This window comes from Nostoc sp. (assembly GCF_036919675.1).
Taxonomy (GTDB): domain Bacteria; phylum Cyanobacteriota; class Cyanobacteriia; order Cyanobacteriales; family Nostocaceae; genus Nostoc.
This window is the reverse complement of record NZ_JBALCP010000104.1, coordinates 1-57671: the sequence shown is the minus strand read 5'-3', so window position 1 is coordinate 57671 and position 57671 is coordinate 1. Positions and strand designations below refer to the sequence as shown.

Genomic DNA, 57671 nt, shown 5'->3' with positions numbered 1-57671 from the left:
ATGTTTTCTTTGGTTTTAACGCCAACCAAAGCATAAAGTACTCGCTCAACCGGATTCAAAATTGGGTCGAGAAAAGTACTTTGCTCTAGGTAGACACGCGCCATATAGCGCCCAAAAAAGGGAGTGAACGCTACTACAATTAGTAGCGTTAATACAATTTGAATCCATCCTTCTAGCATTGGATTACTCGAACTCCGACATGAATAAGTTTCAGATTAATATTAGATATTTTCTTGCTAGGAATCAGAAAAAATAATGAAGTCTATCCACATTATTATTAACTCACCTATAACTATGTGCTTCCTCAATCAATCATGGAGCTTTTAGTTAAAGAATACAAGGTATAAATTAATATTTAAACTAGTCTATACAAGGAATATATTTCTTTATATATACAAGTCTTCAGAGCGTTTCTCTCGATATATATCTGCAAGTATAGAAGGACAACTAAATGCTAAAAATCATTCGTGAAAAGTCAGATCCCCGACTTCTTTGAGAAGTCGGGGATCTGGACACCGCGAATTTGAATGAAATTCAGATAGGATTGCTATAGAGTCAGGAGTCTAACTTATAATTCATAACTGATTTTGGCGACAAATTCCAAATGCTGAAGTGTAGGCGTGTAAGAAGGTTCTGCCACCAACAGGGCCGATTTCACCACCACAGAAAAAGCCGACTACAGGAATATCGTTAATGTAACGCCGAAATAGTTCAGAATCGAAATTGGGTTTACCATACAGTCCTTCACCTCGCCCCAGACAGGCAAACATCAAGGCAGCTACGGCAGAGGGTTCAGAGTCTCGTTGGTGTTGATAACTTTGGAGAAGTAATTCTAGGTCTTCAGCAGAGGCTTGGGCATCGCGTAGGTGGAATTGCAGCCTTTGACCAGGACGGACGCGATCGCCAATTGCGATCGCCCCAGCTGTTGGATCGACCCCAAGAATACCACGAATTAAAAAGTCTCCTTGCTGCAAAGCCAGCTTAAATTCATCCATTGCTACACCAACAAACAGAGAGTGCTGTGCTAAAGTCCGTTCTTGTTCGCTGAGACTGGCAATCAAATCTCGCAACACCATTAGAGGGACTTTATCATCTAACTCCAGAATAATATTGCGATCGGCTTTTGTGACTTGCAATGGTTTGCCAATCGGTCGGCATCCTTGGGCTACAATAGTTTCTAAAACAATATTGCCAGTCAAAGCTATACCAACAGTGCCCTCGCGATACAGGTTTTGGTGTTCCTCAGCATCATTACAAAATAGGGCAACACGACCACCCATACCCCCACCACTAGCCTGTCCCCCCACTATCACCGATCCTGGATAAGCAAAATCCAGTCCCTGCAACAAATTGTTGATTCCAGAGGCGAAAGAACTAGACAGCAAGATGAACTGGGGTGTCGGTGATGCTGGCACACCAATCAAATCAACCCAAGCATCTGGTGAACTGTCTAAGTCAGGTAATTCTTCAGCAACAATATGAAAGACTTGAACCTTCACTCCTGGAAGGTGTGCCAAAGTCAAGCTGATAGCTGGTTCAGTTTCCAGTTCTTGGGTTTCTCCGCTAACTGTCGTCCCAATCACACCTCCACCACTACAGCCAATTAGCACTGGCACAGAAAGTTTTTCGGCTAACAACGGTAACAGTCGGGAATACTCACTCGCAAAAGCAGACGAAATGAATACCAGTCCTAGATCCGCAGGTGCTGTTAATGATGAGACAGCTCGTTCCACCACATCTGTAACAGCGGCTTCCAAAGAATGACGGGTTGATAGGGCGTTTGCCCACTGCATTTGGTCTGCCATGAGTTTTGAGCTTCTTTCTCTTTTTAGGCTAGTAGGTTTTGATTTTTTTTTGGGAAGAATTGCATTTTACAAGAATTAGCGCCAGCCCTTTGTCTCCTCCATCCCAAAAAGCTGGGGTTGTCATTCCCTAATAGATGCATCTAAATATATTGTATGATTGTTTATCTCTAGTACTGATTCCACAAAATCTTAAAAAATTAAAGATGAATGCATCATAGATACGGCAGTTTCCTGTATTGGTTATAAATCAATAGGCTAAAGTACTAACTTATGAGCTAAGTGGTTAGAATGGTTAGTAATCAAGCCAAAATCTGCCATCTCTAAATTTTTTCTATACTGGTATTAACAACACACCACGAGACTAAAGCAATGACTAACATCCAAGAAACAGCAAACAGCGGTATCCAAGAGAAAATTCAAGAAGAAGTCGAACAAGCGCGTACTGTCTGTGATACTAGCGGTAGCAACTCACCAGAGTGTGCTGCGGCTTGGGATGCAGTAGAAGAATTGCAAGCCGAAGCTTCCCACAAGCGCCAAAGCAAGCCAAAAAACTCTCTAGAACAGTATTGTGATGACAACCCAGATGCAATTGAATGCCGGGTTTACGACGACTAAAAATTCAGGCAAGTGAATTTTCTGTTCATTTGGTCAGCAAGCAACCAGGATTTACTTACTCAAATGTCGCACTTTCACCTCACTCCCGCCTCAAATCGCACTCTCCCTCTTTGATCATTTTCTCCAACGGGTGGAAAATTGGTGAAATATCTGAAGTTACGGATGTATAAGGGTTAAACTTTAAGAGTTTTTTTATCTTATAAGCAAACCTTTATACCCAAAAAAGTTGGGGTTTTGTCTGGGAGTGCCGAATTTGTAGTTGGTGGGTGGGTTTTGAACAGACTCCCTGATGCTACTACAGGTAGGTGCAAAATCTAAGTTGAGGATCTTTGAGTTGCTTGTTTTTTGCTAAATAGAGAGATTAAGGAAAGTGAATTGACCATTGTACCATCTAATATCTTTTCCAAAAATCTTTGTAACAAATGAATTGGCTGTAGGGGCGTACACATGTATGCCCCTACAAACGTATTTATAGTATAAATTTCGTGAAATGGTATGAGTTGGGCGAAATTAAATATAAAATGTCATTGCGTTGGCGTAAGCCTTCCTGTAGAGTACGTAACGCAGTGGAGTGTTCGCGTAGCGTCTCATAGAGAAGCAATCTCAGTGCTTTGCGATTGCAACTTTACAAGACGCTACCGCGAAAACTTCGTACCCTTCTCCTGGCAGAGACGCTACGCGTAGCTTGCTTCCACGAAGTGATACGGGTTCTCCAAAGGAGTACGCAATGACGAACTATTCTTAATAGGACTTACGCAAAAATTGCCAAAAAGCTTAATTTATCGTAGACACGTAGTGGCTTGCCGCAGGCTACCGCCATCTCTGCGAGAGGCTTCCGCCAACGCCAACGCGCAGCGTCTCGTAGAGAAGAGAAGAATCGTAGAGTGTGCGTAAGTCTTATTATATTTATTTAGATCCATCTACTTATGAGTTGGGGAGCCACTTGCTTGCACAAAGAAGTTAGAGCGCAGTTTTGAGGCAAGACACTGAGCTTTGTGCTTTGATTAAACTGTTATCTAATATAGATCGACTACTAGCTAGCTAATAGCTTACAGGTTTATCAGTTATGGATAGTTGCTCTTGGTTAAAAATGTTTTATTTAGCGTTTGAGAAAAACAATGGACTATAATATTTGGTTTCGCCCTTTCGTCTGGATTGATTATCGACTGGCAGTATTATTTCTGGTAATTATTCCGCTAATTCTTCTGATTTGGGCATTTGTGCAAAAAGCAGAAAGCATACAACGCTTATTGAGTATATACTGGCGGGTATCAAGCCTGGTGGCAATCACGATTTACTTAATGATTGCCCAGTATCCAGTTAGCTTTATTTCTGGGTTGATAGCTCGGATTTTGATCCCGATTTCGCTGTGGTTCTGGGTGGATCTCAACGATGAAATTGAGTATCAAACCAGTGGCTCTTTGAAATTTATTTTTACCTCTTGGCGCTGGGCTACAACTGTTTATTGTATTTTGGGGACACTAGCTTTTATCCCTTTTTTGGGTTGTGCTTTTTCTGGCAATATGCTTAAAACTCCCTATTGTCGCGTCTGGTTTGAGGCTCCATTGCTATTCAAAGAATATTTCCATGCTAATAGCAAGGCTGAGTTCTTAGGTTTTCTTGGCATAATTAGTTTAGTAATTTATGTGCTTTACTTAAGCTATTTTGTTCTGATTAAGCTCGGCAAGCAGGGACGTTCAGCCACACCACAGTAACCGTCGTTGCGCCACCGTACCCCTACTCTTAAAAAAATGAATTCCATTGGTAAGCGACTGGAACAATACACCGCTAAACGCCCCCAAGAAGTCTTACTTGTAATGGTGGAAATTGCCGATGAGCAAGATACAATTGCTATTTTCAAAGGCTTTTCCAGTTCTTTGATGCGTCCAACGGCATTTGATGCAGATGTACCAGTTCTACCCGATGGGGTAAACATCCTCAACATTGACCGAGTAGCCAGTCCTTATAATCCTGAAGCACCCCGTTATATTCAACAAGGACTCTCTTGGGAAGCTATGGAAGCTCTATTATCAGAAATGGGAGTCTAACTTTACTAATTCGTAATGACCCTCGTTCCTTGCTACCGCTTCGCTAACATAATTTGTAAGTTGGTAGATAAACTATGTAATTCTTCGGCTAGACGTAGGTAGCAGACGAGTAAACAAACTTGGGCTAATATGAAAAATTGATTATTCTGTAAAGCAAGCTTTTTATGCTTCAATCCCCGCCTCCAATCATACGTTTTCTTGCAAATAAGATTCAGAGTACTGATTCTGACTTTGAAGAGTATTTAATTGATGTTGCCACCATTTTTGCAGAATTTGACGGTCAAACTTATGATTATGATGCTGTAACCAATAGATTTCTACAGCTATCTGGTAGACCCATTGAAAGTGATCGAGATCCATCGTTTTTCCGCGACAAGTATAGTGCTTATGGAAGTTTTATTGGCATCATAATGATTGTCCGCGAAAGGGATAGATGGGTATGGAAGCTTTCTGGCGCTGCATCTGAACTTCTATGTGGAGAAGAACCTAATGTTAGAGCATTTATCAGAGTTCAACTAAGTCTGCTTCAATATCCATTTCTTGTTGGTACACAGTACAAATCTCAATCCGCATTTATAAATGGAAAAGCACTTAAACCAATACAAGAAATGCTCGAAGCTCAGGTTTCGACGGTACATCCAAACTAGTTTCTCTATGAGCATCTATTGTTTGTTGATTAAACAGTGGTAATAAGTGAGCTTGTCCTAAAGAAACAAGCATCTCATTAGTTGTTCTTACAATGCCTGAAGGAATATCAAATAGCTTTAGAGCTACGTACTTAGCCCAAACAGCAGCCAATACAGGAGGAACTGCGTTGCCAACCTGTCTAATAGGATGTCTGCTAGTTCCAGAGAAATACCAAAAATCCGGAAATGTTTGTATCCTTGCGGATTCACGTGGGGTAACTTCACGAGGTTGAAAGGGATGAATATGCCCTTTACCACCTCCTTTATCTGAGCCAACAATGATCGTATAGCTTGGTCTATCTGGATGTAACTTATTAATTCTAGTAGCAGAATCTCTCTCGCCAAATCTCAAATTCCTATATCTGTTCTTAATCTCTTCGCTGTGCTTTCTACCAATATGATTGTGGATACTCCCAAGCTCTTCAGGCAAACTAGCCAGTGCATGTTTAACACAAACTCGTGGTAAACGATTAAGTTCCATCTGGAAAGTATCTTCATTAGGTCGTTCTGCTCCACCATGTGTTGCCAGTAGTTCGGGTAGATTTTGAGGAAGTTCGATTCCAGAACGTGAGCCAAAGATAAAAATTCTTTTCCTATATTGAGGAACGCCATAATCAGCAGCTTCTACAACGTAATAGTTGACCTTATATGGCTGAATTGATTCTAAAGCTTGCAATACTTGTTTAAATGTCTCACCAGCTTCTACCGTTAATAAACCAGGCACATTCTCTAACCAAAAGCACTCAGGTTCAAGACTTTTCACATAGCTAACAAATCGCCACATTAGATTTCCGCGTGGGTCATCCATCCCTCGACGACGACCAAATACTGAGAATGATTGACACGGTGGCCCTCCTACCAACAGAGCTACCTGTCCCTTAGACAATCTAGCAGCTCGTAATAAAGTTTCTCCTTCAACTTGCCAAGCATCTTTTTGCAACACAACTGCGTTGTTTAAGAAGCCATGAGTTCCGCTTCTACGACCTTCCCGTCTGTTATGCCGAAGACTAATACAGGAGTGGCTATCTACCTCAAGACAACAACGTGTTTCAAAAATACCAGTTGCTTCTAATCCCAAATCAAGCCCACCTGCCCCTGAAAACACTGAAATAACGGGCAGTTTGCCGTTTATTAAGTACGTGGATGAAGTAGTACTCATGTATTTTATTCCATAATAGCTTGTACTATACAGATATTTTGCCCGCTTGCCTATAAACATGTTTACATGTTTATAAGCTTTCATAAAGTAAAATTTACTAGTGTGAGCGTTAATTCTTTATGGCTGGTACTCGAATTCCTGACGATCTATATCAACAGTTGCAAGCTATAAGGGCAGAACTGCTACTCGAATTTGGTTCTGAAGCGCCTGTATTGCAAGATATGGTAAATATAGCCATAATCAGGTTTATAGAAAGTTGGCAAACAGTAGAACGTCAAGAAATCTTGAAAGTTCTTCTTGAATCAAGAGAGAAAGCTCGTTCAAGAATGGGACACCGTGATTAGCTTGCTCTAACTATTGCATCCAAAGCGGCATAATATTTGCATATCAAGGCTTGGGCAACTTTTAGTTGTTGCACATACCGTTTTGACTTTTGAATTTAAAAAAATGTCTCGTTCTGGATACACACTCCCAGTATTTGCCTGCGCTACTGCTGTTGCAGCTTTACACTGGTTACGCGATCGCCAACCCCTAAAAGTTGCGTCTGTAGATTTGATTGAACCCGCTCAAATCGCAGAAATCCCAATTGAACAGGTAGCAGGACTATCTGAGAGCATGGCTTTAGCGATCGGCCGTAGTGACCCAGGTGATAATCTTGACCTGACTAAAGATACACCGATTTGGGCATTGGTGGAATGGGGAGGGGAAGCAGGGGAAGCAGGGGAAGCAGGGGGAGAGGGGGAGGCAATAACTATTAAAGGAGGGGAAGGAATTGGCAGACAGATGAATGCTGATGACAAGCCGGCTATTTATGCTTATGCTCAAAGGCTCCTAAAAGAAAACTTGCAACGGATGCTAGCACCGGGGGAAAAAATCACGGTGACGATTATTCTACCCGAAGGGCGATCGCTTGCTGTTCGGACTTCAAATTCTGCTTTTGGTGTGGTTGAAGGACTTTCCCTTTTAGGCACAACCGGCATTTCTCAACCTTTAAGTACACCCGATCAGCTTGCAGTTTTTCGGGGGGAATTACAAAATAAAGCCAGTCGTTTTGAGAGTTTAGTATTCTGTATCGGGGAGAATGGTCTAGATTTGGCGCGTAAACTAGGGATTAATCCTGAACAATTGGTCAAAACTGCTAACTGGCTCGGCCCAATGTTAGTAGAAGCTGATGTGCTAGGCGTGAAAGAAATCTTATTATTTGGCTATCACGGTAAGCTGATGAAACTGGCAGGAGGAATTTTTCACACCCATCACTACTTGGCTGATGGACGCCGGGAAATTTTGGCAGCGCATTGTGCGATCGCTGGTTTAAAATCACCAGATATCCAAGCTGTGTTTAACAGTGCGACCGCCGAAGCTGCATTAACATATTTAAAATCGCTAGATGCTGCAACTGGCAGTGATTGGGTAAATCAAGTTTACACTGCGATCGCCGAAACTATCGATGTTCGTTCGCAAGAATACATCCAAAACCATAGTGAAAGGGGCACAGAAGTAACAGTCTGTGGCTCTATCCTCTTTGATCGCGATCGCAAAATTATCGTGAAGAGTAAAACTGCTGGTCTGTTGATGGGAAAATTATGTTAATTTATTATGAATAATCGTAAACAATCCAAATAAATAATCTTTTAAGTAACCACTCTAGGGTAGATTTATCGTTTTCATACCATCTCCGCCTCCGGGACTAGACAAACGCACATAACCTCGCGTTTGTCTAGGGCTTCTGTACCATTATCAGCCTATGCAGGCTGAATAATAGCATCACCATAGACCACAAAGCATCTATTTATCCTTAACAGATATAACATTTCCGTCATGAATACAGCGGTGACTCTACCAACAGAACAAGCCCCCCAAACATTGGAAGATTTTGGGCGGCTTGATCGTCAATTGATTGTAATTCTGGACTTCGGCTCTCAATATTCTGAGTTGATTGCCCGGCGCATCCGCGAGACTCAAGTATACTCTGAAGTTTTGTCCTATCGCACTTCTTCTGCACTTTTGCGCCAACTCAATCCTAAGGGAATCATCCTCTCCGGTGGGCCGAGTTCGGTTTATGGTGATAAAGCTCCCCATTGTGACCCAGAAATCTGGAATTTGGGAATACCCGTCTTGGGTGTTTGCTATGGGATGCAGCTAATGGTAAACCAACTCGGTGGGGAAGTGGTAAAGGCTGACCGAGGTGAGTACGGCAAAGCATCATTATATATTGATGATCCTACAGATTTGCTCACTAATGTCGAAGATGGCATCACTATGTGGATGAGTCATGGAGACTCAGTTATCCAAATGCCGTCAGGGTTTGAATTGCTGGCACATACAGAAAATACTCCCTGTGCTGCCATTGCCGACCACGAAAGGAAACTTTACGGCGTTCAATTCCATCCAGAGGTGGTGCATTCTATTGGCGGTATAGCATTAATCCGTAATTTTGTCTACCATATCTGCGATTGCGAACCCACTTGGACAACAGCGGCTTTTGTCGAAGAGGCAATTGGGGAAATTCGCACCAGAGTTGGCGAGAAGCGGGTGCTGTTGGCGCTATCTGGGGGAGTGGATTCTTCTACTCTGGCCTTCTTGCTGTATAAAGCGATTGGTGAGAAACTAACTTGCGTATTTATCGATCAAGGCTTTATGCGAAAGTATGAGCCAGAGCGATTGGTAAAGCTATTCCAAGAACAGTTTCACATTCCTGTAGAGTATGTGAATGCCCGCGATCGCTTTTTAGCTACAATTGCCAATATTACAGATCCTGAAGAAAAACGCCGCCGCATCGGACACGAATTTATCAGCGTATTTGAGGAAACATCCAAGCGCCTCGGCCACTTTGACTATCTGGCTCAAGGGACTCTTTATCCAGATGTGATCGAATCTGCTGACACCAACGTTGATCCCCAAACTGGTGAGCGGGTAGCGGTGAAAATTAAGAGTCATCACAATGTTGGTGGTTTGCCCAAAGACTTAAGATTTAAATTGGTGGAACCACTGCGGAAACTATTTAAAGATGAAGTCCGCAAAGTTGGGCGTTCCATTGGTTTACCAGAAGAAATTGTCCAACGGCAACCTTTTCCTGGCCCTGGTTTGGCAATTCGCATTCTAGGAGAAGTCACATCTGAACGGTTAAATATTTTGCGCGATGCCGATTTGATTGTTCGGCAAGAAATTAACCGACGCGGCATGTATCATGATTTCTGGCAAGCATTTGCTGTATTGTTGCCAATTCGTAGTGTTGGCGTTATGGGGGATCAACGCACTTACGCTTACCCGATTGTTTTGCGGATTGTTACCAGTGAAGATGGCATGACTGCTGATTGGGCTAGAGTCCCTTACGATGTCCTGGAAGTCATTTCCACTCGGATTGTGAATGAGGTGAAAGGGGTGAATCGAGTGGTTTATGACATCACCTCTAAGCCACCTGGAACCATTGAATGGGAGTAATCAAGTTTTGAGTTTTGAGTTTACTTAACTAAAAGCTGATCACTGAATTTACGATGTTTAAATTTTGGATTTTGGAATTGAAAGATTCAAAATTCAAAATTTAAAAAAGCCTGTTCGCGCAGCATCCGTACCAGGAGCAAGCGAACGAGACGCTTCCTTGGCATTGGGAAAACCGTAGTGGCTCCCCTTTTTAAGACTTGCTCTAATGCTACGCCTTGGTCTGGGAGAGAGCGTCTGGGGGTTTCCACGCCAATTGTTCTACTTGGAGAGACCCCTGTGAGCGACTGGCGTGGGTTAAAGAGGATCGAGTCTTAACCCAAGCATATTGATTTTAAAAGCCTCCATCAAAATCCAAACCTATTAGTAAGAAAGCAGTCAACCAATTTTGGATAATGGAAAAATAGAATTTAGATTGACCCCAGCAATCAAGTCACTTGCTTGTCAAAAAATGTTTGGATAATGGAAAAATAGAATTATTCTCGCATTTAAATTCGGAAGTCTCAAACATGCATTAAATAATGGAACACATGAATCTTCTCTACGAGAGGCCCCGCCAACAATTCCATTATCCAAAATTTAAACATCGTAAATTCGGTGAGTAATTAATAAAATTATTCTGAAACTCCAAACTATTTGTTAAAATGAATTTTTTAAATGTAAAGGAATTTAAATACCAACATAATTTTATCCAGTCAATAATTATAAACGCTAACTAATAATTAACCATCAATTGGATGTAACTGGACAAATTGAATTATTGTTTAGAAAATAGGCGCGATCGCAGTAAAATTACCAATGGTGTGGTCATTGAGAAAAAACAAGCGGCTGATTAGAAATAACTTTCATTTGATCAACATTAATGGAGATGTTATGGAACCTGCTCTTCCCCTTGCTGGCTTAAACATCCTCGTAGTTGATGATGATGACGATAGCCGCTTTTACATTACTACCGTGTTAGAAGCAGATGGAGCCACTGTCATGGCAGTTGCATCGGCAGCGATAGCATTGAAAGTATTACCTGAGTTGCAACCTGATGTCTTGATTTGTGATATTGCTATGCCTGGTGAAGATGGCTACACTCTTATCCGCAAGATCCGGGCGCTGAAGCCTGATATTTGGGGAAAACTCCCCGCTATCGCCTTAACTGCCTATGGCGATAGTGAGTATCGTAGCCGTGCCCTGGAAGCGGGCTTTCAAACTCATGTGGCTAAACCGGTTGACCCAGGAGAACTAGTTGCGATCGTCGCAAATTTGGTCGCTTATTATAAGAGTTAACACAAAGATTATTTTATGAGCGATCACATCGCCTCTAGTTGACTAGCGATCGCAATGATAATATTAGCGATAAAATATCGAAAATGTGAGAACTTTACCCAGCGCTCAATTCTTACTTAGAAGGTAGTTTACAGGTTTGTGACCTTCATCCCATTCATGATGTCAAACCAGTTGCGATCGTAACTGGTTTCGGGTTTGTCTTATTTAGTAGCTTACAAGCTTTCTTCCAAGAGAATCCCAATCTTTAGAGGGTTTTGCAAACAGTATAGCGACAGCAATCGATATTGAATTGGTCTTTGATCCACCAGACCAAATAAAATGAAGTTGGACTCAAAAGCTGATCAAACTAGCTTATGCAAGACTCTAAACAAGAAATAAATGCCAGAGCTTCTATAGATTTAGAACAGCGAAGGAATTGGTATTCTCCCGTTGCTGATGTTTATTACAACGCCAGACCACAATATCCAAAGCAACTGATCGAGCGGTCCGTCGTTTTAGCCCAACTTGACTCAGATGCATCGATTCTTGAGGTCGGTTGTGGTCCAGGAAATGCGACGGTAGCTTTTGCTCAATTTGGTTTTTCAATGACGTGTATTGAGCCAAACCAGGATTTTTGTCATTTAGCACAACGCAACTGTGCAACCTATCCAAACGTTGCAATCCACAACACCTCATTTGAGGAGTGGGAACAGGAAGCAAAACAGTTCAATGCCGTTCTATCTGCTAATGCCTTTCACTGGATACCGTCAGAGATTCGGTATGCCAAGGCAGCGACGGTATTACGCGACAACGGGTTTCTCATCCTGCTATGGAATTTGAGACCTGAACCTAAATACGAAGTTTACCAAGCGATCGAGGAAGTGTTTCAAGCCTATGCTCCCTCATTTGTTCGGTATGAAGGTGCCAAAACTCAAGCGGAAATTTTGAGAGGGTTTGAACAAGACATTCTAGACTCTGGTTATTTTAAGAAGTTGGTGACTGAGCAAATCGCGTGTGAGGTTACGTACAGCATCGATGACTACCTTAAGCTATCAAGTACCATTGGGAGACTGGAGCCAAAGGCGAAGGAGTTGCTATTTGCAGGATTGCGGGAAAAGCTGAGGAACTTTGGAGACAGTGTACACCTCTCGTTTCTTTCTGCTGTTCACGTTGCCCGAAAAGATGTATAAGCTGTTGAATTCGTTACGTAATGACGCAGCAACGCTAACCCTTGTGAATTTGGAAACTTATACTGGATGTGAAGCATCAGTGTAAGTAGTTCACTATAAAAAAAGAGATATGCGAATTCTAATTATGGAAGGCAGTCTGTTATTGCTCCTGACTGCGGTGACAACTGCCTGTGTCGGTTCTTCCTCTGTTACAAAACAGCCACAAGCCTTACCAGTAAGCACTGAACAGCCGACGAAAGCGACTGTGTTAACCTCAACACCTACACCGATTGGAAAAACTACAGAGAATTCTACCCCTGAAGCCACTATTGCCACAAATTCGACGCGCTGTGAAACTAGTCAATTGTCAGTGCGCCGAGTCTCCGAAGATGCTGGCGTTGGGAATGTTGCCCTCACCTACGCCTTCAGCAATAACGCCTCATCTCCTTGCAACCTCTACGGTTATCCGGGATTGGCACTACTGGATGCAAAAGGTCAGCCTTTGGAGGGGGTTAAAGTTATCCGCTCCCAGGACACTTACTTTTCGAGTAAGCAACCTCGACAACAAGTAACTCTAGCTCCTGGAACACAAGCCTCATTTCAGATAGCATACAACCACATTAGTTCTCCAGAGGAACACTGCCCAATGTCTAGTAAAATTGAAATCACGCCTCCTAATGCTTACCAGCACTTTAGCCTCACAGAACAAATCAAGCCTTGTACAGGCAAAGTCAGAGTAACTCCGGTGCGAGCCGTTGGCACTCAACCCTAGTAAATTTCTGTAATTTACTCAAACATCCAGAAATAGCATAAATTTGATCACAGCCTCTGATAAGTTCAGTATTGTACTGTTTAAAAAGGTTAAAAAATTCTATGGAAGGAATTGATGTTGCCGATCAAGACGGCAGAGTAGATTGGACGGCAGTAAAAAACTCTGGTAAAACTTTTGCGTTTGTCAAAGCTACAGAAGGAGTTAGCATCAAAGATTCTGCTTTTGCTCATCACTGGCAGACGATGAAAACTGTTGGTATTATTCGGGGTGCTTATCATTTCTTTCACCCACATACATCTGACCCGGTTGAGCAAGCGAAGGAATTCTTAAAAACGTTGGGGAAATTAGAACCAGGAGACCTACCACCAGTTCTGGATGTAGAGGTAACTGACAAAGGAAGTAACCAAGCTGTAATTAATGGAGCGAAGCAGTGGTTAGCAGAGGTGGAAAAAGCCCTTCTACAACAAACAAAAAAACCAATTAAGCCAATTATTTATACCTTTCCTAGTTTCTGGCAAGAACTTGGTAATCCATCTGATTTTGCTAGTTATCCGTTATGGATTGCCCACTACGGAACCAAGAACCCAAGTATTCCTGGCGCTTGGCAGGGGCAATACCTAATCCATCAATATGAAGGTGATATATCTGGTGTAGCTGGTGTTAGTGGTCGAGCCGATTTGAATAGATTCAATGGATTGCAGCTAGGAGATTCTGGGCTAAGAGTAAAACAATTACAACAGCAATTAAAAAATATTGGATTATATACTGATGCCATTGATGGGCATTTTGCGGAGTCAGTTAAAAATGCAATTGTCAGTTTCCAAACATCTAAGGGATTGCAAGCTGATGGAATTGTGGGTATAAAAAGTTGGGTAGCTTTATTGTGGATATAGAACGAATTGTACACTCAATAAATAGACCCATACTCATCATAAAATAAATGTAAACATGGGTAATGTTTTACATCTAAGGTTTACTTTTTTTAATTAGTGAGTACAGTTGTTTTAAATATAGCTACTTATTGAAAATCCCTCACGGTGCTTAGAGCGCTTTTCAATAAGTAGCTAGTACGCCACGGCGTAAATAGAGCAACCATTTAAAATCCCTAAAAAGCCCATTCCATAATACTTTTGACTTTTGACTTTTGACTTTTGACTTCCGCCTTGCGGTACTAGGCGTAAATAAATTAAAGTTTGTAGTGAGTTAGCGCGGTAAGGGTAAGGACTTTATTACCGATAAACCTTGCTTTGCTACAATATTTACCTCACAAGCTTTTCAGGCTATTTTGTAGCCCCGTCAGTTAAAAATGTTTCAAATCGCAAGCAGACTGGCTTACAGTTTACGAATTCTAATTATTATATCTTGGAGCATTTCAGCACTCTGGTTCTGGCTGTTGATGCGCTTACGCATTCTCGCTTGGCTGGTTGTTTTGCCTGAGTGGTTTGCTAAGGTAGCTATTATTTTGGCTGCCAATATCGGGATAATGGCTTTGGGCTGTATCCTAGTAGGAGCAAGCAGTTTAATACTCTGGCGTTGGTTTCCAGTAACGCTCAGGGCTAGTCTTGCAATACTTATTCCAATACTTCTTGTAGTTGGGAGTATGTTGTATGGTCGCATCGATACGATGGGAACAGAACAATATGTTATTAATTTATCTCAACAAGGTGATGTGCAGAAAACACGCGAACAGCTGTTGATTCATATGGCACGGTATCAATTACCTAATGAATTGCAAGCACTGGTTCGAGTAGGAACCAATGTTAATACTCCCGATCCACAGGGTCGTTCTGCACTCTACTGGGCTAGAGAACCAGAAATGGTCAGACTGCTGCTGCAAGCAGGAGCAAAGCCTGATGGTAAGGCATTGGTAGAGGCTGCTTTCTGGGGAAGGCTAGATACGATTAAGCTGTTGTTTGAGGCCACTCCAGATGATGGCAAAACATTGGTAGCAGAGGTCGGTGATCAAGCTTTACAGAATGCAGCTAACGTCCGTTCTAGTGGAGAGCAGAATCGCCAACAAATTTTCCAGATGTTGGTGGCGCGAGGAGCGAAGCCAATTCCAAACGGGAATAAAGACAATCTGCCGTAAGTATAGGTAGATTGTCTTTATACATCTGAGTATGAATGGAAAGGCTCGTGTGAAGATAGGGTCATTTGACCGAGGGGGTAAAAGTAAAAAATGATCCAAAAATCAAGCAGAGTTACAAAAGATTTCGACGAACCATTTTTTCAGGTTTGGTAAACGTTGAAGAAAGCTTTTCAACTTCCGCCATTGCATCCAATGTTAATTTAACTTCCCGAAGCAGGAAGGGGGAAAAATTCAAAGCCTGTTTCCTAAAAAGAGAGAGGAATGTAAGTGAGGTGAAAACTGTACCTTACTGGGTCGAAAACCGCTATAGTTTGTATTTCTATATCTAACTAGCATCTCGAAATGCACAAAAGTGAGATTTGACCTGAAAAAAACCTTTCAGGATTCGTTTGAGTGAATTAAACTTAACCCACCTGATAGCTTTATTCACTTCTACCCACTGCCGTTTTCTTTTACTTGCTTCTGGATAATCTTCACTCAGCATGTCCACTGGCAACAAATATATCTTGACCCGGTAAATTTTACCTCGTTTGCGGTACTTGTAAGTGCCCAGTTCATTGGCGTCTACCTGCCCAATTATCCCTGCTTCTTCCCACGCCTCTTTGGCTGCTGAATCGGGCGGACTCATACCATTAGGAATATCTCCTTTCGGAATTACCCAGTGTTGAAAGTTACGGGTGGTGATTAGCAATATTTCGACTTTGCCATTGTTCACTCTATAAGGAATCACCCCAGACTGTTCAAACACTTTGCTGACTTTTCGACTCATGTAATTTGCATCTTGTACGGTCTAGCTTTTTTGTACAATGTTTATTTCAAAAAGTCTAGAGCTGATACTGGATAAATTTTGATTAATCTTAGATTATGAAAAGGTTAAATTTTTATCCATCAGAGTTAATTATTGGAAGTTTTTATTAATCTCTTAATCTCGTTTCCAAATTCTAGCTGCCAATGCTCTTCAATTGCAGCTCTGCCGCTTGGACTAGAGGCGGTAGCCTCACAATTGCATTCCCAGTCTCAGACTGGGAACGAGGCACAAGATTTTTAAAGCTTTTGGCTGTAATTTGATGTAGATAAAAACGTTTTATCCGTAGCGTATGTTGCATTTATACCAGAATTCCTATATCTGTTACCTGAATATAAAGTCAATTGGCTTAAAAGATGTATTTCTGATGGCTGATTGACAAATGCAGCACTATTCAAAACATGATATATTCTGGCATTAAGCTAGAATATATCTCACCAATGTAACTAACTTGACTTTTTCAAATTTTCGTAGATATACAGCGAAGATATTGTATTTAAATCTAATTTTTTAGGCTCATCTTCATCGTCATTAGTATTTTTAAACAGGACTGTAAACGCACCAGCGCCTAACCTATCTTGAGGAAACATCCGATAACAAGGCATGGTAGTTAAATGCGACTGATATTTGGCTAAATTACTCATTTCTATTGCCTGAAACTGGGGAAAGCGTTCTAAAAACCATTCACAAATTTGCTCATTTTCTTCCGGTGAATATGTACAAGTCATATAAGCCAGATAGCCTTGTGGTGAAACTATTTTAGCAGAGTTAGCTATAATGCGCTTTTGCCGATTTGCACTCTTATTAATAGCAGTTGGGTGAAAACATCCGGGTGCTTTTTCACCTTTGGCGAGTAAGGATTGTCCAGTGCAAGGAGCATCTACTATTACTAGATTGCTAGAGCCGAAAAACATTTGGGCAAATATACTCGAATCTCTATTAACCACTGCACTAGGGCTGATCTGACAACGCTTAAAATTAGAAATTAGCATTCCCAGACGTTTGCCAATTACTTCATTACTGATCAGTAAGTCAGGTTGTAAAGCTTTCCAAGCGAAGATACTTTTACCTCCTGGTGCGGCACACATATCAAAAACTAAACGTACTGACTGAGGAATAGCTAACAAAGTAGTAGCTGCAAACACCGAAGAAAAATCTAAGCAATAGAAATATCCTTTTTGATGTAAGGGATGCTGACCGGGTTTTTCTCCCAGGTATAAGCGGTCTATAAATTTTGGTTGCCAAGAGGTTGGTGTTTCCACTGCCAAAGGTGAAATATCTGGCTTTTCTTGACACCAAAGAATACTGGGTGAAAAAGGCTGAGGATTTATTAAAGCCTCGATAAATTTTTCTTGTTCATCTAGATTAGTGAACAAACGCCGCGAGACTTTAAGTAATAAATTAGAAGGTTTTTCCATGTAGATATATAAATAACTGGTACAACACGGCGTAAATAGAGCAACCATTTAAAAACCCTAAAAAGCCAATTCCTTAATACTTTTGAATTTTGAATTTTGAATTTTGACTTCCGCCTTGCGGTACTAGGTTGTATCAAAATACAAATGAAACTGTTACACAAGAACAATGTAATTAAGGCTTTTGGCTTCATACTCAAAATATAATGACCGCCATTGGGATTGCAATGGCCAAGCTACCCCACTGCACCGGAGAAGGTCATGATCTTAGAGAATTTTCCGCAAAAATTACGCAAAGAAGCACAATTATGGAGGGATGAAGGATTAATTAGTTCTTCGCTGTATGAGCAATTAGCAGAACGTTATCACTTTAAAAACCTGGAATCTGCTGCACGCGATCGCAATAAAGCGATCGCGATTGCTGTAGGCGGCATCCTTTTATGCTTAGGCATAATTACCTTTGTAGCCGGAAACTGGCAGGGAGGGTCACGAGAAATCAAATTTATTCTGATGATGAGTTTGTTTTTTGCGATCGCTATCACTGGTTTTTACACCTGGAGACCACCTGAAGGAAAGAAGCCGCAACGAAGTAAACGCTTACTGGGAGAGGGGTTGCTAATTTTAAGCGCCTTCATTTTCGGTGCAAATTTACTGCTGATGGCCCAAATGTTCAATATTGCCGGTTCAACTTCCCAATTATTTCTCGCTTGGGGGTTGGGTGTTGTGGTGATGGCTTTCAGTTTGTCCTTAAATTCTTTAGGAATTCTGTCAATTGTCCTCGTGGAAATCGGGTATTGGACTGGACTAGAAGACTTGTGGTACACCTCAGGTGAGTTCACTTGGTCGCGGCTAGTAGTGCAGCATATGCCTTTGTTGGCATGGCTGGTGTTTGTTCCCTTAGCCTACTTCTGTCGATCGCGTTGGATTTTTGGTCTAGCAGCCTTTGTCTTTGCTAGTTCCTTACAAGCCAACCTCAATCCGCTGCCACTGCTGAATTATGTTGATATAGCCCCTTGGGTGGCATCTTTTGCTTTTGCACTCCCACCTGCATTATTCTGGAGTTATGATGATTTGCTGTTTCCAAGCATAAATTACAGGTTGTTTCAATCCCTGGCCCGTAATTTAGCGTTGGTAAGCTTCGGCATTGTCTTTTACATTCTCTCTTTTCGTTGGGTCTGGGAATCTCCAAATTATGGTTATAATCAGCCAACGAATGTGACAAACTTGTTCGAGTCTCTGCCGATCATCGATCTGGGGATTCTCAGCGGGTTGGCGGTATTGCAATGGTTGTTTCTACTGCGTCAAAGAAATAACCCTCCGCGCCGCGAAGTGATTTTCACAACTGCTATCATTGGTACTTTTCTTGCCTTTATTGTCATAATACCTTTTTGGCATCAAACTATCAGCCGGATTGATGAACTTGGTGTTTTTATTTTCAATGTACTTCTAGCAACATTAGCCTGGGGACTAATTCAAGAAGGATTGAAATTAAGCAACAGAAATTCCTTTTGGGGCGGTATGCTGTTATTAACAGTCCAAATTATCAGTCGCGTGCAAGAGTACGATACAGACTTACTTTTTAAGTCGCTGGTCTATGTCTTGTGCGGTTCTGCTTTAATTAGCGCTGGACTCTGGTTTGAACGCCGTTTACCTGGTGGTAGCTCTACAAGTAAGAAGTAGTGCAAAAGATGAAACAAGTCATACCAATTTTAAATTTTGAATTTTTGATTTTGGATTGAATAAAAAAATCTAAAATCTAAAATCTAAAATCTAAAATCCAAAATTCTGAAATCTCTGTGCGTCAAAATTTTTAAAGGTTCTCTGCGTCAGTCCTAATCTCGTTACTTTTGACCTCCTCAATCCCTCCGCTTTTTAGGACTACGCTCATGACTAATAGTTCTCCTGAATCTAAAAATAAAACCTTGTCTCCCGAAGCCGAATTCTCCAATAAGGTGACTTTTCGGGATTACTTGATTGCCAGTGAACAAAAATCGAATAAGCCTTTACCTTTTTGGCGGTTACTAGCTCCCCTGGCGCTACAAACAGGGCTAATTATGGCAGTACCAGCCCAAGCGGTTTATACAGACGTGACAGGTAAAACGGTGATTTTGCAAACCGTACCTGTAGACCCTAACAATGTGCTGGAAGGTAACACCTTAGCGTTAGATTACAACATATCCCGTACCGCAAATTTGAGCCGACTACCTGGTTGGCAAACATTAGTTAGCAGAGGCCGTGGAAGTGGCAGAAGATTGCCTGAAGGAACCAACATCTTCGTGACTTTGCAAGAGCAACTATCCTTTGGTCGCGGTGTTCCTAGAGCTTGGAGACCGTTACGAGTAAGTAGCGATTTTCCCACAACTCTTAGAGCCAATCAGGTAGCCTTGAAAGGTGTTTATCAGGATGGTTCTGTTAACTACGGCTTAGAAACGTATTACATAAAAGAAAACCAACGGCGGCAGATTACCAACGACTTACAAACCCAACGCGCCCGCAGAGGACAGCTACCACCCATTGTGGTGAAGGCGAAAGTAGATCCACAGGGGAAAGCAGTACCAGTTAGTATGTGGGTGCGCGATCGCAACTATCGCTTTTAAGCTGTTAGTAGATCACAAACTTTCGCAAGTTAACGAAAAATAAGGGTTTGTGCCCTGGTGAAGAAAGAGTATTCAGCATTGGTACTAGAGCGTAGACGCAAAGCGGCTTGTCGCCAGACATCGCTTTCAAGCAGCTAGTGGTATCGGCTGAAATACTGATTAATAGCTTGTTTGTTGATGTCAGGGTGTTTTGCTGAAATATCCATGTGGCAGCAATACGGTTAGGTTAAAATCCCCCACCTGCGGCGATCCCTTTAAAAGGGGGTAAAATTGACACTCCCCTCGTCTTTAGACGAGGGGATTCTAGCTTCACAGACGCAACTTGCTTAGACTGCCTTGCGGCAACCAAAGTAGCTGCGCTAACGTAATTAATATCTTAGAGTTCCTCCCACGGCAATTCTTAGTGAGACTGACTCTATACCCCAGCGATCGCTCCCAAGGTAATCAAAGTTTTCCAAAATGGCTTCATGTTGTCAACACCACAATTAGCCATAATTTTAGCCTTCCTTACATTAAATCTTCGTCCGAAATAGCGATCGCTTTGGATTCATACAAGGGGCTAATATTAGGGTGTTTATAACTTGCAATTAAGAGTGAATTCTGACGGTATAAATCTCAAATTAACTTAAACCGTTAAAATTCTGGAATTGTTCATGGTATATCTGTATTCCAAAATAAATTTACGCCGATCGCAAACTTCTCAATCCCAATGCTGAAAACAATAAAACTCATGCTACATCTACGGGAGCATCCCAAATGTGCAAATTTAATTTACATACAGGATTGTCACTTACCCAGGAGGATGAAAAAACGAACTACAAAGGACACAAAGGGAAGAAGATTTAAAAGGGTTTTTGCGTCAGTCCCGTATATTTTTGCTAAATTGGGATGCTCCCATATCTACTCTCTAGCCTTTCACTTTTTTGTTAAGAAAAATGTGACTAATGCATAGACAAAAGACAATTCCCCGTCGCGGCAACACATAACAGGGAATTGGTATTAGTCTTATTCTTAACAATCTTAAGCTGATGTTCAGAACTAAGTATATCTAACTTTAGGTGTTAGCAATACATTCTCGATTTTTCAAGTGCCCCCATATGTGTCTTACTTTTTCAGGTTTGAGAACAAATCCGTCATTAGTGATCAAGTAGTATCGTGTACCCTTTACAAAAACTGGTGTTGATGCCCACCCAGAAGTTATTATAACTTTATTAATGTTGTTATAGTACTCGCCAGAGCAGTATTTATCTGCTTTTTGCTGAGTGTCAATTTTAGTTTTAAAAAAACCTAATCCGGTTGTTTCAGGGATTTTCAACCAAGGGTGTTCATGGCGTGCATATTGAGCGTTTGCAATACCATTAGATAATTCTAGTAACAAGCTACTAATTACAACTGGTAATGTAATTTTCGCGAAAACTGAAAATTTAGAATCACAAACTACTTTCAAATATCCTAATCTGTTATTAAGCAGTTCTATTAAATATCATTAAAAGCTCATTTTATCAGTGCTAGAACGGATTATATCTGAATGCTTTAAACAATAGTATATAAAAGCATTTAAGCATTTTCATCAAGGAAAATACTAATTTTATATATGTTAATAGGGTAAGGAGTCTGTGAAATTACCGTTAGAAAAAATAATATCACAAAAATTTTTAATTATTTATTAACAGAAGACGAATTGTCCTTCACTTAGAGGATGTCTGAAAAGTAAGAAAGCCCACGTAACGATTACGAATTACGTTAGCGTAGCGGGGCGAAGCCCGTTAGTAATTACAAATTATGATGAGCCTGTTTGAATCACCCTCTGCGTGAAGCTCTTGAGCTAACGCTTAAAAGATTGTCAGTTGCTTTCCGACACTTTGCAACAGGGAGCATCCCAAAATGTGTAAAAACATAAATTCTCATTGCGTAGGCAAAGCCTTTGCGTAGGGTACGGAACGCAGTGTTCACCTTGGTCTTGTAGAGTTGCAAAGAAACCATAAAGTACAGATGAAGCGAATTGCTTCATTTGGCTTGGCTTCATTCGCAATTGACAAGTAACGATTTTGCTAAATTTGCTTGCATTGGGATGCTCCCAGGCGACAGAAATGCACTAGCTCACTTCGTCTTTTGAAATTTTAACTGGCTAAGAAGTTTAGCTCTTCGATCAGTCATTTCTGGTCTGGTCAAAATTCCTTGGGTAGGACTAAAAAATAATGCTAATAAAAATAGGACGGAAACAACTAAAACTATAGCTGCGCCTGATGGGACGTTCAAATAGTAACTAATATACATTCCAGTTACACTGCTAATTACACCAATAATTGCGCCTAATTGCATCATTTGGTGTAACTCTTTCACTAATAAATAAGCTGTAATTCCTGGCCCAATCAGCAGGGAAACAACTAATACTACACCTACAGTTTGCATACTAGCAATAATCGTCAGTGTGATAGCACCAGTTAAACCAAAATGAATCAAATTAATTGGTAAACCACTTGCTTGAGCGCCAAGTGGGTCAAATGTATAAAATAGCAATTCTTTGTAAAAAAGCTTTACTAAAAGCAAGACAATAACCGTAATAATTACAGTGCGCTTCACATCATCTGTAGTTACACCCAAGATATCGCCAAACAAAAATTCATGCAGGTCTAACTTACTTTTCAATAGGGTAATTAGCATGATACCCAAGGCTAAAAATCCCGAAAAAACTAACGCCATCGCTGCATCAACTTTGATCCGAGATTGGGATTGAATCCAACCAATTACAAAGGTGCTGAGAGTTCCAGAAATAAATGCACCGAAGAAAATATCAATACCCAAGAAAAAGGCTATAGCTAGTCCTGGTAAAACTGCATGAGCAATCACATCTCCTAGTAATCCCATGCGTTGAACGATCAGGTAAGTACCAACAACAGCGCAAAGAACACCCAACAGAATTGCTGTAACAAGTGCTCCACGCATAAATTCAAAACTTAGGGGTTCAATTAGCCAATTTAACATTAAACTACTTCCCTATTCAATATAAATACACTATCTCCATAGGCACGTTGAATATTATCTGCTGTCATCACTTCGTTCATGGAACCGTTGGCAATTATTTGTTTATTTAATAACAGTAATTGGTCACATTTTGTCAAAATTGTTCCCAAATCATGAGTGACCACTAATAAAATCTTGCCTTGAGATTTTAGTTCTTCAAACACATCAAACATTATGGCTTCTGTCTTTTTATCAACTCCGACAAATGGCTCATCGAAAAATAATAATTCGGCTTGTTGTGCTAAAGCTCTTGCTAAAAATACTCGCTGCTGCTGTCCGCCTGATAATTCTCCAATTTGACGCGATCGCAACTCTAACATCCCCACCCTTGCCAAAGCATCTTTAACTATTTCTTCAGAGGATCGTGAAGGTGCGCGAAACCAGCCAGTATGTACAGTCCGCGCCATCAGCACCACATGCCAAACTGTGATCGGGTAATCCCAGTCTATTTGCGATCGCTGTGGTACATACGCAACAGAACTTAATTGTTGTTTCAAAGCGCGATCGCGAAACTTCACAACTCCACTCGTAGTTGGTACTAAGCCCAAAATTGCCTTCACCATTGTGCTTTTACCAGCACCATTTGGGCCAATTACACCCACAATTTGTCCCGGTAAGGAGCGGAAACTCACATTCTCAACCGCCATCACTCCTCGGTAATTTACAGCTAAATGTTTAACCTCTAACATAAATTTACCATTTATATGATAATGATAATCACTATAACTAAAGCAATCAAATTTATGATATCTTACAAATTGCGATTAAAATCCCTAGCTGCTCTTGCCTTAACATGCGGAGTACTTGGATGTAGTCCGACATCACAGACCAGCCAATCGACTCCCACACCTGCTAATAATGTGGTGGCTCCCCAAACAGGTACTTCCCCTGTTCCAGAAGCCAGTGGGAAAGGCCCATTAGTAGTGGCCACCAATACCGTTGCTTGTGGCTTAACTAAAGAAATCGCAGGTGATACAATTGACCTTAAATGCTTAATCGATCCCGGTTCAGACCCGCACGTATACCAACCAAAGCCAGAGGATAGCAAAGCAATTGAGCAGGCTAAATTAATCCTCTACGGCGGTTACAATTTTGAACCTGGTTTAATCAAGTTAATTAAAGCTAGTTCAAATTCTGCTGCCAAGGTAGCTGTAGATGAAGTTGCAGTCCCCAAACCTCAGCAGTTTGAGGAGGATGGTAAAACTGTTACTGACCCCCATGTATGGCACAATGCCCAGAATGGGATAGCTATAGCTCAAACTATTTCCCAAGAATTAGCAAAGATAGCTCCAAATAATGCTGTAACTTATACCAGCAACACCCAAAAATTAACAAACGAAATCAGCCAGATAGACACCTGGATTAAATCAGAGATTGCCACAATTCCACCTAAGCAACGCAAATTAGTCACCACTCATGATGCTTTTGGTTACTATTCCAAAGCTTATGGAATTCCTCTTGAAGAGGCGCTAGGGGGCATTAGCACGGACGAAGCGCCGACACCGAAGCGAGTTGGTGCATTATCAAAAGATATTGAAAAAGAGGGTGTGCCGACAATTTTTGCAGAAACGACGATTAACCCGAAACTAATTCAAGCGGTAGCAAAAGAGGCAAAAGTTAAGGTTTCAGACCGAGAATTGTTTGCTGATGGTTTGGGAGAAAAGGGGACAGAGGGGGAAACTTACCAAGGAATGTTAATTGCCAATACACGCACGATTGTAGAAGGTTTAGGGGGCAAGTATACGGAGTTTAAGCCTAAATAAACAGAGTTAGGGACGCCGAATAGTTTGCCGTAGCGATCGCTGTCTTGGTGGATACGAGAGCGTGTATCTATAGTAGAAGCGATCGCGCCGATAAAACCTAAGGCACAATCAGCACTGGGCAAGGGGAAAGATTAATCACGCGAGTCGTGACACTATCATCAGCTCCCTCTTCAGTCAAACCTAGGCCCCGACAACCCATGATGATTAAATCGGCCCCCATTTCATCAGCGACATCGCAGATAGTAAAAGCTGGTTTGCCTTGCCTTTCCAGGATTTCGGATTTAATTCCTTGCCCAGAAAATAAAGATTGGGCACTCTCCAGCAGTTTGGCAACTACCTCTGGTGACATCATCGGATCTGCACTAGGTGCGTCTTTTGGTGGTTCTTCTACCACAGACAGCAGCACCAAGCGACTGCCGAACTTTTTGACTATGTTGGTCACCATATCAGCAGCTTCCCGTGTTTCCCTGCTTTGATCAATAGGAAATAGTACTGTCTTAAATATCTCTGTCACTTGGGTACCCCTGACTCCGGTAAAATCTTGATGGTTCTACTTTCAAAACAATAACAAAAAGGCAATCAGGAGAGTTTGGTGTGTCCAAAAAAAGTTTAGCAAGTTTATCTTCGGCTGATATATCTGGGAAACGTGCCTTAGTGCGGGTTGACTTTAATGTGCCTGTGGACGATCAAGGCAACATTACCGACGATACTCGCATTCGCGCCGCTCTACCAACCATCCAAGATTTGACGCAGAAGGGTGCTAAGGTCATTCTCGCCAGCCATTTTGGGCGTCCCAAGGGTGTGGATGACAAATTACGCCTAACTCCCGTTGCCAAGCGTCTCTCGGAGTTGTTGGGGCAAGAAGTCATTAAAACTGATGACTCCATTGGCGATGAAGTTGCAGCTAAAGTTGGCGCTTTACAAAATGGCCAAGTGCTGTTGTTAGAAAATGTGCGTTTTTACCCAGAAGAGGAGAAAAATGACCCAGAATTTGCGAAAAAATTGGCAGCTAATGCTGATTTTTATGTAAATGATGCTTTTGGTACTGCACACCGCGCCCATGCTTCTACTGAAGGTGTGACTAAATTCCTCAGCCCTTCTGTGGCTGGATATTTGGTTGAGAAGGAATTGGAATATCTGCAAAACGCCATTGAAAATCCCCAACGTCCTTTGGCGGCAATTATTGGCGGTTCCAAAGTTTCTAGTAAAATTGGCGTGATTGAAACGCTGCTGGAGAAGTGCGACAAGCTGATTATCGGCGGTGGGATGATTTTCACGTTCTACAAAGCCCGTGGTTTGAATGTCGGTAAGTCGTTGGTGGAAGAAGACAAGCTAGAACTAGCAAAATCTTTGGAAGCGAAGGCTAAGGAACGGGGCGTTACCTTCTTGTTACCCACGGACATAGTATCAGCAGATAAGTTTGCTGCCGATGCGAATGCGACAACTGTCAGCATTGAGAACATCCCCGATGATGGTATGGGTTTGGATATTGGCCCAGACTCGGTGAAAGTTTTCCAAGAAGCCCTTGCAGATACCAAAACGGTAATTTGGAACGGGCCGATGGGTGTGTTTGAGTTTGATAAGTTTGCGGTAGGTACGGAAGCAATCGCTCATACCCTCGCCGAAATTAGCAAAACTGGTACAACCACCATAATTGGCGGCGGTGACTCAGTAGCGGCTGTGGAAAAGGTTGGTTTAGCCGACCAAATGAGCCACATCTCCACCGGCGGCGGCGCTAGCTTGGAGTTACTTGAAGGCAAGGTATTGCCTGGAATTGCAGCTTTAGATGATGCTTAATAGCCATTTTTAGAATTATGTAGAGACGTTACATGTAACGTCTCTACATTAAATAGGGAAAAAACTGTGGAAACTAAATGGCTGGAATGGGCACAAAAGTTACAAGCGATCGCTCAAAATGGTCTAACCTATTCTGAAGGCCCTTTTGATATCGAACGCTACAAACAATTACGAGCGATCGCCACAGAAATGATGGCGACTTACTCAAATGTAGAACACAGCTATGTCCTCGATTTGTTTAGCCGTGAAGTCGGATATGCAACTCCCAAAGTTGATGTGCGGGCAGCAATTTTTCGTGATGATACTATATTGTTAGTCAAGGAAAGAGCCGACGGCTGTTGGACTTTACCTGGTGGATGGGCTGATGTCGGCGAGTCTCCCAGTGAGGTAGTTGTGAAAGAAGTATATGAAGAATCTGGATATCAAGCACGCGCTATCAAACTACTAGCAGTCTATGACAGAGACAAACAGGGACATCCACCATTCCCGTTTTATGTCTATAAGCTATTTTTTAAGTGTGAACTTATTGGTGGTTCTCCATCATCAAGTATTGAAACTGAAGAAGTAGGTTTTTTCCCTGAAGATGCGTTACCAGAACTTTCTCTCGGACGTGTGACATCAGCGCAAATCACGCGACTTTTTCAACATTACCGCCAACCAGATTTACCAACAGACTTTGATTAGTAGCCGCTTTTGCCGATCTGTTTGCAAAAATCAAATAGGATTCCTATATATTTATAAAAAAAATAGTTGAGTAATCTTCAAAAATAAAAAGCACTAATTGTGTTCAGTTTACTTAACTTAACCTGATTAAATTCAAAGCTATTGTCTACAATTTCAACCCTATGGAATCACAAGTATACGAAGACCAGCTATACAAGAAATTAAAATTTTATGAAGACTACTCAGCAATTGAAGATGTGATGAAGACCACTAAGTAAATCTGACATACCCAGGAACTTTGTGATTTGATGGAAATAAGAAATATATCACGCAAGTGTCGCTTTCACTGACAGTATTTTAAAGAAATTACTGATAGTACAAGTAAAGCAATCAATTTGTGTCTTCAAGGTTATTCTTAGGACTCTCAAATGATAATAATTAGTTTTAAATCTAAATTACTAAACGCTATTATAGCTGCTACCGCTGCATTCCCCAGATGAAGGCGGACGTTTATGAAGCCTGAACTTTGGAGAACAATTAAAGAGGAAATTTCTATTTGGCGTGTAGGTACATTACCAGGCATTGCAGTGATTGGGCTGGTGATGATTGCTCGGATCACTGGTTTAATGCAATCTTTAGAGTGGCTGGCTTTTGACAATTTTCTCCGACTACGCCCCGATGAACCTAGAGATGAGCAAATTGTAATTGTGGGGATTAATGAAGATGATATCAGCACTCGCACAGATTTTTCCCTATCAGATCACGACTTGGCACAGTTGCTGTTGAAATTGCAGAGTTATAAACCAAGAGTTATTGGTCTTGATATTTATCGGGATTTACCAGTTAATCCTGGTCATACTGAATTAGTTACAGTTTTTCAAAGTTTCAAAAATTTAATTGTTACTGAAAAAGTATTACCTGATGAAATTGTCCCACCACCAGCATTGTCAACTGAACAGGCTGGTTTTGCCGATCAAATTATAGATAGCGATGGCAAATTAAGGCGTAGCCTGTTAAGTACACCAACAACTAAAGGTTACAAGTCATCTTTATCTCTAAGTCTGGCAGCAGTATATTTAGGTAATCATGGTATTAGTATAGAAAACGGTATTCGCGATCGCGCTGCTATCAGGTTCGGGAAGACTGAAATACCCCGGTTTTTCGCTAATTCCGGAGGATATGTCCGAACTGATGCAGGTGGAGTTCAGGTACTACTCAATTTTCGTAGTGGTCGAAAACAATTTAGAACTTTATCTTTGTATGATCTCAAAAGCGATAAATTTAATCCAGACTGGATACGCGATCGCATTGTCATTATTGGGATAACTTCCCCCAGTTGTAAAGACTTTATCCCTACTTCAGCGATTGAATCTATTGAACCTGCACCAGAGCGAGTTTATAGAGTAGAAATTCAAGCACATGCTGTTAGCCAAATTATTAGCGCGGTGCTTAACTCTAGACCACTCTTAAATACTTGGCAAGATGGATGGGAATATATATGGATTTTGGCTTGGGGTTTAGTTGGAATTGCCATTGCTAGGTTCACTAAATCACCTCTGATTAGTCTATTAGTTGTTGGTGTCGCTAGCTGTAGCCTGTTGGTCTTTTGTTATTTACTCCTGACTTGGGGTTGGTGGGTTCCGCTGATCCCGACACTCGTTGTTTTAGCTTTAAATGGTATGAAAATCACAGCTTTATATCAACACGAGCAAGCTTTGCGTTCTGGAATTAGAGCCAGAGAAGCTCTCATTGAACGCATATTTGCAAAAATTCATAATGGCCCACTGCAAAGCCTAGCTAAAGTTTTGAAACTAGTTCGAGACAAGGATTTACCAATGAATGACTTGCTATTAGAACTAGAAAAAGAGCTTGAAAAATTGAACCACGAGTTACGGGGAATTTATGAATTTTTGCAACGAGAACCTATCGACCAAGAAACTAGTCTTTATTTAGGCAAAAATCTCGTGCTAAATTTGCGAGACCCTCTTCATGAAATTCTCTATCAAGTTTATAACTCTACCTTAGAGCGAGAGTTTCCCTGTTTTAAAACTATCAAAGTTAAAATCAGAGCTTTTGAACCTCTAAATGAACGAGCCTTGAATATTGAACAAAAGCAGGGTCTCTGTCTATTTTTGGAAGAAGCTTTATGCAATGTGGGCAAACATGCTACAGGAGTCACCCGTCTCGAAGTTACTTGCTCTTCATCTGAAGGCTGGTACACTCTAAGCATTATCGATGACGGCTTAGGGGTGAATTCATCTAGAGAAGGTTGGGGAACACAACAGTTTAGAAATTTAGCTCGACAATTAAAAGGGAAATTTCGGAGAGTACCCCTTTCTCTTAGAGGTACTCTTTGTGAGTTATCTTGGCCAATAGTTAAAAAATCAAGCTATTTTTAGACTTTTGACTATTGCTCGGATTAACATAAATTCTCAAATAATTGATTAATTATTAATAATAATTAATCAATTAGTCCTTCTTCTCTAGCTCGCATTTCAGTTTGAATTCTGATATTTTTTCCCTCTTCAGGATAAACATTTAAAGCGTCTTGTAGCTTACTCCAGTAATGACGCACCATCCGTTCAGATATACATATACGTTCAGCAATTGTTTTATCTTGCAATCCTTCCTCAAATGCTAAAGTCAGCACCCTGAGCCACTCTGGTTTAACTTCTAATACAGAATGTATTCCTTTAATATCTTTTGTATGAGTTAAGCCCTGTAACGCCCAATCAATCCTGGTCAACATTTCCTGAGTCGATAGGCTTTTATCCGCGACTGTAAAGCCTCCTTTATGACTATCAATATCAAGTCTAATCCTTACCAGGGTTCTCACATTAGCACTTTGGACAACAATATTTAAGTTGGGATAGTTTTTCGTCAGAGTTCTTAGAAGTTGAACCCCTATATCAGGTCGGGCTGTCATTCCAGAGTTATCTGGGATAGAAAGATCCATTACAACCATATCTGGCTGTGAGGTAGTAATTTCATGAAGAGCGTTCTTAGCATTTACCGCAATGATGAATTCAGCGTCAGGGTAATGCTTTTGCAATACATTAACAGTTCCAGCTAAAACTGATTCGTGGTCATCAATTACTAAAATCTTTAACATTTTTTTGTCTTTTAAATCTTGTTTCATAATTAACAACCCCCTGATTAAGTCGTAATTTAACTAATCCACAAACTGTGATAATTGGCTGAGTATATAGATTACGAGCCAACTAAAATATTTTACTGACAATATAAAATGTTTTTACTATTTATTTGGAAATTTTTAAACAAGTATTAGATTATGATCATATTACTTATTATACTGTTTTTATGTCTATTTAAAAAAAAGTATAACTATTACTTCTTGACAAATTGTTTATGATTTTAACCTGTCAAGGATGAGTAACTACTGAACCAGAGACTTTACACCTTTATAAATTTTCCCATCCACTTAATTATCGCAATAATTCTTACCAATAAAAGTGACAAGTAATGCTTAGATTATCTTTCCGATAAAAGCATTTACCTGAAGTTAAAAATCGAAAACTTTTGCAAAGATACTCTAATTCTCTTAAATTAGAAGAAAAAATAATTGTAGATGACTCAGGATATGTAATTTTTACCATTAGCTGACCGATATTTTTATGTTGTTTTAAACTGATAAAAATTGATATAGGAACCGAAGTATTCGGCAAAGTTAATATTAGTAGTTCTTCTAAAGATTTTAAAACTATCAAACTCCGTTCAGCTTGCTCATATCGCCAGTAGGGTGGTATATCAAAATGGAAACAAAGGTGGGAATTTGATGTTAACCATTGTTCTAATAGGCACTCAATAGCCAACGGTAGGCTATCTTGAATATATGCCGGAAATAAGCGATCGCTCAATTGCACTAAAGCGTGATGAAAATTATCAGCTTGTTTTAGGTATTCTTGGATTTTGTTGATTGTTAGATTTAGGTTGTCTTGTGCCAATAAATCCAAGCTGCGACGGATTGTGAAGGATTCTTGTAATAAACCTTCGTGAATTTTACTTGCTTCTAGAAATAGTTTGAGAGATTGTCTATAAGACCACCATTGTAATGCTTCCTGAGTTTTATAATAAGTTTTCAAATACATTATCAATGTCAGGACATAGATAGTTAAAAGTGTAATTTGTCCGTAAAGTTTCATAACCACATACTTATATCCTCATAAATCAGTAACTAACCTAGCCTTTCTCAACATAAATTGCAGTGCTGTCTCTTCTTTTGAAATAATGTCAGCTTTGGCTTCCATCCCAGATTGGATATGACACAGGCGATCGCCATTGCCAAATATCATTATTTCAGGTTGAATAGTGGCTTCAAAGTAGCTATTTCCAGGGGTTGGAGAACCTGATATGGGGCTTTCTGCATTGTTACTTTTAGACGTAATTGTATCGGGAGAAACAGCCGTGACCACACCTTTGAGAGTGCCATAATCAGGATAAGGACAAGCATCAATTCGCAATTGCACTTTTTGACCAACTGCGACATTTTTAATTTCCTGAGTAGGGATAACTGCTTTAACAACTAGAGGAGCATTATTAGGAGCAATTTCAGCAATAGCTTCGCTAGCACGTAGCACTTGGCCGGGGTTACGTAAATTGAGCTTGAGAATGATACCATTACTACTTGCTCGCAGAATAGTATCTTGTAATTGACTAATTACTTGTAAAAGTTCTTTATGAGATTGTCCGAGTTGGTTTTGCATTTCCACTCGCCGCTGAATTAAAGCTTGTTTTTCCTTTTTTAAAATAGCGATGCTGACTTCACCTCTAGCAAATTCTTGGGCAATGCGATCTTGAGCGATTGCAACTGTGGCAGTGGTAGGATTAACAGCACCTAAAGCTACTTGCACTTTAGCTTTAGCAATATCAATAGCTTTTTTTTCAGCTTCAAGTATGGCTTTAGTTTGGATAACAACTAGCTTTTTCTGCTCAAATTCGCGCTTACCAATTGCGCCAACCTGCGCCAACTGCTCATAGCGATCGCGATCCACCTCAGCAAAGCTTAAATCAGCTTCGGCTTTTTGCAATTCTGCTTGGGATTTTTGCAAACTTGCTTGTGCTGCTAGTAATTCGCTGCTGGTGGTAATTTGTCGCTCTTGATATTCCCGTTGATTACGTGCTAAATCTGCTTGAGCAGAGGCCACAGTTCGTTCTGCTACTGTTGCTTCAGCGACAATTTGAGTATCTAAAATCTTAATTTGGGCATCAATTTGAATTATTTGTAACCTGATTTGTTGAATATTATCTTTTAATTGACTCTGTTTGATTTGCAGTTGTTCGTCATCTAAGCGAGCGATCGCATCTCCCTGTTTGACTAATTGATTTTCTTTCACAAAAATATCTTTAACAGTCCCTTCAATTTTCGGTTGCACTAACCGAATTTCTCCTGTAGGACGCACTACTGCTCCTGCTTTCACCGTCACATTATACTTTACCCATGAGCAGAGACTAATTCCAGCACTAAGACTTCCAACCAGGAAAATTCCTGCTAAAGATGTCCAACGACTTACAGGAGGAAGAAACTCTTCACTTTGCACTGATGGCAGAAGTTTTTTACTATCTGTGTAGAGCATAATTATCTGAATATATGTTAATAATTAAGAATTTAAAAATTCCAAATGCTCTCCAGGTTGGAAGCGCAACTCATTTAAAGAACCTTGAGTTTTTAACTTGCCTTGATCTAGAAGAACTATCCAATCAGCACGATTAACTACCTTAGGACGGTGAGTAATCAAAATGGTAGTTTTACCTTGGCGATGCTTAAACAATTTATCTAAAACTTGCGCCTCACTTACTGGATCAAGTCCACCAGTAGATTCATCCAAAATAAGAATTGGTGGATCTGTGACAATGGCTCTTGCTATTGCTAATCGTTGGCGTTGTCCACCAGAAATATTTGCCCCAAACTCCCCTAAAACAGTTTGATATGTATTAGGTAGCTTACTAATAAATTCATCAGCTTCTGCCACTTGACAAGCTCTCACAATCTCTTCAAACGTGACTTGGGGAGCACCTAAGCGAAAGTTTTCTACAATCGACCGACTCCAAAAATGAGGTTCTTGGGGAACAAGAACCACCTGTTGTCGGAGACATTCAAGAGACAGGTCTTGAAGGTTATAAAGTCCAATCCGAATATTCCCAGATTGCAGTGGATATAACCCAGCAATAAGTTTAGCTAAAGTGCTTTTACCACAACCAGATTTGCCGATTAATGCAATATTTTTCCCACCAGGAATTATTAAAGAAAAGTCATCTACTAAATCTAGACGACCAGCATAATGAAAATTAACATTTTTACAAATAATGTCAGCGTCCCCTCCAATCTTGGCGTAAGGCTTTATCTCGTCACCCTCATTTTCTGAGGTAGCATCTATGACTTCTGTTAGACGTTGTGTAGCAGTTTTTGCACGAGTAAATTCCTCAACAAAGCTGATTAAAGTAGCAAATAAGCCCAGAAAATTACCATTCATTGAGTTGAAGGCAAATAGTTGCCCGATACTCAGGTTTTCTGCTGGGTTAATTACCAAATTGCCACCAAACCAAAGCAAAATAACGCCACCAACTCCCGAAACCAAGCCAGAAAAAGTATTATTAATGATCCCAATGTGTATTGTGCGATATGTAATGTTAGCAAGACGACCAAATCGACTTTGTAATTCCTCCCAAAATTGCGACCCAGATGTAGTGGTTTTGAGAGTTAGTGCGCCTTTAAAAGTTTCTACTAAAACCCCTTGTGTTTCTGCTTCCTGAACTAAAAGCTCACGAGTTTTTTGCTGCAAAGTTGGCTGGAAGACTACTGTCGATAAGCTCATCACTATAGCGATGAATACAGCTACCACAGTAAGTTTCCAGCTATAAAAAGCCATGAATCCAAAAGAAATCAAGGCAATAAAAAATTGGCTAGGTAAACCAACAACAACTTGAGCAACTAACTGATTAATTTGGTCGATATCTTGCAGACGGCTAACAATTTCACCACTGCGACGGGCTTCGTAGTATGAGAGAGGTAATCGGAGAATTTGCCGCCCAAATTCTAGCACTAACCCCAATTGCAGACGTTGGGCAAAGTGAGCAATTAAATTAGACTGCACAAAGGACAGACTACGGGAAATAAAATTCATTACTATCACAGCGATCGCTACAGTAGTAAGTAACTTTGTATCACCTCTAACCAGCACATCGTCAGTCAAAATTTGCATCAAAAAAGGGGAAGCTAAAGATAGCAATCCCAACATCAGGTTAAGAGGTAAGGCTTGAGCTAAAATAGCACGATAAATCCAGACGCGCTTGAAGAAACGCCAAAATCCACCTAGTTTTTCATCTTCTTGAGCAAAAAACTTTACATCTGGCTCCAGTAAAAGCATCAACCAATCTGTACAACCTTCGGCTATCTCTTTTTTAGAAAGATAACGGATACCTACAGCCGGATCAGCAACTAAACATTTTTGACCTTTCTTACCATATAAAACAACCCAGTGATTACCTTTCCAGTGAATAATTGCAGGTAGTGGTGCTTCTTTAATTCGGTTTAAAAATTCTGGTGAAGTTTTAACTGGACGAGCATTGAAACCAAGTATTTCTGCTCCTCTCTTTAACCCTAATAAAGTAGTGCCGAACTGCCCAGTACCTACAGCTTCACGGATGCGACTGAGAGTAAAAGTCCGTCCATAATATTTAGAAATAGCAGCAAGGCAAGCAGCCCCACAGTCTTCTTCACTATGCTGTTTAACAAATTGGTATTTCATAGGTAAATTACCTTAGATAATGACAACTTTAAGCTAATAATGTTGTCAATCTGTTGGGATAGTTTTTGATAATTGGAGTGCGATCAACTGATATAGAACTCATCTCGGATTTTTGAACAAGATTTCAGATAAAACTCTCATAAAACGGTTTTTTCAGTCTCAGTATGTTTTCAAAAATCAAACCGGAGTCCTATAAAATCTTTGAGGATTAACCTAGAAGAGACATCATGCTAAACAACATATTAAGTAAACCAGAGTTGCCCCTCGCTGACCTACGCCCCCGTTGTTGACTACCTAGACTGAATCCAAAGGTAATTTGTGAGAACCTATATCCAGTTTGTTGAATAGAAGAAATACTACCATTACTACCAGATACATTAATTGCACTACTAGCAAAAGTTTCTATATCTGTTTTTTGGAAGAACAAATTTTCAAAATCTAATCCTGAAGAAAGGTAACGTCCACCAGAGATAGTTTCTTGTTGTTGTGCTGATAAATCAAGAAATAATTCAGAAACTTCCGGTTTGATATCCTTAGACATAGTTATTATGTTTGTAAAAGGAGAATATAGATAATTTATGATCAGGCATAATTTAAACCCCATAAATAAATTTTAGGGGTTTAAAACAAGGATACCTTTTTTCTTACGCTTCGCGTCTTGAAAAAAAATCTTTTTACCCAATTCAAGAAATCAATTTAGGGGCTTTAACCCATTTCGTAGAGGGCAAAATATATATTTGATTCCTTCTGCCTTCTTTTTGTAAAAGCATTAATTGGACACAAAAGTTTAGAATCTAAAATGCAGTTAGCTTTCAGTAATTTATGGAACCATAATTAATTGTATGTCCCTAAAAATTTAATATATAGCTGATTGCTAACTGCTATCATAAGAAGCTAGGGAAAGATAGGGGAGCGCTGATTACTCCCCTTGGTAACGCCTTTAGACACGATGATACTGGTCGCTATCTATTGCATAAACTAGGAAACTGCTGCCAAAAATGAAGAACTTGTTTGAATAGTTGATAGGATCGTTTTTTGCACGCCACCAGCTAATATGTTGCTGCCGCCAACACCAGACGCACTACCTACTGGCAAGATGTTTTCAGTTTGGCTAAACAGGCTAGAATATAGGGTACTAAAGTTGATAACCGCTGCACCACCTGCTACAACTTCTTGTTGTTCAGCAGATAAATCGGTAAATAGTTCGTGTGACATAGTTGAAAACTTCCTTGATTTGATTTGAGTTGAATAATCTCGAAAATTGAGATCCTGAATTAAAACATTAGTTGACCAAGAACCTAGGGAAAGATAGGGAAGCGCTGATGACTCCCCTTCGTAACGCGTTGAGAGACATGATACTCGTCGCGATCTATTGGATAAACTAGGAAACTAATGCCGTAAAGAAAGAACCTGTTTCAATAGTTTGTCGGATTGTTTTTTGCACACCACCAGCTGAGATAACGCTGCCGCCAGGACCAGACATACTACCTACTGGTGCGATGCTTTCAGTTTGGTGAAACAGGCTAGAATATACGGTACTAAAGTCAATAAGCGCTAGACCACCTGCTACAACTTCTTGTTGTTCAGCAGATAAATCAGTAAATAGTTCGTGTGACATAGTTGAAAACTTCCTTGATTTTTTTGAGTTGAATAATCTCGAAAATTGAGATCCTGAATTAAAACATCAGTTGACTTCAAATGACTGAATAAGGTAAACCTTTAGCTAGTTTAGCTAGCTTAAAGGTTATTCAATACATGGAATTAGTTAGGCAACTAATCCGAACAATGTATTATATGTTTGGAGACTATCTAGAACTGATTTGCTTACACCCAAAGAAACTATAGAGCTACCAGTAGGACCTGAAGTAGCTGCGACTGGCCCAATACTTTCAGATAGTTGGGAGACGCGCTTATAGAAGGTTTCCAAGCTAAGAACTTCTACACCACCAGCTACGCTTTCTTGTTGCTCTTCGGTTACATCGATAAACAAATTGTCAGACATAATTACCAACCTTTAATTTTGAGTTGAATTGATTTTCAGCTATTTAGTTGAGTGCCTTTGTTTGGTGTATCAACCCTTCGCTTAATCAATACAATAAGTTAAAGCACTGAGGTTGTCATTTCCAGTTTCCGCAAACTTAATTACCAGATTGAGAAAACTAGATTTCACAATTACGCCACTACTATTTCCGAAAAATACATAGAGAGCAATTGCCCTGAAACTATAGCAATCCGATTTGATTGTGTGAAAAAATTTAACTATATGTAGGGTGCGTTAGAACAGAGTCCGTAACGCACCAAAGTCTTCGGACGGTGCCGTACTTTCGTCTAAGACAACGCCAGTTGCTACAACGGATAGCGTAGCGTAAAGCCCTCTCTTCTCCCTACAGCCCTTCCCTAACGGGACGCCTTGCGGTGAACAGGCATTCTACGGCAGGCGCTAGCCTCTGGCAATGTCAGAAGGGGAGACGCTACGCGTAGCTTGCTTCCAGGGGTACGGGAAGCCACAACTCTACAAGACGCTTCGCGAACGTGTCTACGTGTCCTCAGTACAACATTTTTTTACTTGCCAACTTTTTGAGGTACAATACTACTACACAAATTTCCTAAATAATTGACTAGATAGTTTGCTCCAGAAATAGTTGCATAGCAATGACTCCAATAACTAAACACCAACAAAGACTCGGAGTTGAAGTCCTGCGGGGTTGCAATCTTAGCTACCTCACAAATCTAGAGTCGCGTGAATTAAAGGAATTACTTTGGAAACACGGCGTTGTGGTAGTTAGACAGCAACACCTCACCGCAAAGCAGTTAGAAGAATTTGCCAGAAAGACTTTTGGTGACTTAATGTTTGGCTATTCCAAAACCAAAACATTAGATCCTGATATCAGCCCAGACCTCCAAAGCCAATGTGTGAATGTTTTGGGTAATCCCAAAGGGCTTACTCAACCAGCAGTAGGAAAGATTGCTTGGGAATGGCATCATGATAAAGATGGCCTTCCCCGCACAGAGGGACTAGATATGAACGCACTATATGTTGTCATGCTTTATGGTGTGGAAGTGCCTGCCGAAGGTGTAAATGGGCAGCCTCACACCACAGAATTCCTCGACATGATAGAGGCTTATAATAATTTAGATCATCAACATCAGCAGCAGTTAGAGCAGATGGCGATGTATCATTCACCACCAATGTTTTCTAAGAGTACCAATGTAGAGACTGATATACCGAGGAAAGTACATCCCATTGTGTCTACTCACAAAGTCACTGGTAAAAAGGGATTATATCTAGGTTCGGACACTGCGATCGCAGTTGGTATGGAAGATAGACCAGAGCAAGCAAAACGTTTCTGGCAGGATTTGTTTAGGACTGTTCTAGCTTGCACACCAGTCTATTCCCATATTTGGCAGCCAGGAGATATTATTTTTTGGGACAACTCACAGGTAATGCACAGAGGTGTACCCTATGAAGCAACGAATTACAAGCGAATTGCGTTGCGTTTAGGTGTAGTGGATCAGACATAATTTTTATCTCACGTAGAGATGCTCCAGACGCAGAAGATAACTCTCTACTGAGGCGTTGTCTCCTGCGTCGGTGTCGGTGTCGGTGTAGGAATGGCGGTTTCTGTAGGAGTTGGTCTAGGTGTAGGAATTGGCGTAGATGTGGGAGTTGGTCTAGGTGTAGGAATTGGCGTAGATGTGGGAGTTGGCGCGGGTGTTTCAGTGGGCGTTGGTGTAGGCGATGGGGGAGGGGTGGGATTTTCTGCTGTAATGCTGAGTTGATAATCTATTGGTTTCGATGCTGTGGAAACCACGACAAATTCGTAAAATCCTTTTTCTGGTAATTTAGTTGATAAACTACGCTGGGTAGAATCTTCTAAAAATTGGATTTTACCAGAGGGTGAATAGACTGATAACAAAACTTGGGAATTTGCTTGTAGCTTCAAGTCCAGAGATTGCTCTTTGGCAAGTCCAGCAATGAATACTTTACCACCACCAGGTTGGAGAGTACCGTTGACTGTTTTGCTGATAGCGCCCGGTTCAAAGACAAGTTTCTCAAAAGCGCTACCGCCGAGGATAGCACTGAGTTTATCGCTAACAAAACCGTACCAAACTTGTCCAATCGGCTGATTTCGGAAATTTTTACCACCCTGCTCAGGGAATATATTTAAAAAAGCAGCATTTCCCAAATCATACAAAGAACGACTACCAACGTTGATTTTGTTAACTTCCACTTTCCAGCGATCGCGTTCAGCAGTTGTGTAAGTTCCCAGTTGTTGGCGTGTATTGGCACTTAATGGCACTAGCTTTTCCAGCAATTCTGAGCCTGTTTTATCCCATTCTGCCCGCAAACCCTCATCTTCAGGGCCATCGCTGAGAGTGCGTCCCCGTAAACTGGGATTTCTTTCCCAAAAAACTTCATTAACCAAGTTAATGTAAAACTTCTCATTTATACCCAACTGTTGACGGCGATCGCTTAATCTTTCTTTGCGTTGCCGTTCTGCTGGTGAATATTGCGCTAAGGGATCGGTTGGCTGATCGCTGGTTGGAATTGGGCTGGCTGTAGGAGTAGGTTTGACTTCCCCGACATCGCGCCTGCTATTCACTCCCCACCAAAGTAATCCAACAGTACCAGCTACTACCGCCGCCACAAGGAAAGTTTTTGTTGGTGTCCACCAGCTTGTGGGTTGAGGAGATGGGAGAGATGAGGGGTATGAGCGAGATGGGGGAGGTGGGGAGATGGCAACGGTGGCGGATGTGGGTTCTGGTGCAGTGGGATATTGAGTTGGGGGAAAGTTAGCTGGGGGCGGGTTGAGGGTTTGGAGGACTTGACGGGCTGATTGATAGCGATCGCTTGGTCTGGTAGATAGCATTTTATCTAATACCTGTGCCAAAAGCGGACTCAGGCTTACTTCCCGTCGCCACTGCCAGGTAAGATTGTAGTTATCAATTAATTCTTGGGGTTGTTTCCCTGTCAATAAAACCAGCATTGTTGCTGCCAAAGCATATAAGTCGCTGTGGGGAGACACTAACCCAGTTTGCATCTGTTCTGGGGGAGCAAATCCTACTTTACCCAATAGGGTTGGTGACGGGGAAGATGCAACTACGCCGGGTTGGTAATATTCGGAAGCAACGGTTGCTACTACTTGTTTGACACCGCCAAAATCAATTAATACTGGCAGTTTGTCAACAGTGCGAAGCATTAAATTATCTGGAGAAATATCTCGATGAATTACTCCTAGTGAGTGGATGTATTCCAACACTGGCAAAATTGAAAGCAACAATTGGCGTACTTCCGCCTCTGTAAAGCGCAAACCCTGCTGTATCCGGGCATTTAACAACGAGTTGTAAGTTTCCCCTTCGACATAATCTTGCACCAAAAACAGATATTCTTTGCCCCCTAAGTTCATGCGAAGCAGTTCCCGGAAGCGGGGAATTTGAGGATGTTGCAGTTTATAGAGAACACTCGCTTCTCTCTCAAACAGTTCTTCAGCTTTTTGGACAATGTAAGCGGTTTGAACTTGGGGGGAAAATTCTTTTAAAACACAAAGTTCGCGGAAACGGTTGACATCTTCAGCTAAATAAGTGCGTCCAAAGCCACCTTGGCCAATTTGACGCACAATTATATAGCGATCGCCTAAAGTTAGTCCCGGTTGAATACCATAACTCATGGGCGTATCCAACAATTTTTCACCACACTGGAGACAAAAGCGACTACCTGGGGAATTTTCATGTCCTTTAGAACAATAGATTGAATTCATTGGAAAGTTAGGAGTTAAGAGCGGAGCCGGAGACGCTCCGCCTCCGGTTAGGAGTTAATTCATAACTCATCACTTATAACTCCTAACTCTATTTTTGTACTTTACTGACTTGATCAGCTGCGATCGCATACCAAATTTGACCAAAAGTCTGTTGATTCAGTTTCCCACGCTGCTGACCAGGAAACAACCGATCAAATTTTTCATTTGTCTCTTTGTTGAGTTGATCAATTGTATAGTTCCCGAATTGCCCTGATCGCGCTTGTCGTCTCCATGTTTCGTAATCTTGTGCAGTATATTTACCCAGTTTTCGACGAGCCGCTGTACTGAGGTTAGCCTGTTCTAGTTTATTCAATAAATCGTCAGCAATACCAGACCATTCATCTCGTAAACCAGCGTCTTCAGGTTTAGATGTCAGGCTACGTCCCTTTAATTCTGGTTTTTTTGTATAAAATAAATTATCTACAAAGGGAATAAAAAATCCTTCAGTAATTTCTAGCTGTTGGCGACGACTGGCAATTTCCTGGAGGTCACTATTTTTTCCTTTGTCGCTGACTGGTTTACTGCGCGGATTTGGAAACTGTGGAATTTGCGGTAATGAAATTGATGGGATGGTAATTGAAGTTACGCTTTGAATGACTGCATTTGCCACCGCCAAAGTTAATCCAACTAAAGCTGTTCCCCCTAAACTGATCACAAAAGGGCGAATCCAAACAGGCCAAGATATCGGTTTAGCGATCGCTTGGGTTTTGCTTTGGAATCCACTCACAACAGCACTGACGCGTTGTCTTCCCGGAGCAACTACCATCGTCTTGATTTTGGCGCTAATATAATTACCTGTGGGTTTAGTAGCAGTTGGCGATGGTAAATCTTTGAGGATTTGCTCGGCTCGTTGATAGCGATCGCTCGGTTTATAAGCCAGCATCTTTTTTAACACCGCTTCCAGTTGGGGACTAACTTGAATTTCCTTTGCCCATCCCCAAATTCCCTGATAGCTGTCGTATAATTTTTGCGGTTCTTTCCCCGTGAGTAACACCAATGATGTTACCGCCAAAGAATATAAATCACTACTTAGAAATACTTTCCCCTGCCGTAGCTGTTCTTCTGGAGCGTAGCCCTTTTTACCCAGCAAAGTGTTATTTCCAACCAACCTAGTCTGCCAAAAACCTTGATAAGCTGGTAATTGCTTGACACCACCAAAATCAATCAGCACTGGCAGATGATCAGAACGCCGCCAAATCAGATTATCAGGAGTGATATCACGGTGAACCACATCTTGTGAGTGGATGTAGGATAACACAGGTAAAATCTGTTGCAGTAGGGTGATTACTTCCTCTTCACTGAAGGTCTTTCCTTGACTCTGACGCTGTTCTAATAATTGGTAGTAATTGTCACCATCCACATAATCTTGCACCAGAAAGAAAAAATCTTTAGTGCCTATCTTTACTTGTAGCGAGGCGTGAAAATGCGGAATCTGTGGATGCTGGAGTTTTTTTAGAACATTTGCTTCTCGCTCAAATAACTCTTTAGCTTTTTGTAAATCTTGCTGTTCTTGTACTTGGGGTGCAAATTCCTTCAGCACACATATTTGATGGGATTTACTTCTATCCTCCGCCAAATAGGTGCGTCCAAAGCCGCCCTGCCCTAAATGACGGATAATTTGATAGCGATTATCCACCACCTGTCCCACAGCAAGAGGTAATGGCTCACCACAATGGATACAAAAGCGGTTACTACCATTATTTGTGTGTTGTTGACTGCAATAGAGCTGCATGGTGCTGAAGGATAAATTAAGGTTTTATTGATTGACTACAACGCGCATACCCTCATTCTCGGATATTTTAGGAAATGTTAAAAGCAGGGTGTTCCTAGATGAAATCCGTGTTGCTAAGAATCACTGGGGTTTTGGGGTATTAGATAACAGCTAAAATACTGGCAGCAAGTAACGGTGTTGGTTCTACTTCAGGATAAACAACAAACGTCATGAACTGCAAATCACAACAGCAGCGAGCAATTAAAGCATTTGAAGATTTTTTGTCTACCCCCTTAGAAACGCTACTGCAACGGCATCTCAACACTCAAACTTCGGCAGCTTTGAGTTTATTTCACGATGTGGCGGCTAATGTACCAGCCTACAAGGCTTTTTTAGCAGAAAGGGAAATTAATCCGGCGACTATTCAAACCTTGGAGGAGTTTCAAAAACTCCCAGAGATCGCTAAACAAAATTATATACTGCGTTATCCTTTAGCTGACTTGTGCCGCAATGGGCAACTCCAAGCGTGCGACATGATAGCTGCTTCATCCGGTTCTAGTGGAAAACCGACATTTTGGCCCCGTTTTTTCACAGATGAACTCCAAATCGCCACACGCTTTGAACAGATTTTTCACGATAGTTTCTATGCAGATACTCGACGTACCCTAGCAGTGATTTGTTTCACTTTAGGCACTTGGGTAGGTGGAATATTCACTACTAATTGCTGTCGTTATCTTGCTAGCAAAGGTTATCCCATTACTGTAATTACTCCTGGTAATAACAAAGAAGAAATTTTGCGAGTTGTCCAAGAACTAGGTTCAGCTTTTGAGCAAGTGGTGTTATTGGGATATCCACCATTTTTAAAAGATGTGATTGATACTGGTATCGCCCGTAGTGTGGAGTGGCAACAATATCAGATTAAATTAGTGATGGCGGGAGAAGTATTTAGTGAAGAATGGCGGAGTTTAGTTGGCGAAAGAGTTGGTTCACAAAATGCTTGCTATGATTTTGCATCACTTTACGGCACTGCGGATGCGGGAGTTTTGGGTAATGAAACACCGTTAGGTGATTTCTGATGAAAAAAATACCTATGTTGACGAGTTTCGACTTCTCTGCGAGACGCTACGCGAACGCTCAACTCTCGATTACTCAGTTGGTTGAGCGAAGTCGAAACCAACGGCTATGGTAATTTTATTACTAGAATTCACCTTAAGTATCTGCATTCGCCGTTTTTTGGCAAAAAATCCCGATGCAGCTAGAGCTTTATTTGGGGAATCGCGTTTACCCACACTAGTACAGTATGATCCTTGCAGTCGCTTTTTTGAAGTTGAAGATGGCGGATTGCTGTTTTCTGGAGATAACGGTATTCCCTTAGTACGTTATGACATCTTGGATACTGGCGGAATAATTAGTTATGATGCCATGCTGCAATTTTTAGCAGAATGGGGATTTAACCCGCTCGAAAATCTCCGTTCTGACACTCAACAATCACCTAGAGGTATTCATCACCTACCTTTCGTTTATGTCTTCGGTCGTTCTAATTTTACAGTTTCCTACTTTGGTGCAAATATCTATCCAGAAAATGTGACGGTGGGATTAGAGCAACCAGTAATTCAAGAATGGGTGACAGGTAAATTCGTATTGCAGGTGCAGGAAGATGCTGACAAAAATCGATTTTTATCGGTGGTTGTGGAGTTAGCACCAAGAGTAGAGGGTAGTGAAGAGAAAAAAGAAGCGATCGCATCTTCTATTCTTTCACAATTGCTACGCCTCAATAGCGAGTTTGCTAATTATGTTCCCGCAGAATATCAAACACCACAAGTTACATTAGCCCCAATGGGTGATTTTGAATATTTTCCTATTGGAGTGAAACATCGTTATACCCGTCAATAGGGAATAGGAAATAGTTTTCAGTTAGATGTAAATCCCTTAATATTAGTGATTCTGCCTGTTAATCAGAAATTGCTACTGTTAATCTAACTGCGAACTTACCTTAAATAAGGCATCCAAAATTTCTAAAAACATAATTTGTCATTAATCATGTATAAATAATGATAACTACTATAAATAGGGAGTCAGGGTACAGGCGTCGGCTACGCCCTGACTCCCTATTTATCCGCTGTTTTATTCCTCAATCAACTCAAAATCAACCCGTTCATAAATATCACGCAAGGCAATTTGAAAATCGATAGAATTTAGGACTAAAACTGCTTCTTCACCTTCATATTCCTTAAAAATCCATTGTCCTTCTGCTTGCTTGGCAAATTGTTCCACAGCAAAACTATACTGATCAATCATAATATATTCCTGAAAACCAGGAATTGAACGATAATATTTAAACTTATCTGTTTTGTCATAATTTTTAGTTGAATTTGATAAGACTTCAACAATTAACAAGGGATTAGTAATAGTTGTTGTACCTGTTCCCTCATAAATAGGCTTACCTATGATGACTATAACATCAGGATAAGTATAAAGGCGATAACGAGGTATTGATAATTTCACATCGCCTATATAGATATCATAAGCTTGACCTTGGACTGTCAGGGGAAATTTTCTACAAAAATTAAGTGCAATTTTATTGTGGTTGGTTGTTCCTCCTGCCACAGGGATAATTTCTCCGTCTTTGTATTCATTTTTATATTCAGCCTTCTCTTCTAATTCCAAATATTCTTCTGGGGTGTAGTAGCGCTTTTCTGTTTGTAAAACCATATTAATTAACCTCACAAAATGGGGAAATGAGTATGTTAAGCTAGTCGGTATTTCAATTGCAACATAGTCTCTATTTCCCTTTTTTTTGATTTTCCTATGCCACTTAATGACTAACTTATCCTGATTCAATAGCTTATCTAGTAAATACTTCAACTCATCTACTGATTGAAATAGACAATGAGTAATGTATTCCTTACATGAATACCAGACTAATTCGATGATGTTGTAATCAGGACTATATGCGGGTACAAATTCTAATACAAAATTAGGAATGCTTCTGTCAATACCTACTGCTGAGAAACCACTACTGGCAATTGCTGTTCTAGTTTTTCATTTTACCAATATTACGTTTTAGAATGCTGATTGGTATCACTCTATAAGTTCGCCCATATTAAAGTCTATTCTTATCCAACCTTTGAGTCTTCGTAAATTGTCGAGAATGAGTAAGGGAATCTGCCAGTGATGTACTATCAGGAAGGGTAAGGGATCACCCATCTCAAAAATTGCTTCTTTCCCCCGCCTGATGTTTCTTACCCAGGTTTGCAGTTGCTTAAACGATCTAATCTCATTTAGCCGCCAAACTTCGTGGTACAGCCAATAGGTTGGCTTACTATCACCAAGAGGCTGCAAAGATTCAGCCAGAGGCTCTTTACCAAGATAGGCATCCGCTACTCCTGGATGATTGTAAAACATAGTAATGGCGGAGTGAGTCCGGGGGTTACACTCAATCGCGTAAACAGTTCCGTCTTCTGCCTGGATGAAGTCAAAGGAAAGTTGCCCAGTTTTTCCCAGTTCTTTGGTAAAATGACTTGCCCATTGCATAATTTCTAGCTGATCAACGTTTTCGTAGTTGACTTGAAAGGCGGATGACTCACAGCAGCAGTACATTCTTGACTCTCCATCTCGCGCGGTAGTGTGAGTGCAGTATTCCTTACCAGGGATGAATTCCTGCATAATCCAAGGATTCTCCTCACTGATGGGCAGACTTTTGACAAATGCTGCTGTTTGTAATTCTGTATCGCAAGGTAGTTTGGTGAGATTCAAGCGACGTATTTGATCGTAGGGGATGCTTTTAAGAATGTATTTGCACTTCTCCTGAGAAAAGTCAAAGTTGAGGACTTGTTCGGGATCGGTAATTTTGAAGGATTTGGGGACAGATAAACCGAACGATCGCGCTGTTTCGGCAAAGGCAAACTTGTCATCTAGGCTCTTGGTGACATCAGCATCGAAGTGGAAAAACTCACAAAAGTCTGGTAATGGTGGCTTGCCGTGATCATAGTGGATGACAGAAAAAATGGCTACTGGGATAAAAAAGTCGATCTTTTCTGTTTTGGCGATCGCGTGTAGGGTTTCAATGTAGCCTTCTAAGTCTTTGCTTGGATCAGGAACGGTATAAAAGCCTGCAACAGAGTTGGAATATTTATTACCACTTGACCAGAATTTCTCAATGTCAATTATAATAACCCGATGCCCAGCAGCATGAAATGAACGCGCTAGCTGAAGGGTTTTAGTCATTCTCGCGCCGGCGATCAAGATATTTTTGGAATTGGGGTTGACAACAATTGACTTGCCAAATGGTTGCTTAAGAAAGTTCCACAGTAGCGATGTTAAGACGACGATGCAGTTTAAGGGAAATGCGATCGCTAGTAATACAAGAGTGCCCAAGTTTTGGAACACGACAAAAATATGCTTTCTCATAATTATAATTGTGACATGATAGGGGAATCACTGGCTGGTGGATCGGAAAAGGTTAAGGAGACAAGCAGATACGAGCCTGCCCTTTTCCATGCTTTCCTACACTTGCATATATGATTGTCAAGCCGTCTCGAATTGGTACCGAACACTTACACAGAACCGGGAATCATCTTTGACGATGCGATTGCAACAAGCGATAGCCTCTCCATCTAATTTCATTAAGTCTCCAAAGTTTGTGATCAAGCCAATAAGTAGGCTTACTATCACTTAGGGGTTGCAGAGGTAAAGGTTTTATATTTTACGTCTTCTCCAAACTGGATGAGTTTCCCGATGCAAAAATCAATCCTCACCCAAGTTCTTAAGGAGCGCAAACTATCGAGTAATAGTAAAGGAATGTGCCAGTGATGTACCATTAAGAACGGTAGTGGGTCGTTAACTTCAAATATTGCATCTTTTCCTCGCCAAATATTTTTAAGCCACTTTTGCAACTGCTTTAACGATCTAATTTCATTAAGTCTCCAAAGTTCGTGATAAAGCCAATAAGTAGGCTTACTATCACTCAGGGGTTGCAGAGGTTCAGCCAGAGGCTCTTGATTGAGATAGGCATCCGCTAAACCTGGATGGTTATAATACATTGTAATTGCCGAGTGAGTGCGAGCGTTGCACTCGATCGCATAAATTGTCCCATCTTCCGCCTGAATAAAGTCAAAAGAAATTTGTCCAGTCAGTTGTAATTCTTTGACAAAATGACTCACCCACTCCTGAATTTCTGGGTGATCAACGTTTTCGTAATTGACTTGAAAAGCAGATGATTCACAGCAGCAGTGTACCGTTAATTGACCGTTTCTCACTGTACTGTGAGTACAGTATTCTATTCCGGGAATAAACTCTTGCAATATCCAAGGGTTATCTTTACTAATTGGCTTACTTTTAAGATGAAGCGCCATTTTTTCGGGAGACTCCATTGGTAGCTTAGTTAAATCCAAGCGTAAAACAGAGTCATAGACAATACTTTTGAGAATATATTTGTGCTTTTCGTTGGCAAAGTCGAATTTCAGAACTTGTTCGGAATCTGTAATTAGGAAGGTTTTCGGGGCAGATAGCGAGAGGGAGCGGGCAATTTCTGCAAAGGTAAACTTGTTATCCAGCATCTTCATTGTTTCAGCATCGAAGTGGAAATTCTCGCAACAGCCTGATAACACTGGCTTGCGCTCAGAGTCAAAGTAGCTGGCTGCAAAAATGCCTACCGGAACAAAAAAGTCTATGTTTTCTTTTTTGGCGATCGCCCGCACGGCTTGAGTATAGCCTTCTAAATCTTCTTGCGAGTCAGGAACTGTGTAAAAGCCAGCCACAGAGTTGGAAAATCGATAACCACTGAACCAGTATTGGTTGAGATCAAATAAAATGACTCGATGCCCAGCAGCGTGAAATGATCGCGCTAGCTGAAGCATTTTGGTCATTCTACCACCACCGATCAAGATATTTTTAGGATTCTCGTTCAAAACCACTTGCTTGCTGAACAGTCGGCTGAAAAAATTCCACAGCAACGATGCGAGTACGAGGGTGCAGTTAAAGGGAAATGCGATCGCCAGTAATGCAAGAGTGCCCAAGTTTTGGAATATTGCAAAAATCTGCTCTCTCATAGTTGTAATTGTGACAAGTTAGTGATTAAGTGGCATAGCTAGATAAAAATAAAGGAAATAAGCAATATGTTGCATTAAATGCTTATTAGCTTCTTCCAAGTTAGAAGAAAGCTAAAAAGGTGATTTTCCACACATCAATTCATGCTCAACGCTTGATTGATCATCGTCATAAATAACTCATTTAAAGGAATTCCCACTTTATTTGCCGTACAGGAAATCACCGCTTTGTGGTCAAAAATACAAAACAACCCGGCTTCTAAGAACCAAGGTTGTCCCTGTGGGTCGATCCGGAAGTCAAATAAACTATAATGGCGACAGCCCAAAGCCAAATGACACTTCTTAACTTCTTGCTGAACCTTTTGAGTGATCGGGTCATTAATATCTACAATCCAACCTGGGACATAATTTTTAGCAGTTGAAGCCAAGTCGCCCTCAATGGGTATTTTGAATTTGTCAGTATAGCTGCGGATGGGTCTGTTTTGGGGGTCTATCTGATACTCTTCAAGGGGTAAACCGATTAGCTCCCCATCTTTGACAATAGCACCGCATCTGACTTCTCGACCGGCTTCAATGAATGTTTCAACAATCACCTCATCGGCAAATTCAAATGCTTTCTTCAAGGCAGCGTCATACTCACTAGCCTCTTTGACTAAGGACACCCCTAAAGAGTTGTCGGCATTTGCGGGTTTGATGACTACTGGAGGTGTAATTGTCGGAACGTCTCCTTGGCGGAGCAGTTCTCCAAAAGGCACTTTCACCCCTGCTGCTGCGACAATTGCTTTGGTTCTGGCTTTGTGAGCCGTTAATGCCATAACATCCGCAGTATTGCCTATGTAAGGGATCTTAAGCAGGTCGAATAGTGCGCGGTACTCAGTCATTCCAGGGAGACAAAACATTTGTGGCAACATAACGTCAATGTTTTGCGCTGTTATAAACTGTATGGCATCTAACAGAGAAACCGGTTTGGCGACAGCAATATCTTCAAGACTGAGGGAGGAAGGAAATCGCCATTGACCATCAGGTGTGATGTATGCAATCAGAAAGTCATAGAGCGATGAATTTGCCGTAGCTATTATACAGCTTTGGGCGTAATTGCGTGACAATTCACAGTAAAAATCATTGTATGCAGACCCAGCTAAATGAAGGATACGAAGTATTGGCATGATTCATCTTCTAGTTACTGTTATATAAAATATAACAACTGCGATCCAGGCTTTGTTTACCGATTTTTGGGTAAGCAGGCGAAGAATTTCTGTACTTATCTTGAGCGACACCGCCTGAGAATTGCCAACTACTGTTACGGTACGAGCTGACTAAAGATAGCGAAAATAAATATTTTTGTTGTAAAAAGACGATTGCAGACAATGTAACAATAGCGATCGCAAATACTTTTAGCCATACCCACCAGTGAACGCCCCTACCAATATCTCTGCACAAACTCAGAATCGCAAAGCCGATCACATTCGGATCTGTTTAGAGGAGGATGTTCAGTGTGATCAAATCACCAATGGACTAGAACGTTATCGCTTCACCCATTCTTGCTTACCCGAACTAAACCCCGACGATATTGATATCAATACAACTTTCCTAGGAAAACAGCTTGGCGCACCCTTGTTAATTTCTTCCATGACTGGCGGAACAGAACAAGCCGCAATCATTAACCAACGCTTGGCCGAAGTCGCGCAACACTACAAAATTGCAATGGGTGTTGGTTCCCAACGGGTAGCGGTGGAAAAACCCCAGGTGGCTGATACTTTTGCTGTCCGCAAGTATGCCCCCGATGTTCTGCTATTTGCGAACTTGGGTGCTGTGCAACTTAACTACAAGTACGGCTTAGATGAATGTTTGCGGGTAGTTGATATCCTAGAGGCTGATGCCCTGATTTTACACATTAACCCTCTACAAGAGTGTATTCAACCCAAAGGTGATACTAATTTTCGGGGTTTGCTTGACAAAATATCTAAATTATGCAGCAAAATGCCAGTGCCAGTAATTGCGAAAGAAGTTGGTAACGGCATTTCAGCAGCGATCGCCGAGAAACTGATCGCCGCTGGGGTAGCAGCAATTGATGTGGCGGGTGCGGGGGGTACTTCTTGGGCAAAAGTAGAAAGTGAACGGGCAGAAAATCCCTTGCAACGTCGCTTAGGGAGAACTTTTGCCGATTGGGGTTTACCGACGGCAGAGTGCATTACAACTATTAGAGCGATCGCAAAAGATGTGCCCTTAATTGCTTCGGGAGGTTTGCGTCATGGATTGGATGTTGCAGCAGCGATCGCCTTGGGAGCAGATATAGCTGGTTTAGCAATGCCTTTTTTGCAAGCAGCAGCAACATCTGAAATAGCAGTTGCCGAACTAGCTGAAGTATTAATCGCTGAAATCACCACAGTCTTATTTTGCACTGGCAACGCCACCTTGTATCAGTTAAAGCACTCTGGCAGTTTACAGCGCATAGAATAAATTAAGTAGGTCATTGGGCATTGGGCATGGGGCATTAGTCTTTTGTTATTTGTCATTAGTCCTTTGTCCTCTATTGGTTATAACCAGTGACCAATGACCAATCCCCAATGACGCCAGTCGTCTCAAATTGGGAAACCCCCTTGGCGCTAGCCTCTCCCTTTGGGAGAAGACTAGACTGCCGACGTTCCTACGTGACTACCGCTTGGCATCAATGACTAGCTAACGCTAACACCAGAGCGCTGGCTCCCTAATACCTAATGCCCAATGCCCAATGCCCAATGCTCAATGCCCAATAACTAAATAACTAATGCGTAATTTTATCAAACAAACTTTTGCTAGTTTAGTTGGCACCTTACTAGGACTAATTATTTTCGGTGGTCTAGGAACCACTGGACTGTTCTTGCTAATAATGGCTGCTACCTCCTCTAAAGATAGTGGGCCAAACGTGAAAGATAAGTCAGTGCTGGTTTTTGACTTGTCAATGAAAATTACTGATAGCGAACCTAGTTCAGGCGAAGTGTTTCAAAACACAATATCAGGTGTGGATGATGAAAGGATATCACTCCGCAAAGTTGTAGAAACTTTGGAAAAGGCGCGGCGCGATCCGCGAATTGTCGGGATCTACCTGGATGCAACTAGCACAAGCCAAGTTAGTAACGTCGGCTATGCCTCCCTTAAAGAAATTCGGAAAGCGTTGGAGGAGTTTCGCGCTGCTGGGAAAAAGATTGTGGCCTATGGCAGTGATTGGAGTAAAAAGGAATATTACGTCAGTTCAGTGGCAGATTCCATTGTACTTAATCCTCTGGGAATGATGGAAGTCAACGGTTTGAGTTCACAATCGATGTTTTTAGCAGGAGGATTGCAGAAATATGGCATTGGTGTTCAAGTTGTGCGGGTGGGGAAATTTAAAGGAGCTGTTGAACCGTTTATCCTCACAAAATTGAGTCCAGAAAACCGGGAACAAACTCAGAAATTATTGGATGATGTTTGGGGAGAGTGGCGCACTGCTGTGGGCGCAAGTCGGAAAATTGAACCTAATCAGTTGCAAGCGATCGCAGATAATCAGGCGCTACTGGAAGCCACACAAGCCAAAACTAGCGGTTTAGTTGATCGAGTAGCATACCCCGATGAAGTTGTGACTGACCTCAAAAAGTTGACAGATAGCGATAAAGACGACAAAACATTCCGACAAATTAGCTTGAATAGCTACGCAGAAGTTTCCGGCAAATCTTTCGGTGTAGAACGGAACTCAAAAAATCAAATTGCCGTTGTTTATGCTGAGGGCGAGATTGTCGATGGTAAAGGTGATGATGGGCAAATAGGAGGTGATCGCTTTGCCAAAATCTTCAACAAACTCCGACAAGATAAGGATGTGAAGGCTGTTGTATTACGGATTAATAGTCCTGGTGGTAGTGCTACCGCAGCTGAAGTGATGCAGCGAGAAGTGAAATTAACTCGTGAGGCGAAACCAGTTGTAGTCTCAATGGGTGATGTGGCTGCCTCTGGTGGTTATTGGATTGCTAGCGACTCTAACCGCATTTTTGCCGAACCAAATACCATTACAGGCTCAATAGGTGTATTTGGGTTACTATTCAATGGGCAAAAGCTGGCGAATGATAATGGCATCACCTGGGATTCAGTGAAAACTGCACGCTATGCTGATAGTCAAACAGTTTCGCGTCCGAAATCGCCCCAAGAGTTGGCACTTTATCAGCGCAGTGTTAACCGCATTTATAATATGTTTCTGAATAAAGTTTCTCAAGGTCGCAAACTGCCAGAACAAAAAGTAGCAGAAATTGCCCAAGGAAGAGTTTGGTCTGGTGTGGCGGCCAAAGAAATTGGTTTGGTGGATGAAATTGGCGGTTTGAAGACTGCGATCGCATATGCTGCCAAGCAGGCGAAACTAGGAGAAGACTGGGAAGTGCAAGAGTATCCTCGCACTAACAACTTCGGAGAACGGTTTTTTGGGCGTGCAACTGAAGAGGCGCGGACTGCTTTAGGAATTGAGGGGGCGCAACTCAAATCAGGCAATTCCCTCACCAATGAATTCCAGAAACTGCAACAGGAAGTAGAGATTCTACAAAAGATGAACGATCCACAGGGGGTTTACGCCCGTTTGCCTTTCAACTTGAAGATTGAGTAGATGCTTTTTTGAGCGTTGCTGAATTCAGGTATAGAAAATGATTTTGCGTGATTTTAGAACCCTTAAAACCTCGTTTCCAGCCTCTGGCTAGAAATGCTCTTCAATTGCGGCTTTGCCGCAAGTCTTGAGGCGGAGCCTCCGATCAGGCATTCCCAGTCAGAGACTGGGAACGAAACAATCTCTAAAAGCTTATTCTAGAAAGGTTAAGTGATATCCAGCAGCCAAACCGCATCAAATATCTCAGAAATCCTACTGAACCATCAACACAATAAATGTAACTAACATATACATAAATATTGTCAGGATGTTGAATATGTCAGATTTACCGCTTCAGTGCAAAAATTTGAAAGAGCAGGTTGAATCTATATTACAACTTTTACAGCAAGAACCAACGCTACGTTCCCAAGATATTACACCTGTACAAACTTCCCTAAGTAAGGCGATTTCTCCCAAGTTTGAGATTGTGTTTGCGGGTGCGTTTAGTGCTGGTAAATCAATGTTAATCAATGCACTGTTGGAGAGAGAATTACTATACAGTGCAGAGGGACACGCTACAGGTACAGAATGCAAAATCGAGTATGCAGAAGTAGATAAAGAACGTGTTGTTTTGACGTTTTTAAGTGAAGTAGAGATTCGGGAACAAGCAGTTTATTTGTGTCAGCAGCTAGGATTTAAGACAGTAACTAATATTAACCAAGCTGAGGTAATTAACTTGCTACGTCAAGGTTCTGAAACTATTATTCAGCAGGAAGGTGGTGAGAGTAAATCAGAACGGGCAAAACAGGCGAAGGCGTTAATGTTATTGCTAGAGGGATATATTGCCAACCGCGATCGCATCAACACGGTGAATAATGCTACATATTCAATGGAGCAATTTCACTTTTCTAACCTTAAAGAAGCTGCTGGATATGCGCGTCGTGGTAGTAATAGTGCCGTATTGAAGCGGATAGAATATTACTGTAATCATCCTTTACTAGAAGATGGTAATGTAATTATTGACACGCCGGGTATAGATGCACCAGTAGAGAAAGATGCACAACTAACTTATGCCAAAATTCAACATCCTGATACTTCGGCGGTGGTGTGTGTGCTAAAACCTGCTTCGGCGGGTGACATGACAAAAGAAGAAACAGAACTTTTGGAATTAATGCGGGCGAATGGGGGAGTACGCGATCGCGTTTTCTATATCTTCAACCGCATCGATGAAACTTGGTATAATACCCAACTACGGCAGCGATTAGACGATTTAATTAGTGGACAATTTGGTAATTCAAGCAAGGTTTATAAAACGAGTGGATTATTAGGATTTTACGGCAGTCAAATTAAACACACAAGCCAACGAGATAGATTTGGTTTAGACTCGGTTTTTGCAGAAAGTATTAAAGGTTTAGATGGTAAAGAAGAAACACCACAATTTGTCTATGCATTTAACAACTACTGTGTAAATTCAGGAAAGCTGTCTTCCAGTAAATTTCGTGTCTCTGTTAACGGCTATGAAACCCCAAATCAAAATTATGTGCGGATTTTGGGAGATTGGGGAAATGAACTGATAGAAAAGTTAATTCAAGATAGTGGGACTGAGGAATTTTGCACAGCTATTACTCGCTATCTTACAGAAGAAAAGCGTCCACAATTATTTAAAAATCTTGCTGATGATTTGGAAGATGTTTGTATTAAGCTGAAGAAATATTATCAAAGTGTGCAACGTAATTTAGATAGTCAACCCCAAGAAATTGAGACTATGAAGGCGCAAGAGTTACAAAGCCTAAATCAGCAACTCCAGCAAATTGGGAGAGAATTTAGTGAGCATATTACAGAAGAAGTTAACCATATAATTAATAATTCCTGTGATGCTTTTGAAACAGATTTTAAGCAATTGCAATCACGAATGATTCGCCGTCTAGATGAATTGCTAGATAGTTTTTCTGTAGCTTCTGCTTATCAACGCGCAACAATTAGCCATCCTCGCAACGCTACCGCACCTTTAATTGCTATTTTAGTAGAGGCATTTTATTACTTAGCAAATCAATTAGAAGATATTTTGGTTGAATCTTCTCAGCAAGTAATCGCCAATTTTTTCCAACGGTTGATGGAAAAGATTCGCAAGTCAGAATATTATCGCCAGTTGTATCGCTTGTTAGATAATGATGGTGGAATTGAACTAGAGATCAGAATTTTAGAAAAACTAGTTACTCAAGCACTGCTGAGTGCAGCTAGCGTAGAGTGCGATCGCTTCGTGCGAGAAAGTCCGAGATTTTATGATGAAGGCACTTTTTCTATATATCAATTTCGCCAGACTTTATTACAAACTTCTCAAGGTTACGATGCTGAAAGTATCGTAGAAGCAGAACCAGCAATTAGGCAATTATTGAAGTTAGATTTTGAACCAAAAGTTTCTCAAACTATTCGGAAATCTTTCCGTCAAACCATCAACCAAACACTGAAAACTCAGTTGTTACCAATGGCAGATCAGCAAGCAGATACAATTTTGCAGCAATATCCACAGGCGCGTGCTTATTTAGAGAAAACACTGCAACAAGAAGCTGAAGAAAAAATTGCGAATAATCGGCGATTATTAAGTGTTCTTGAAGAAAATATTGCAGGATATAATTCAGCAGCTTCTAGCATCAATAGTTGTTTACAGGCGATGCAATTATATGACCATCTTTTGCCTGTAATTGATGATTCATTTGACACTGATGGTAAGTTTGCTAATAATGGATTTGTGATTTCCGATGTGGTACAAAAGGTTTAATTTTACATATTGCAATCCTATTTGATTTGTGAAAATTCGCGGTGTTCAGATCCCCGACTTCTTTAAGAAGTCGGGGATCTAACTTTTTGATGAATGATTTAGGCTTGCTATAACCCTCTTTCAAGAAACCGAATTTACTCTTAGTTGGGGTTTGAGTCTCCAACAAAATTCGCCACTATTCCTAATCCCCAGTCTCCAACTCAATGGTTATGCTTATCAAGCGTCGGCAATTTCTTACAACCTGTGGACTGGCTACCCTAGCCACCCAAATATCACCACTTACCGCCCAAGGTAAGCTATCCCCAAACACCATCCGCAAGCCGCCCCGCCTGCAAGTGGGCGATACCATAGGATTAATCGCCCCTGCGGGTATCGTTGATGTCAAAGATATTGAAGCAGCGCAGCAATCCATTTCACAGTTAGGATTAAAAGTCAAGCTGGGGAAACATATTTTAGATCGTTATGGCTATTTGGGGGGGAAAGATGCCGATCGCGCCCAGGATGTAAACTTGATGTTTAGCGATCGCTCCATAAAAGCAATTATTGCCATGCGTGGTGGCTGGGGTTGTAATCGCATTTTACCCCTACTCAACTACTCACTGATCCGCTCTTATCCGAAAATTCTTATGGGGTACAGCGATATTACTACGCTGTTGTTGGCAATTAATGCCCGTAGTCAAATGATTACTTTTCATGGGCCAGTTGCCACGTCTACCTGGAATCAATTTACAGTCGATTACTTCAAACGCATTCTATTTAATGCTGAAGCGGTGACTATGCAAAATCTTAACCCTAGCGAAGTGCGAGTGGAGATAATCGCACCGGGAAAGGCAAGGGGTAAACTTGTGGGTGGAAACTTATCAGTGCTATCAGCGATGGTAGGTTCACCTTACCTACCTACCTGGAACAAAAGCATCCTGTTTGTGGAAGAAATTGGCGAGGATGTTTACCGTGTAGATAGGATGCTGACACAGTTAAAAACTGCTGGGATACTGAATCAAATTGCTGGCTTTATCTTTGGGCAATGCACTAATTGTAGTCTTGGGGATGAACCGTCATTTACCTTAATGCAAGTATTGCAAGATCACATACTTCCTTTAGGTATTCCTGCTTGGTACGGTTCAATGATTGGTCATATTAAAGATAAATTTACCTTGCCAATCGGTGTAGAAGTAGAAATAAATGCTGAACTTGGGACAATACAAATGTTAGAGGCGGCTGTTAGCCTTGTGTGAAGGAGGCAGGAGGTTAGAATATAAAAATAGTGACTCACATTTTATCTAATATGTAGGGGCAATTCATGAATTGCCCCTACGGTAAATCAAGGCTTTCACTGCCTTTTTGCCTAAGTCCTAATTATCTATGGGGGAATGCTTTATTTTTTGCAAGTCCCCTAACACCCCTTAAGGAATGTCTAACTTATCACCATCTCATAGTGTGTCAGTGTTTACAGAGGTGGTTCGATCAATAATCTCTACTGGGAGTGATTGGGGTGAGTGAGTTTCAACACTTTTCCTCATGCCAACATCTTCAGTTTTCACCTGCTTATTATCTGCAACCAGCCGTTCATCTAATCCTACGCCCTGATTACTAGCTGATTTGACCTCTTGGGCTGCACCCTTTACTGCATTCGCTGTATCTTTTGCTGCATCTTTGAAAGCTGGTTTGGCTTCCTCAACTGTCTCTTTAACAGAGTCCGCTACATTTTTAACGGCTGGTTTGACCTCTTGGGCTGCACCCTTTACTGCATTCGCTGTATCTTTTGCTGCATCTTTGAAAGCTGGTTTGACTTCTTCAACTGTCTCTTTAACAGAGTCCGCTACATTTTTAACGGCTGGTTTGACCTCTTGGGCTGCACCCTTTACTGCATTCGCTGTATCTTTTGCTGC

The 57671-nt window shown here is 41.1% G+C and carries 47 protein-coding genes and 4 pseudogenes (1 of these 51 running past the window's edge); 26 read left to right on the top strand and 25 right to left on the bottom strand.

Annotated features, from left to right (window positions below; translation table 11 throughout):
• Nucleotides 1-179, bottom strand: the 5' end (the start) of a protein-coding gene (gene kdpA / locus V7K49_RS24060; RefSeq protein ID WP_335207831.1) for a potassium-transporting ATPase subunit KdpA. The gene continues 1567 nt to the left of window position 1, outside the view; the window shows 179 of its 1746 coding nt (coding positions 1-179); its start codon is at nucleotides 177-179; the stop codon falls past the left edge of the window.
• 396 nt (nucleotides 180-575) lie between these two features.
• Complete coding sequence (locus V7K49_RS24055) at nucleotides 576-1805, bottom strand: FIST signal transduction protein (protein ID WP_334871160.1); 1230 nt, start codon at nucleotides 1803-1805, stop codon at nucleotides 576-578.
• Between the two features lie 369 nt (nucleotides 1806-2174).
• On the opposite strand from V7K49_RS24055, the gene V7K49_RS24050 reads away from it, so the two are divergent.
• The 4 genes from V7K49_RS24050 to V7K49_RS24035 all read left to right on the top strand — a co-directional run bounded on the left by V7K49_RS24050 (nucleotide 2175) and on the right by V7K49_RS24035 (nucleotide 5115).
• Nucleotides 2175-2420, top strand: coding sequence for a Calvin cycle protein CP12 (locus tag V7K49_RS24050; RefSeq protein ID WP_334871161.1), 246 nt, complete (start codon nucleotides 2175-2177; stop codon nucleotides 2418-2420).
• 1118 nt (nucleotides 2421-3538) lie between these two features.
• Nucleotides 3539-4135 (top strand): DUF3177 family protein, encoded by a 597-nt coding sequence (locus tag V7K49_RS24045; RefSeq protein ID WP_334726090.1) that lies wholly within the window; start codon nucleotides 3539-3541, stop codon nucleotides 4133-4135.
• A gap of 36 nt (nucleotides 4136-4171) precedes the next feature.
• Entirely contained in the window at nucleotides 4172-4468 is a 297-nt protein-coding gene (locus V7K49_RS24040) for a DUF7734 family protein (protein ID WP_335207830.1), read from the top strand.
• Between the two features lie 164 nt (nucleotides 4469-4632).
• The gene (locus V7K49_RS24035; RefSeq protein WP_335207829.1) at nucleotides 4633-5115 is read left to right on the top strand and encodes a hypothetical protein; all 483 of its coding nucleotides are present in this window, start codon (nucleotides 4633-4635) and stop codon (nucleotides 5113-5115) included.
• Here V7K49_RS24035 and V7K49_RS24030 read toward each other — a convergent pair.
• Nucleotides 5060-6313, bottom strand: coding sequence for a DNA cytosine methyltransferase (locus V7K49_RS24030; RefSeq protein WP_335207828.1), 1254 nt, complete (start codon nucleotides 6311-6313; stop codon nucleotides 5060-5062). The two genes, V7K49_RS24035 and V7K49_RS24030, sit on opposite strands and share 56 nt — an antisense overlap.
• 119 nt (nucleotides 6314-6432) lie before the next feature.
• On the opposite strand from V7K49_RS24030, the gene V7K49_RS24025 reads away from it, so the two are divergent.
• From V7K49_RS24025 to V7K49_RS23990, 8 genes are all read left to right on the top strand, one after another.
• The gene (locus tag V7K49_RS24025) at nucleotides 6433-6657 is read left to right on the top strand and encodes a hypothetical protein (protein ID WP_335207827.1); all 225 of its coding nucleotides are present in this window, start codon (nucleotides 6433-6435) and stop codon (nucleotides 6655-6657) included.
• Nucleotides 6658-6760: 103 nt separating this feature from the next.
• Nucleotides 6761-7903 (top strand): cobalt-precorrin-5B (C(1))-methyltransferase CbiD, encoded by a 1143-nt coding sequence (gene cbiD, locus V7K49_RS24020; RefSeq protein ID WP_335207825.1) that lies wholly within the window; start codon nucleotides 6761-6763, stop codon nucleotides 7901-7903.
• Nucleotides 7904-8131: 228 nt separating this feature from the next.
• Complete coding sequence (gene guaA / locus V7K49_RS24015) at nucleotides 8132-9754, top strand: glutamine-hydrolyzing GMP synthase (RefSeq protein ID WP_334871166.1); 1623 nt, start codon at nucleotides 8132-8134, stop codon at nucleotides 9752-9754.
• A gap of 870 nt (nucleotides 9755-10624) precedes the next feature.
• Nucleotides 10625-11029, top strand: a complete 405-nt coding sequence (locus V7K49_RS24010; protein ID WP_335207823.1) for a response regulator — start codon at nucleotides 10625-10627, stop codon at nucleotides 11027-11029.
• A 353-nt stretch (nucleotides 11030-11382) separates the two neighbouring features.
• Nucleotides 11383-12198 carry a class I SAM-dependent methyltransferase gene (locus V7K49_RS24005; protein ID WP_335207822.1) on the top strand — a complete coding sequence of 272 codons (816 nt, stop codon included), beginning with the start codon at nucleotides 11383-11385 and terminating at the stop codon, nucleotides 12196-12198.
• A gap of 109 nt (nucleotides 12199-12307) precedes the next feature.
• Nucleotides 12308-12949, top strand: a complete 642-nt coding sequence (locus V7K49_RS24000) for a DUF4232 domain-containing protein (RefSeq protein ID WP_334871169.1) — start codon at nucleotides 12308-12310, stop codon at nucleotides 12947-12949.
• Nucleotides 12950-13050: 101 nt separating this feature from the next.
• Nucleotides 13051-13842: a GH25 family lysozyme gene (locus V7K49_RS23995; protein ID WP_335207821.1), complete on the top strand. Its 792-nt coding sequence runs from the start codon at nucleotides 13051-13053 to the stop codon at nucleotides 13840-13842.
• A gap of 413 nt (nucleotides 13843-14255) precedes the next feature.
• Complete coding sequence (locus tag V7K49_RS23990) at nucleotides 14256-15038, top strand: ankyrin repeat domain-containing protein (protein ID WP_335207820.1); 783 nt, start codon at nucleotides 14256-14258, stop codon at nucleotides 15036-15038.
• A gap of 325 nt (nucleotides 15039-15363) precedes the next feature.
• Here the strand turns inward: V7K49_RS23990 and V7K49_RS23985 are convergent, their stop codons facing one another.
• Both V7K49_RS23985 and V7K49_RS23980 read right to left on the bottom strand, forming a co-directional pair.
• Entirely contained in the window at nucleotides 15364-15807 is a 444-nt protein-coding gene (locus V7K49_RS23985) for an NUDIX hydrolase (RefSeq protein ID WP_335207819.1), read from the bottom strand.
• A gap of 482 nt (nucleotides 15808-16289) precedes the next feature.
• A complete protein-coding gene (locus V7K49_RS23980) occupies nucleotides 16290-17261 on the bottom strand; it encodes an RsmB/NOP family class I SAM-dependent RNA methyltransferase (protein WP_334871173.1) in 972 nt (323 codons plus the stop codon).
• A 258-nt stretch (nucleotides 17262-17519) separates the two neighbouring features.
• Between V7K49_RS23980 and V7K49_RS23975 the strand changes: the two genes are divergently transcribed.
• The 3 genes from V7K49_RS23975 to V7K49_RS23965 all read left to right on the top strand — a co-directional run bounded on the left by V7K49_RS23975 (nucleotide 17520) and on the right by V7K49_RS23965 (nucleotide 20435).
• Nucleotides 17520-18938, top strand: a complete 1419-nt coding sequence (locus V7K49_RS23975; protein WP_334871174.1) for a DUF2157 domain-containing protein — start codon at nucleotides 17520-17522, stop codon at nucleotides 18936-18938.
• Between the two features lie 206 nt (nucleotides 18939-19144).
• Nucleotides 19145-19855, top strand: a complete 711-nt coding sequence (locus V7K49_RS23970; RefSeq protein ID WP_335207818.1) for a GDYXXLXY domain-containing protein — start codon at nucleotides 19145-19147, stop codon at nucleotides 19853-19855.
• Nucleotides 19856-20258: 403 nt separating this feature from the next.
• Nucleotides 20259-20435, top strand: coding sequence for a hypothetical protein (locus tag V7K49_RS23965; RefSeq protein ID WP_334871176.1), 177 nt, complete (start codon nucleotides 20259-20261; stop codon nucleotides 20433-20435).
• A gap of 474 nt (nucleotides 20436-20909) precedes the next feature.
• Here V7K49_RS23965 and V7K49_RS23960 read toward each other — a convergent pair whose 3' ends face one another.
• The 3 genes from V7K49_RS23960 to V7K49_RS23950 all read right to left on the bottom strand — a co-directional run bounded on the left by V7K49_RS23960 (nucleotide 20910) and on the right by V7K49_RS23950 (nucleotide 23568).
• Complete coding sequence (locus V7K49_RS23960; RefSeq protein WP_335207817.1) at nucleotides 20910-21302, bottom strand: hypothetical protein; 393 nt, start codon at nucleotides 21300-21302, stop codon at nucleotides 20910-20912.
• A gap of 653 nt (nucleotides 21303-21955) precedes the next feature.
• The gene (locus tag V7K49_RS23955; protein ID WP_334871178.1) at nucleotides 21956-22840 is read right to left on the bottom strand and encodes a metal ABC transporter permease; all 885 of its coding nucleotides are present in this window, start codon (nucleotides 22838-22840) and stop codon (nucleotides 21956-21958) included.
• A complete protein-coding gene (locus V7K49_RS23950; protein WP_335207816.1) occupies nucleotides 22840-23568 on the bottom strand; it encodes a metal ABC transporter ATP-binding protein in 729 nt (242 codons plus the stop codon). The genes V7K49_RS23955 and V7K49_RS23950 overlap by 1 nt, the downstream gene beginning before the upstream one ends.
• A 54-nt stretch (nucleotides 23569-23622) precedes the next feature.
• Between V7K49_RS23950 and V7K49_RS23945 the strand changes: the two genes are divergently transcribed.
• The gene (locus V7K49_RS23945) at nucleotides 23623-24642 is read left to right on the top strand and encodes a metal ABC transporter solute-binding protein, Zn/Mn family (RefSeq protein ID WP_335207815.1); all 1020 of its coding nucleotides are present in this window, start codon (nucleotides 23623-23625) and stop codon (nucleotides 24640-24642) included.
• A gap of 97 nt (nucleotides 24643-24739) precedes the next feature.
• Here V7K49_RS23945 and V7K49_RS23940 read toward each other — a convergent pair whose 3' ends face one another.
• The gene (locus tag V7K49_RS23940; protein WP_334871203.1) at nucleotides 24740-25147 is read right to left on the bottom strand and encodes a universal stress protein; all 408 of its coding nucleotides are present in this window, start codon (nucleotides 25145-25147) and stop codon (nucleotides 24740-24742) included.
• A gap of 89 nt (nucleotides 25148-25236) precedes the next feature.
• On the opposite strand from V7K49_RS23940, the gene V7K49_RS23935 reads away from it, so the two are divergent.
• The 3 genes from V7K49_RS23935 (at nucleotide 25237) to V7K49_RS23925 (ending at nucleotide 29501) form a co-directional block, all read left to right on the top strand.
• Nucleotides 25237-26439, top strand: coding sequence for a phosphoglycerate kinase (locus tag V7K49_RS23935; protein ID WP_335207814.1), 1203 nt, complete (start codon nucleotides 25237-25239; stop codon nucleotides 26437-26439).
• A 66-nt stretch (nucleotides 26440-26505) separates the two neighbouring features.
• A complete protein-coding gene (locus V7K49_RS23930; protein ID WP_335207813.1) occupies nucleotides 26506-27123 on the top strand; it encodes an NUDIX hydrolase in 618 nt (205 codons plus the stop codon).
• A 491-nt stretch (nucleotides 27124-27614) separates the two neighbouring features.
• Entirely contained in the window at nucleotides 27615-29501 is a 1887-nt protein-coding gene (locus V7K49_RS23925; protein ID WP_335207812.1) for a sensor histidine kinase, read from the top strand.
• A gap of 62 nt (nucleotides 29502-29563) precedes the next feature.
• Here V7K49_RS23925 and V7K49_RS23920 read toward each other — a convergent pair whose 3' ends face one another.
• The 8 genes from V7K49_RS23920 to V7K49_RS23885 form a co-directional block, all read right to left on the bottom strand.
• Nucleotides 29564-30241, bottom strand: a complete 678-nt coding sequence (locus tag V7K49_RS23920; RefSeq protein WP_335207811.1) for a response regulator transcription factor — start codon at nucleotides 30239-30241, stop codon at nucleotides 29564-29566.
• 322 nt (nucleotides 30242-30563) lie between these two features.
• On the bottom strand, nucleotides 30564-31265 hold the full coding sequence (locus tag V7K49_RS23915) for a hypothetical protein (protein WP_335207810.1): 702 nt from the start codon (nucleotides 31263-31265) through the stop codon (nucleotides 30564-30566).
• Nucleotides 31266-31283: 18 nt separating this feature from the next.
• Nucleotides 31284-32696, bottom strand: coding sequence for an HlyD family secretion protein (locus tag V7K49_RS23910; RefSeq protein ID WP_334871185.1), 1413 nt, complete (start codon nucleotides 32694-32696; stop codon nucleotides 31284-31286).
• A 24-nt stretch (nucleotides 32697-32720) separates the two neighbouring features.
• Entirely contained in the window at nucleotides 32721-34868 is a 2148-nt protein-coding gene (locus V7K49_RS23905) for a peptidase domain-containing ABC transporter (protein ID WP_335207809.1), read from the bottom strand.
• Between the two features lie 208 nt (nucleotides 34869-35076).
• Entirely contained in the window at nucleotides 35077-35409 is a 333-nt protein-coding gene (locus tag V7K49_RS23900; RefSeq protein WP_335207808.1) for a CTB family bacteriocin, read from the bottom strand.
• 437 nt (nucleotides 35410-35846) lie between these two features.
• Nucleotides 35847-36083: a CTB family bacteriocin gene (locus V7K49_RS23895; RefSeq protein ID WP_335207806.1), complete on the bottom strand. Its 237-nt coding sequence runs from the start codon at nucleotides 36081-36083 to the stop codon at nucleotides 35847-35849.
• A gap of 166 nt (nucleotides 36084-36249) precedes the next feature.
• A complete protein-coding gene (locus V7K49_RS23890; RefSeq protein ID WP_335207804.1) occupies nucleotides 36250-36486 on the bottom strand; it encodes a CTB family bacteriocin in 237 nt (78 codons plus the stop codon).
• A gap of 147 nt (nucleotides 36487-36633) precedes the next feature.
• The gene (locus V7K49_RS23885) at nucleotides 36634-36870 is read right to left on the bottom strand and encodes a CTB family bacteriocin (protein ID WP_335207802.1); all 237 of its coding nucleotides are present in this window, start codon (nucleotides 36868-36870) and stop codon (nucleotides 36634-36636) included.
• 650 nt (nucleotides 36871-37520) lie between these two features.
• On the opposite strand from V7K49_RS23885, the gene V7K49_RS23880 reads away from it, so the two are divergent.
• A complete protein-coding gene (locus V7K49_RS23880; RefSeq protein ID WP_335207800.1) occupies nucleotides 37521-38390 on the top strand; it encodes a TauD/TfdA dioxygenase family protein in 870 nt (289 codons plus the stop codon).
• 44 nt (nucleotides 38391-38434) lie between these two features.
• On the opposite strand, the gene V7K49_RS23875 is transcribed toward V7K49_RS23880, so the two are convergent.
• Together V7K49_RS23875 and V7K49_RS23870 are read right to left on the bottom strand one after the other, a co-directional pair.
• Nucleotides 38435-40627 (bottom strand): serine/threonine-protein kinase, encoded by a 2193-nt coding sequence (locus tag V7K49_RS23875; RefSeq protein WP_335207799.1) that lies wholly within the window; start codon nucleotides 40625-40627, stop codon nucleotides 38435-38437.
• 88 nt (nucleotides 40628-40715) lie between these two features.
• Complete coding sequence (locus V7K49_RS23870; RefSeq protein WP_335207797.1) at nucleotides 40716-42398, bottom strand: serine/threonine-protein kinase; 1683 nt, start codon at nucleotides 42396-42398, stop codon at nucleotides 40716-40718.
• Between the two features lie 209 nt (nucleotides 42399-42607).
• Here V7K49_RS23870 and V7K49_RS23865 point away from each other — a divergent pair.
• A pseudogene (locus tag V7K49_RS23865) lies at nucleotides 42608-43441 on the top strand (phenylacetate--CoA ligase family protein); the annotation flags it as partial.
• 148 nt (nucleotides 43442-43589) lie between these two features.
• Nucleotides 43590-44270: pseudogene (locus V7K49_RS23860) on the top strand (phenylacetate--CoA ligase family protein); the annotation flags it as partial.
• 231 nt (nucleotides 44271-44501) lie between these two features.
• On the opposite strand, the gene V7K49_RS23855 reads toward V7K49_RS23860, so the two are convergent.
• The 5 genes and pseudogenes from V7K49_RS23855 to V7K49_RS23835 form a co-directional block, all read right to left on the bottom strand.
• Nucleotides 44502-45089, bottom strand: a complete 588-nt coding sequence (locus V7K49_RS23855) for a Uma2 family endonuclease (RefSeq protein ID WP_335072995.1) — start codon at nucleotides 45087-45089, stop codon at nucleotides 44502-44504.
• 57 nt (nucleotides 45090-45146) lie between these two features.
• A pseudogene (locus V7K49_RS23850) lies at nucleotides 45147-45374 on the bottom strand (transposase); the annotation flags it as partial.
• A gap of 84 nt (nucleotides 45375-45458) precedes the next feature.
• Nucleotides 45459-46787: an ATP-grasp enzyme gene (locus tag V7K49_RS23845; protein WP_335207796.1), complete on the bottom strand. Its 1329-nt coding sequence runs from the start codon at nucleotides 46785-46787 to the stop codon at nucleotides 45459-45461.
• Nucleotides 46788-47047: 260 nt separating this feature from the next.
• Entirely contained in the window at nucleotides 47048-48427 is a 1380-nt protein-coding gene (locus tag V7K49_RS23840) for an ATP-grasp enzyme (protein WP_335207795.1), read from the bottom strand.
• Between the two features lie 134 nt (nucleotides 48428-48561).
• Nucleotides 48562-49590 (bottom strand): D-alanine--D-alanine ligase family protein, encoded by a 1029-nt coding sequence (locus tag V7K49_RS23835; protein WP_334871198.1) that lies wholly within the window; start codon nucleotides 49588-49590, stop codon nucleotides 48562-48564.
• Nucleotides 49591-49834: 244 nt separating this feature from the next.
• On the opposite strand from V7K49_RS23835, the gene fni reads away from it, so the two are divergent.
• The 4 genes from fni to V7K49_RS23815 all read left to right on the top strand — a co-directional run bounded on the left by fni (nucleotide 49835) and on the right by V7K49_RS23815 (nucleotide 57017).
• Nucleotides 49835-50884, top strand: a complete 1050-nt coding sequence (fni, locus tag V7K49_RS23830; protein ID WP_335207794.1) for a type 2 isopentenyl-diphosphate Delta-isomerase — start codon at nucleotides 49835-49837, stop codon at nucleotides 50882-50884.
• Nucleotides 50885-51191: 307 nt separating this feature from the next.
• Nucleotides 51192-53027 (top strand): signal peptide peptidase SppA, encoded by a 1836-nt coding sequence (sppA, locus tag V7K49_RS23825; protein WP_335207793.1) that lies wholly within the window; start codon nucleotides 51192-51194, stop codon nucleotides 53025-53027.
• A 313-nt stretch (nucleotides 53028-53340) separates the two neighbouring features.
• Complete coding sequence (locus V7K49_RS23820; RefSeq protein WP_335207792.1) at nucleotides 53341-55782, top strand: dynamin-like GTPase family protein; 2442 nt, start codon at nucleotides 53341-53343, stop codon at nucleotides 55780-55782.
• A 209-nt stretch (nucleotides 55783-55991) separates the two neighbouring features.
• On the top strand, nucleotides 55992-57017 hold the full coding sequence (locus tag V7K49_RS23815) for a S66 peptidase family protein (protein WP_335207791.1): 1026 nt from the start codon (nucleotides 55992-55994) through the stop codon (nucleotides 57015-57017).
• Between the two features lie 195 nt (nucleotides 57018-57212).
• Here V7K49_RS23815 and V7K49_RS23810 read toward each other — a convergent pair.
• Nucleotides 57213-57671, bottom strand: a pseudogene (locus V7K49_RS23810) (hypothetical protein); the annotation flags it as partial.

Coding starts and splice junctions, on each gene's coding strand:
- V7K49_RS24000 (WP_334871169.1), top strand. CDS start 12,308: ATGCGAATTCTAATTATGGAAGGCAGTCTGTTATTGCTCCTGACTGCG.
- V7K49_RS24010 (WP_335207823.1), top strand. CDS start 10,625: ATGGAACCTGCTCTTCCCCTTGCTGGCTTAAACATCCTCGTAGTTGAT.
- V7K49_RS23990 (WP_335207820.1), top strand. CDS start 14,256: ATGTTTCAAATCGCAAGCAGACTGGCTTACAGTTTACGAATTCTAATT.
- V7K49_RS24035 (WP_335207829.1), top strand. CDS start 4,633: ATGCTTCAATCCCCGCCTCCAATCATACGTTTTCTTGCAAATAAGATT.
- V7K49_RS23915 (WP_335207810.1), bottom strand. CDS start 31,265: ATGAAACTTTACGGACAAATTACACTTTTAACTATCTATGTCCTGACA.
- V7K49_RS23945 (WP_335207815.1), top strand. CDS start 23,623: ATGATATCTTACAAATTGCGATTAAAATCCCTAGCTGCTCTTGCCTTA.
- V7K49_RS23820 (WP_335207792.1), top strand. CDS start 53,341: ATGTCAGATTTACCGCTTCAGTGCAAAAATTTGAAAGAGCAGGTTGAA.
- V7K49_RS24050 (WP_334871161.1), top strand. CDS start 2,175: ATGACTAACATCCAAGAAACAGCAAACAGCGGTATCCAAGAGAAAATT.
- V7K49_RS24040 (WP_335207830.1), top strand. CDS start 4,172: ATGAATTCCATTGGTAAGCGACTGGAACAATACACCGCTAAACGCCCC.
- V7K49_RS23885 (WP_335207802.1), bottom strand. CDS start 36,870: ATGTCTGACAATTTGTTTATCGATGTAACCGAAGAGCAACAAGAAAGC.
- V7K49_RS23855 (WP_335072995.1), bottom strand. CDS start 45,089: ATGGTTTTACAAACAGAAAAGCGCTACTACACCCCAGAAGAATATTTG.
- V7K49_RS23950 (WP_335207816.1), bottom strand. CDS start 23,568: ATGTTAGAGGTTAAACATTTAGCTGTAAATTACCGAGGAGTGATGGCG.
- V7K49_RS23910 (WP_334871185.1), bottom strand. CDS start 32,696: ATGCTCTACACAGATAGTAAAAAACTTCTGCCATCAGTGCAAAGTGAA.
- V7K49_RS23905 (WP_335207809.1), bottom strand. CDS start 34,868: ATGAAATACCAATTTGTTAAACAGCATAGTGAAGAAGACTGTGGGGCT.
- V7K49_RS23890 (WP_335207804.1), bottom strand. CDS start 36,486: ATGTCACACGAACTATTTACTGATTTATCTGCTGAACAACAAGAAGTT.
- V7K49_RS23985 (WP_335207819.1), bottom strand. CDS start 15,807: ATGAGTCGAAAAGTCAGCAAAGTGTTTGAACAGTCTGGGGTGATTCCT.
- V7K49_RS23980 (WP_334871173.1), bottom strand. CDS start 17,261: ATGGAAAAACCTTCTAATTTATTACTTAAAGTCTCGCGGCGTTTGTTC.
- V7K49_RS23895 (WP_335207806.1), bottom strand. CDS start 36,083: ATGTCACACGAACTATTTACCGATTTATCTGCTGAACAACAAGAAGTT.
- V7K49_RS23970 (WP_335207818.1), top strand. CDS start 19,145: ATGACTAATAGTTCTCCTGAATCTAAAAATAAAACCTTGTCTCCCGAA.
- V7K49_RS24045 (WP_334726090.1), top strand. CDS start 3,539: ATGGACTATAATATTTGGTTTCGCCCTTTCGTCTGGATTGATTATCGA.
- cbiD (WP_335207825.1), top strand. CDS start 6,761: ATGTCTCGTTCTGGATACACACTCCCAGTATTTGCCTGCGCTACTGCT.
- V7K49_RS23975 (WP_334871174.1), top strand. CDS start 17,520: ATGATCTTAGAGAATTTTCCGCAAAAATTACGCAAAGAAGCACAATTA.
- V7K49_RS23880 (WP_335207800.1), top strand. CDS start 37,521: ATGACTCCAATAACTAAACACCAACAAAGACTCGGAGTTGAAGTCCTG.
- V7K49_RS24025 (WP_335207827.1), top strand. CDS start 6,433: ATGGCTGGTACTCGAATTCCTGACGATCTATATCAACAGTTGCAAGCT.
- V7K49_RS24055 (WP_334871160.1), bottom strand. CDS start 1,805: ATGGCAGACCAAATGCAGTGGGCAAACGCCCTATCAACCCGTCATTCT.
- V7K49_RS24005 (WP_335207822.1), top strand. CDS start 11,383: ATGCAAGACTCTAAACAAGAAATAAATGCCAGAGCTTCTATAGATTTA.
- V7K49_RS23815 (WP_335207791.1), top strand. CDS start 55,992: ATGCTTATCAAGCGTCGGCAATTTCTTACAACCTGTGGACTGGCTACC.
- V7K49_RS23840 (WP_335207795.1), bottom strand. CDS start 48,427: ATGAGAGAGCAGATTTTTGCAATATTCCAAAACTTGGGCACTCTTGCA.
- sppA (WP_335207793.1), top strand. CDS start 51,192: ATGCGTAATTTTATCAAACAAACTTTTGCTAGTTTAGTTGGCACCTTA.
- V7K49_RS23870 (WP_335207797.1), bottom strand. CDS start 42,398: ATGCAGCTCTATTGCAGTCAACAACACACAAATAATGGTAGTAACCGC.
- V7K49_RS23845 (WP_335207796.1), bottom strand. CDS start 46,787: ATGAGAAAGCATATTTTTGTCGTGTTCCAAAACTTGGGCACTCTTGTA.
- V7K49_RS23835 (WP_334871198.1), bottom strand. CDS start 49,590: ATGCCAATACTTCGTATCCTTCATTTAGCTGGGTCTGCATACAATGAT.
- V7K49_RS23875 (WP_335207799.1), bottom strand. CDS start 40,627: ATGAATTCAATCTATTGTTCTAAAGGACATGAAAATTCCCCAGGTAGT.
- V7K49_RS23925 (WP_335207812.1), top strand. CDS start 27,615: ATGAAGCCTGAACTTTGGAGAACAATTAAAGAGGAAATTTCTATTTGG.
- V7K49_RS23995 (WP_335207821.1), top strand. CDS start 13,051: ATGGAAGGAATTGATGTTGCCGATCAAGACGGCAGAGTAGATTGGACG.
- V7K49_RS23920 (WP_335207811.1), bottom strand. CDS start 30,241: ATGAAACAAGATTTAAAAGACAAAAAAATGTTAAAGATTTTAGTAATT.
- V7K49_RS23955 (WP_334871178.1), bottom strand. CDS start 22,840: ATGTTAAATTGGCTAATTGAACCCCTAAGTTTTGAATTTATGCGTGGA.
- V7K49_RS23900 (WP_335207808.1), bottom strand. CDS start 35,409: ATGTCTAAGGATATCAAACCGGAAGTTTCTGAATTATTTCTTGATTTA.
- V7K49_RS24030 (WP_335207828.1), bottom strand. CDS start 6,313: ATGAGTACTACTTCATCCACGTACTTAATAAACGGCAAACTGCCCGTT.
- guaA (WP_334871166.1), top strand. CDS start 8,132: ATGAATACAGCGGTGACTCTACCAACAGAACAAGCCCCCCAAACATTG.